Below are 57671 nucleotides of genomic sequence, written 5' to 3'. Positions count from 1 at the left end.
ATCCAGGCCAGCACATTGAAGAGACCGGCAGCGCCCATGCCGCGCGCCCCGAGCAGGGCCAGCGGATGCCGCGCGTGCGAATAACCGTCGGCGGCCAGTCCGAAGCCCACCGCGGCCAGCAGCAGCGACGCCGCCGCCAGGATCGGCGCCCAGGAAAGCCGGTGAACGAATCCTGTCTTCATCCGCACATGCTAGGGCCTGCGGCGTCCGTTGCGACAGCGGTGGGCAACCCGACCACCTTGCATCGCCGGTACCCGCCCCCATCTCGGCAGCAAATCCGCCTTCCGCGAGCCCATCGATGACCCCCGACACCGCCCCGCCCGCCCACGTGTTCGATGTCACCACCGACAGCTTCGAGACCGCGGTCCTGCAGCGCTCGATGCAGACGCCGGTGCTGGTGGACTTCTGGGCCGAATGGTGCGGCCCGTGCAAGAGCCTGGGGCCGATACTGGAAAAGCTGGCCCGCGACTACGGCGGCGCCTTCGAGCTGGCGAAGATCGATGTCGACAAGGAGCCGCAGCTGGCCGGGGCGTTCCAGGTCCGCTCGATCCCGACCCTGTTCCTGCTCAAGGGCGGCCAGGTCGTCGACGCGGTTCCCGGCGCGCTGACCGAGGGCCAGTTGCGCGAATTCTTCGCCCACCATGGCATCGAGCCCGCGGTCTCGATTGCCGGTGCCGATGAGGAAGCCGGCGCCGAGGATGCCGCGCCGGTGCCGGTCGATCCGCGAGCCGAGGCCGAGCGCCTGCGCGGCGAGATCGCCGCGGCGCCGGACCAGGACGAGCTCAAGCTCGACCTCGCCCTGGCCCTGCTCAAGACCGGCGAGACCGCCGAGGCGCAGACCCTGCTCGATGGCCTGCCCGCCAATCTGGCCACCGACGATCGCACCCTGAGCGCCCGCGCCCGCCTGGACTTTGCCGCCCTGCTCAAGGACGCGCCGGCACTTGAAGCGCTGCAGACGGCGATCGCCGGCGACCCGGGCGACCTGCGCGCCCGCCACCTGCTCGGCACCCGCCACCTGGTCGGCGGCGACGACGAGGCGGCGCTGGAGCAGTTCCTGGAGATGCTGCGCCGCGACCGCGATTTCGACGGCGGACTGCCGCGCAAGGCACTGATCGACGCGTTCCGGGTCATCGAGGACGCCGCCCTGGTCGGCAGCTACCGTCGCAAGATGTCGTCGGTGCTGTTCTGAAACCGGGACTCGGGACTCGGGACTCGGGACTCGGGACTCGCGGAGCGTAGCCCGGGCAAGCCCGAAGGACGCATCCGGGGCCGGTGCCGGTCTCGGGGACGAGACGGCGAAAGCCTCGTAGGAGCGGCGTAAGCCGCGATCCCCGGGCTGCGCCCGGGAATCCCCAAAGTTTGCTTCGCAAACCTTGGGCCCCGCCGTTGCGTCTCCACACCCCCATTCGCGCTACGCGCCACATGCTTTCTTCTGATTCGCACCTGAGGCGCGAATCGCCCCCTGACTCAGGGGGCTGGGCCATCCGGGCGGGCATCGACTTTGACAATACGCATGCGTATGGCAAGCTGGCGCCCCACTCCGCCGTCGGTTCCGCGCATGAAAGCCAGCACCCTGCGCCGGGTCCTCAACTTCTGGCCCCCGTTCCTGTTCAGTGGGGTCCACGTGATTTCGATCGCCGACGACTATCGCCATGCCGAAGTCGAGCTGCGGCTGCGTCCGTGGAACCGCAACTATGTCGGCACCCACTTCGGCGGCAGCCTGTTCGCGATGACCGACCCGTTCTGGATGCTGCTGGCGATGAACGCGCTGGGCCGCGACTACATCGTCTGGGACAAGGCCGGCTCGATCGAGTTCGTCAGGCCCGGCCGCAGCCACGTGCGGGCGCGCTTCGACCTGGACGATGCGGTGCTCGATGAACTGCGTGCGGCCACCGCCGACGGCGACAAGACCCTGCGCTGGTTCGACACCGAGGTGGTCGACGACGACGGCGAGGTTGTCGCGCGGGTCCGCAAGCAGTTGTACGTGCGACGCAAGCGCGACCGCTGAGCCGGGTCAGCGCATCCGCGGCAACGGCACCTGCCAATGGCTGCCGTCCTTCGCGTCGTACAGCTCGATCCGCAGGCTGCGCCCGTCCTCGCCAAGCTCGATCCGTCGCGCCGGGCTGCGCATCGTCACCGGCCGCGAGGCCAGCCGGGTCGCCACCGGACGCCGATCGTCGCGGTTCTCGCGCAGCCACACCAGCGCCGCCATCAGTTTCAGCCGCATGCCATGGTCCTGGGTGCGGCGCAGGTAGTCGGAATAGGCCGGCCCCGCGATCGAGGTCAGGGTGCAGCCGAAGAAGTTGGACAGGCACTCGAATTCCTGTGAGCGCTCCGGCACCGCCTCCCCGATCGGTTTGTCGGCGGCGATCAGCGACTGCCCGCGCGCGTCGCAGCCCAGGGAAAGATTCTCGGCGGCGCGCCCTTCGGTCGCGCTCCGGTCGTAGGCCAGCGCGTAGTACCACGGCATCGGCGTGCCGGCGGCGCTGGGATCGCGGATCAGCACCCGTTGCATCGCGAACTCGCCCTTGATCGCCTCGCAGACCCCGATCTCGCCTTCAACGGGCGGGGCGAACGCGGCCATGCATCCGGCCGGCAACGGCGTATCGGCCGGCAGCTCGGCCAGCATGTCGGCGAACAGATCCGAATAGCCGCGCACGGCATTGATCGCCAGCATGCTGATCACCAGCGAATCCGAGTTCGGCACCAACCGCCGCCAGCCCGCCGCGCTGTGGCACACGCCCGCCAGCGCGGCCGCGCTGTCTCCCTGCACGAAGTCAAGCGCATGCGAGGTCATCGGAATCCGCAGCAGGGCGTTGAGCCGGCCTGGAAACGGCGCATGCAGGTGCGCTGGAAACCCATTGGCGTAGTGGCCGTACCCGCCCAGCGCGTCGGCCTGGGCCAGCACCTGCTCCAACGGCCGCAAGCGCTGCGCGTAGCCATCGGCATCGTCGCCGACCCGCTGCAGGCAGCCAGGCTTCCGTGGCGAACACCATGCCGTATCGCTGCCGTCGACGGATGCCAGCAGGTCCTCGAAATCCGCCGCGATGCCGGAATCGAATCCCGTCGCTTCGAGATCCTCGCCGGCATCGAGCCGGCGCTGGAACCGCTCGACATCCGTCGCGGCGGCCGCTTGCACCCGGTCCTGCGGGACCCGGTAACCGAACGTCCACAGCGCCGGGAACGCATTGCTCCCGGACACCGGCTTCGGGGTCGCCAGACGCTCGACCAGGGCCATCCGTTCGGCATTGCGCCCCATCGCCCGCGAGACCAGGAACAGGCCCGCCCCCACTGCCACCACCGCCACTGCCACGACCGCCAGACACTTCAAAAGCCTACGCATGGAACTCCATTTCCCCGTGTTTCCCTGTGTTTCCCTGTCTTGCTTGGCACGGCTGCTTGGCGCCGCTTCCGCCGCCACGCGCAAGCATGACAACCATCCCATTTTAGCCGCCCGCCGGACGCTGGCCATACCCGGATCTGCCCGAAAGCCTTCCCCCGACATCCGATCTGGGTATGCTCTGGAGTCCGCAACAGGGGGCGGGCAATGGCTTCATACGCGTCCAGCAACGACATCGGTTCAGTGCCATTTCCGGAAATCGACGGATACCGGCTGGTGCGCGTGCTCAACCACGGTTCGGCATCGACCGTGTATCTGGGCGAACAGGTGTCCCTGTCGCGCCAGGTCGCGATCAAGGTGATGATGCCGCAGGCGCTGGGCGACGAAGTCAGCCGCCGCCGCTTCGAGAACGAGGTGCGCACGATCGCCCGGCTCGAGCATCCGCACGTGGTCGGCATCCACGAAGTCGGACGCACCCACAGCGGCCTGCCCTACTACGCGATGCCGTACATGCCGCGCGGCCATCTTGGCCAGCGCAGCTTCCGCAAGCAGGTCGCGGTCGGCGACGAGGCGCGGGTGATCTCGATCGTCCGCGCGCTGCTGTCGGCGCTGGAATACGCTCACGGCAACGGGGTCGTGCATCGCGACGTCAAGGCCGAGAACGTGTTGTTCGACGACGTCGACCGGCCGCTGCTGGCCGACTTCGGCATCGCCCTGCGCCGCGGTTACGGGCCGCGCGTGACCGCCACCGGGCTGGCGGTCGGCAGCACCGCCTACATGGCGCCCGAGCAGGCCCGTGGCGAAGAGGTCGACGGCCGCGCCGACCTCTACAGTCTCGCGGTGCTGATCTGGGAGATGCTCACCGGCGAACTGCCCTACCGCGCCTCCGACGCGCTGTCGATGGCGGTGATGCACGCCCAGGACCCGATTCCGAAGCTGCCGCTGGGGCTGCGTCACTGGCAGCGTTTCATGCAGCGGGCGCTGGCCAAGGCGCCGTCCGCCCGCTTCCAGGATGTCGCCCAGATGCGCGCGGCCATCGACCGGATCGAAACCCGGCGCACCTGGCCCGGACACGCCCTGCTGCGCCAGGCCACCGCGCCGCTGGCGCGCCACGCGCCCCTGATCCTCGGCGCGGCACTGGCGCTGCCGGCCCTCGGCCTGCTGGCCTGGTGGCTGGGCAACAGCGAGCACGAAGGATTCTTCACCGCCGAACCGGAGGCGGTCGCGCCGGTCGAGGTGGTCGACCCGACCGCGTCGATGCTGCGCCCGCTGCCGGAGGCGCCGCTGCAGGTCGCGCTGGAGAACGCGCGCCGGCAGCTGGACGAGCGCAACCTGACCGCGCCGGAGGGCGACAACGCCCTCGCCAGCGTGACCGAGGCCGCCCAGCTGGAGCCGGCCAACGAGAACGTCCACGCCCTTGCCGACGAGCTGGCGCGCGCGCTGACCGGAGAGCTGGTGTCCAACCTGCGCGGCGGACGTTTCGACCGTGCCCGCGACTACCAGCAACACATCGATGCCCTGACCGCCCAGGCCGGGCCTCTGGAACCGGCCCTGCTGAAGGAAAAACAAGGCCAAGTCGGCGCCGCGCTGACCGCCCGGATCGATGCCTCGATCGCCGGCAACGACCGCGCCTCCGCGACCCGGATCGCGGCGCTCGCCGCCGACTTCGGCGTGCCCTCGGCCGAATCGGCGCGATTGGCCGAGCACGCCAGGTCGGCACAGCCGGCGACGACCGCCGCGGCCGAGCCCGAACCCGGGGCGACCGCGTCGGGCGGTTCCGGACTGCAGCGCCGTCCGGTCACCGTGGCCGACTACAGCCGGTTCGCCGAGGCCACCGGCCGCAAGCCGAGCCTGTGCCGCGAACGCGGATCGCTGCTGCGGGTCCTCGCGCCCCGCGACTACCGTTCGCCCGGCTTCGACCAGAACGGCAACTCGCCGGTGGTCTGCGTCTCGATGGTCGATGCCGAGGCCTATGCGCTGTGGCTGAGCCAGCAGAGCGGACACAAGTACCGGATTCCGACCCAGGCCGAGTCGCGCGCGACCGCCGCGGTCGTCAGTGGCCGCGAGTTGTCGCTGTGGCAACGCGACTGCGGCCGCGACTGCAACAAGCGCCGGGTCGATGGCCGCTCCTGGCGCAGCAACGACGGCTCCCGCCTGCTGCAGTCCTCGCGCGGCTTCGACGACGTCGGCTTCCGCCTGATCCGCGAGAACTGATGCCGTTCCGGCGCGGCAACGCGCCGGTACACGGCCGCGCCCGTACAATCCGGACATGCGCATCCATACCCTGCAAAGGCTGTTCCTCACCGGTCTGCTGACCCTGCTGCCCCTGTGGCTGACCTGGGTCGTGATCAAGTTCGTGTTCGTCCTGCTGACCGACGTGAGCAAGCCCTTCGTGGCGCCATTGCTGGAGCAGGTCGCGGCCAGCGCGCCGCACACGCTGGGCTGGGTCGACGACCCCTGGCTGCAGACCGCGCTGGCCCTGCTGGCGACGCTGGGCGTGATCCTGCTGTCGGGGGTGATGGCGCGGCGGGTGTTCGGTCAGCGGATGCTGCGCTGGATGGAGTCGCTGATCGAGCGGATCCCGTTCGCCAGCACGATCTACGGCAGCGCGCGCAAGCTGCTGGACATCCTGCAGACCAAGCCCGACGGCACCCAGCGGGTCGTGCTGGTCGACTTTCCGCACACGGAAATGAAATCGATCGGCTTCGTCACCCGGGTGCTGAAGGAACACGGCAGCGGCCGCGAACTGGCCGCGGTCTACGTGCCGACCACGCCCAACCCGACCTCCGGTTACCTGGAGATCGTCCCGGTCGAGAAGATCACCCCGACCGACTGGAGCGTCGACCAGGCGATGGCCTTCATCATCTCCGGCGGCGCGGTATCGCCGGAAAGCATTCCGTTCAGCCCGCCCGCGACGGCGGCTCCGGAGGCGCCGACATCGCGCTGAGCAAGCCGGTGCTGGAGGACCGCACGACCCGACTGTTCATCGGCCTGGCGGCGTTCTTCTGCGTCAACGCCGCTCTGGCCGAGTTCATCGGGGTCAAGATCTTCGCCCTGGAGGACACGCTCGGCATCGCGCCGCTGCAATGGGACCTGTTCGGCCAGAGCGGTTCGCTGAGCTTCACCGCCGGCACCCTGCTGTGGCCGATCGTGTTCCTGATGACCGACGTCATCAACGAATTCTTCGGCCAGCGCGGCGTGCGCTTCATCTCCTGGCTGGCGGCCGGACTGATCTGCTACGGCTTCGTGTTCGCGTTCGCGGCGATCTCGCTGGCCCCGGCCGACTGGTGGGTCGGCGCCGCCGCCGATCGCGGCGTGCCCGACTACCAGGCCGCGTTCGCGGCGGTGTTCGGACAGGGGATGTGGACGATCGGCGGCTCGCTGGTCGCGTTCATGCTCGGTCAGCTGATCGACGTGGCGGTATTCCACCGCATCCGCCGCGCCACCGGCGAGCGCTGGGTATGGTTGCGCGCGACCGGATCGACCGCGGTGTCGCAGCTGGTCGACAGTTTCGTCGTTCTCTACATCGCCTTCGTGCTCGGCCCGCAGCAGTGGCCGACCTCGTTGTTCCTGGCGGTCAGCACGGTCAACTACGGCTACAAGATGCTGGCGGCGTTCGCGCTGATCCCGCTGATCTATCTGGTACGGGCCGGCATCACCCGTTATCTGGGACGAGAACGCGCCGCCGAACTGCGCGGGCAGGCCAGCGCCTGAGCGATGCCCCGCCGCCCGGTCGGCATGACCAAAGGCCCATGCCCGTCCCCGGCGCAATCCCGATGCTGGAGCATTGCGTGTCCCGTCCCGAGCCGTGTACCGGCCATGCGGGCGCCACCACCACTGCCCGGCCACCCGCCACAGGAGCCCCGAATGACCCCCGCCCGGACCCCATTGACCGTCGCCCTGGCCATTGCCGTCGCGATGGCCGGCCTCGCGCCCGCTTCCGCCAGCGCCGCCCAGACCGCGCTGGTGCCGGCAACCGCCGCCGCATCCGCCTCCGACAGCGCCAAGGCGGCCAGGCTCGATGCGCTGTACGAGCAGTACTGGGAGCAGATGCTGGAGTTGAACCCGCTGGCGGCGACCTTCCAGGGCGACCCGCGCTACAACGACCGCCTGCCCAACATCCTGTCCGAGGACTACCGCCGCCAGTCGCACGACTTCACCGCGCGCTGGCTGAAGACCGTCGAGGACGTCGGTCCGGAAGGATTGCAGGGCCAGGACCTGCTGAGTTACCAGATCTTCGTGCGCGACGCGAAGATGGAACTGGAAGGCGAGCGGTTCCCGGCCTGGCAACAGCCGATCAACCAGTTCTACAACCTCGCCTCGACCGTGGTGCAACTGGGATCGGGCACCGGCGCGCAACCGTTCAGGACGGTGCAGGACTACGACGACTGGAACAAGCGCGCCTCGCGGATACCGGCGATCTTCGACCAGGCCATCGCCAACATGAAGATCGGCGTGCGCAACGGCGTGGTGCAGCCGCGCGCGTTGATGGAAAAGGTGGTGCCGCAGCTTGACGCGCTGATCAAGGACGAGCCGGAGGACACCCTGTTCTGGGGGCCGATCAAGAATTTCCCCGAGGGCTTCTCCGAGGCCGACAAGCAGCGCCTGAGCGCGGAATACGCGGCGCTGATCGGCGAGCGGTTGATGCCGGCCTATCGCGAGCTGCGCGCCTACATCGTCGACGAGTACATGCCGCATACCCGCGCCAGCTCCGGCATGGACGCGCTGCCCGGCGGCGAGGCGTGGTACGCCTACCGCGCGCGCAACTCCACCACCACCGGGCTGAGCCCGGCGCGAATCCACCAGATCGGCCTGGACGAGGTCGCGCGCATCCACGGCGAGATCCGCAAGGTGATGGCCGAGGTCGGCTTCGAGGGCTCGCTGCAGGACTTCTTCAAGTTCATGCAGAGCGATCCGCGTTTCAGCTTCGACAGCGAGGAGGCCCTGCTGGCCTACTACCGCGGGCTGGAAGCGAAGATCGACCGCAAGGTTCCCGAGCTGTTCTCGCTGACTCCGAAGGCGCCGTTCGAGATCCGCCCGGTGGAGGCGTTCCGCGCCCAGTCCGCGGCCGGCGGCTCGTACATGCGGCCGAGCCAGGATGGCAGCCGTCCGGGCATCTTCTACGTCAACACCTACGACCTGCCGACACGCAAGACCTGGGACGCGGAGGATCTGTACCTGCACGAGGCGATTCCCGGCCACCACTTCCAGCTCGCCCTGCAGCAGGAGCTGACCGGACTGCCCAAGTTCCGCCGCTTTGGTGGCGAGACCGCATTCTCCGAGGGCTGGGGCCTGTACGCCGAGTCGCTGGGCAAGGACCTGGGCGTCTACACCGATCCCTACAACCACTTCGGCTACCTGCAGAACGAGCTGTGGCGCGCGATCCGCCTGGTCGTCGACACCGGTCTGCACAGCAAGGGCTGGACCCGCGAACAGGTGATCGCCTACATGCTCGAGAATTCGGCCGAGAGCGAGACCCAGGCCACCGCCGAGGCCGAGCGCTACATGGCGATCCCGGGCCAGGCGCTGGCCTACAAGATCGGCGAACTGAAGATCAAGGAGTTGCGCGCCCGTGCCGAGGAGGCGCTGGGCGAGGACTTCGACATCCGCGCGTTCCACGCCGAGGTACTGAAGGACGGCTCGGTGCCGCTGGATGTGCTGGAAGGCAAGATCGACCGCTGGATCGCCGCCCGGCGCGGCTGATGCGCCTGTAAGTTCCACCCGGACACGGCCGGCACCCGCCGGCCACCGGCTCCCACACCAAGGAGGTCCCCGTGACGCTTCGCCCCATCCTGCTCGCCGTCGCGGTCGCCGCGGCGCTCACCACCGTCGCCGGTTGCAGCAAGCCGGCCGGCAACGACACCACCGCGCCCGCGGCGACCGCCGAGGACGCGTCCGCCCGCGCCGAGCGTCTGAATCAGATCTACGCCGACTACTGGGAGGCGTTCCTGGAACTGAATCCGGTGATGGCGACCTTCCAGGGCGACCCGCGCTACAACGCCGAGCTGCCCGACTTCGGATCGCTCGAGTACCGCCAGCGCTCGGAGCAGTTCACCCGCGACTGGCTGGCCAAGGTCGAAGCGGTCGGCAGCGACGGCCTGCAGGGCCAGGACCTGCTGAACTACGAGATCTTCGTCGGCGACGCCCGCGAGACCCTCGACGGCCTCGAATACCCCGGCTGGATGATGCCGATCAACCAGATGGGCAGCCTGGCCACCTATGCGGCCCAGTTCGGCTCCGGCACCAGCCTGCAGCCGTTCAAGACGGTCAAGGACTACGAGGACTGGCTCAAGCGCGCCGACCGGTTCCCGGTGCTGTTCGACACCGACATCGCCAACATGCGCCAGGGCATCGAGACCGGCGTGGTGCAGCCGCGCGCACTGATGGTCAAGGTGATTCCGCAGCTGGACGCGCTGATCAAGGACAAGCCCGAGGACACCCTGTTCTGGGGCCCGGTCAAGAATTTCCCGGAGGACTTCTCCGACGCCGACAAGCAGCGTCTGACCGAGGCCTACCGCGCCCTGATCGCCGACCGGCTGATGCCGGCCTACGGCAAGCTGCGCGCCTTCATCAACGACGAGTACCTGCCCGCGACCCGCGACAGCGTCGGCCTGGACAAGCTGCCCGACGGCCAGAGCTGGTACGCGTTCAACGCGCGCCAGAGCACCAGCAGCGACCTGAGCCCGGCGCAGATCCACCAGATCGGCCTGGACGAGGTCGCGCGCATCCACGACGAGATCCGCAAGGTGATGGTCGAGGTCGGTTTCGAGGGCTCGCTGCAGGACTTCTTCAAGTTCATGCAGAACGATCCGCGCTTCAGCTTCGACAGCGAGGAGGCCCTGCTGGCCCACTACCGGGCGCTTGAAGAGAAGATCGACGCGAAGATTCCCGAGCAGTTCTCGCTGACCCCGAAGGCGCCGTTCGAGATCCGCCCGGTCGAGCCGTTCCGCGCCCAGTCCGCGGCCGGCGGCGAATACATGTCGCCAAGCGAGGACGGCAGCCGCCCGGGCATCTTCTACGTCAACACCTACGATCTGCCGACCCGCAAGACCTGGGACGCGGAGGACCTGTACCTGCACGAGGCGATCCCCGGCCACCACTTCCAGCTCGCCCTGCAGCAGGAGCTGGAGAACGTGCCGGCGTTCCGCCGTTTCGGGGGCGAGACCGCGTTCACCGAGGGCTGGGGCCTGTATGCCGAGTCGCTGGGCAAGGACCTGGGCGTCTACACCGACCCCTACAGCTATTTCGGCTATCTGCAGAACGAGCTGTGGCGCGCGATCCGCCTGGTCACCGACACCGGCCTGCACAGCAAGGGCTGGACCCGCGAACAGGTGATCGACTACATGCGCGAGAACTCGGCCGAGAGCCTGACCCAGTCCACCGCCGAGGCCGAGCGCTACATCGCCTGGCCGGGCCAGGCGCTGGCGTACAAGATCGGCGAGCTGAAGATCAAGGAGCTGCGCGCGCGCGCCGAGAAGGCCCTGGGCGACAACTTCGACGTCCGCGGCTTCCACGCCGAGGTGCTGAAGGACGGTGCGGTACCGCTGGACGTGCTGGAGGCCAAGGTCGACCGCTGGATCGCCTCTCAACAAAGCTGAACGACGCCCTGTTCAGAAACCGGCAAAGCCGGGTCCGACCCTCGGACCCGGCTTTTTCCTGGGGATAAGTCGGCAAAAACCCTGCATAATTGTGACAGGTATGGCAGAAATGCAGGGGCCAGCCAGCCATACGGGCATCGTCTGACAGGGAGTTCCAATGCGCTGTAGCACCACGACGGCATCGACCGGGAACCGGCGCCGACGTCTCTTGATCCAATCGACCTGTCTGTTCGCACCGCTGCTGATGTTGCTGCCGGTGCTCGCCGCCGCCGCGGACTGGAGTTACCGCGTGCGCCCCGGAGATACCCTGTGGGATCTGAGCGCGCGCTACCTGCGCACGGATGTCGGTTGGCAGCGTCTGCAGATGCACAACGCGATCGTCGACCCGTACCGTCTGCCGCCCGGTTCCAGGCTCGGCATCCCGGTCGAATGGCTGCGGGTCGGCCCGGTGCCGGCGCGGCTGGTCGCGCTGCGCGGAGAAGTGCGCGCCCGGCCCAATCCGAACGACCCGGCCGACAATGCCAGTGAAGGCATGGGCCTGACCATCGGCGGCTGGCTGGAGACCGGCGACAACGCCAGCGCGACCCTGGAATTCGCCGACGGCTCGCGACTGCTCGTGCAGGCCAACAGCCGGATCGAGTTCGACAAGCTCAGCGCCTACGGCGCCACCGGCATGGTCGACACCCGGCTGCGGCTGATCCGGGGCGGCACCTCCAACCACGTCAAGCCGGCCACCGGACCGGCATCGCACTACATCATCCAGACGCCGTCGGCGACCACCAGCGTCCGCGGCACCCGCTTCCGCGTGGGCGCCGGCAGCGATGGCCGGCCGGACCGGACCGAGGTGCTGGAAGGCACCGTCCATGTCGATCGCGACGAGGCCGGCGACGTGCTGCTGCGCCGCGGCCATGGCGCCCTGGCCGGCGGTGGCGCTCCCGGTGCCGTGCTCGAACTGGCGCCGGCGCCGGTCATCGACGAGGCCGGTTCCGCCCTGCAATCGCTGCCGATCAAGCTCGCCTGGGCGGCCGCCGTTGGCGCCGACGCCTATCAGGTCGAGGTCGTCAGCGAAGCCGAGCAGGAAGTGCAGCTGTTCGAGGCCATCACCGAAGCCACCTCGATCCGCATCGACGACCTGCCGGCGGGCGAGCACCGGCTGCTGTTGCGCGCGGTCGATGCCCACGGCCTGCAGGGTCACGACGCGATCCGGACCTTCACCCTCAATGCCGAGCCGGCGCCGCCGCTGACGATCAGTCCGCGCGCCGACCAGGTCGTCCATCACCCTCGCCCGCGCTTCGAATGGACCCGCCCCGAGCAGGCCAGCGAGGCCGTGCTCCAGATCGCCGACGCCCCCGCCTTCGACCGGCTCCTGAACGACAACGTGGTCCGCCAGACCCGGAAACGCGCCGACGACGACCTGGCGCCGGGCCGCTACTGGTGGCGGATCGCATCGCGCGACGCCGACGGGCGCCAGGGGCCGTTCGGCGACGTGCTGTCGTTCGAGGTCAGCGACCAGCCGGTCGACCCCGGACTGGAGACCCAGGCCGAACGCGGCCAGGTCACCCTGCAATGGCAGCAAGGCGCGCCCGGACAGCGGTACCGCGTGCAGATCGCGCGCAAGCCCGACTTCGCCGACCCGTTCGTCGATCGCGAGGTCGACACCCCGCAGTTGCAGCTCGACCGCCCGCACGGCGGTCGCTGGTACATCCGGGTGCAGTTGCTCGACGACGACGGCTATGCCCACCCGTTCGGTCCGGTGCAGGAGGCCAGGTTCCCCTGCCGCCTGTGCTACGGCGCCGGTGCCGGTGCGCTGCTGCTCCTGCTGGTGTTGTGAACGAAAACGGGCTGCCGTGGACGTGGCGGGCGACACTGGCCGCCATCGCCGCCACCGTCGCGGCTGCGCTCAGCCTCGGCGACGTCACCCATCGCGCCGACGACCTGTTCTACGACCTGCACGCGTCACACTGGGGATACCCGGTCGGCAACGACGTGGCGATGATCGCGGTCGACGACCGCAGCCTCGGCGTGATCGGCCAGTGGCCGTGGCCGCGCAATGTCCATGCGCAGTTGCTCGACCGCCTGCGCGACAGCGGCGTGCGCGGCATCGCGTTCGACCTGATCCTGTCCGAACCCGATCGCATCGATCCGGCCAACGATGTCCGCCTGGCGGAAGCGATCGAACGCAACGGCCGGGTGGTGCTGCCGGTCATCGCCACGATGCAGAACCAGAGCGGACCGCCAATCGAGGTGCTGCCGAACCCGGTGATCGCCTCCAGGGTGGCGGCGATCGGCCATACCGACGTGGAACTGGAGCCGACGGGCTCGGCGCGCGAGCTGTACCTGCACGCCGGTCTGGGCCAGTCGCGCTGGCCGGCGCTGGCGCTGGCGCTGCTGCAGCTCGACCCCACCGCGATCGGCGCCGATGTGCCCGGCGTGCGCCGCCCCACCGGGCTGGACGGTTCGCCGTACCAGTGGGTTCGCGATCACCGCGTGCGGATCCGCTACGCCGGTCCGCCCGGCAGCTTCCCCGAGCTGTCCTACATCGACGTGCTCGAGGGCCGCGTGCCCGACGACGCCCTGCGCGACCGCTGGGTGGTGGTCGGGGTCACCGCGACCGGCATCGCGCCCGGGTTCCGGACCCCGATGTCCGGCCTGCCCATGAACGGCGTCGAATACCACGCCAACATCGCAAGCATGCTGTTGCACCAGCGCGCGATCGTGCCGCTGGCGCCGCTGCCGCAGGCGGCCATCGTCGGCCTGCTGGTGTTCATGTGCACCCTGCTGTCGCTGTCCCCGGGCGTGATGCGACCGCTGTCGGCGGCAATCGCCGGTGTCGGCGTGATGCTCGCCATCAGCATCGCGATGATGCGGCTGGGCAACACCTGGTTCGCGCCGATGCCGGCGGCGATGGTGGTCGCCGCGACCCACCTGCTGTGGATGGGTCGCCACCTGCTGCACTGGCGGCGGCAGGCCAACTTCGACACCCTGACCCTGCTCGCCAACCGCCGTTACTTCGACGCCGTGCTGGAGCGCCGGATCGCCGCCGCCAGACGGGCGCAGTCACCGCTGTCGCTGCTGCTGATCGATGTCGACCACTTCAAGCGTTACAACGACAGCGAGGGCCACCTGGCCGGCGACCGCCTGTTGATGCTGGTCGCCCAGGCGATCGCGCGCCATGCCCGCCGCAGTGGCGACCTCGCCGCGCGCTTCGGCGGCGACGAGTTCGCCCTGGTCCTGCCGGATACCCCGGCCGCGGGCGCGGGCCGGATCGCCGAGGGCATCCTGGCCACCATACGCGAACAACCGGTGTCCACCGGCTTGAGCATCGGCATCTGCACCTGCATTCCCGATGCGGCGACCTCGCCGCGGACGATGCTGGAACAGGCCGACGCGGCGCTGTACCGGACCAAGCAGAACGGTCGCGACGGTTACATGCTGGCGTCGCCGGCATGACCGGCGACGCGCCTCCGCGGTCCCCGGTCCGGACTCAGGCGGAGCCCTGACCGCTGCGGCGGCGGTTGCGGCCGCTGCGTTCGCCACGCCCCGGCTTCGGTCCGGCATGGGCATGCCGCGACGCCGGCTTGGCATGGGGGCGATGGGCCGGCTTGCGCGCGCCACCACCGCCGCCGCGCTTGCTGCGCGGGTTCGGCAGCGGGACATCCAGCCGCAGCGGCTGGCTCGGCGCGTAACCGGGGAAGTCCGCCAGCTCGACGTCCTTCTTCAGCACCCGCTGGATCTGCCGCAGCAGTCCGCCCTCGTCGTGCGAAACCAGCGACAGCGCCTCGCCCTGCGCGCCGTTGCGGCCGGTACGGCCGATCCGGTGAACGTAGTCCTCGGCCACCATCGGCAGATCGAAATTGATCACCAGCGGCAGGTTCGGGATGTCCAGGCCGCGCGCGGCGACATCGGTGGCGACCAGCACCCGCGCCTTGGCCGCCTTGAACGCGTTGAGCGCCTTCTGCCGCTGCGCCTGGCTCTTGTTGCCGTGGATCGCGACCGCGCGGATGCCGGACTTCTCCAGCTGTTCCGCCAGCCGGTTGCAGCCGTGCTTGGTGCGGCCGAACACGATCACCTGGTCGGTGTGGCGCTCGGCCAGGATGTCGATCAGCAGGTCGCGCTTGCGCTCGGCGTCGACCGGGTGGGCCCGGTGGGCGATGGTCTCGGCGATGGTGTTGTTGGCCGCCACCTGCACCTGCTTGGGATCGCGCATGAACTCCAGCGCCAGCGCCTTCAGCTGGGTCTCGAAGGTGGCCGAGAACAGCAGGGTCTGACGCTCACGCGGCAACTTGCCGAGGATGCGCTTGATCGCCGGCAGGAAGCCCATGTCGAGCATGCGGTCGGCCTCGTCCATCACCAGCACCTCGATGCCGTCCAGACGCGCACTGCCGCGCTCCATGTGGTCGATCAGACGGCCGGGGGTGGCGATCAGCACGTCGACGCCGCGACGCAGCGCGTCGACCTGCGGGCCCATGCCGACGCCGCCGAAGATCGTGCAGCTCGCGACCTGCAGATGACGGCCATAGCCGCGCAGATTGTCGTGCACCTGCACGGCCAACTCGCGGGTCGGGACCAGTACCAGCACGCGCGGCTTGCGCGGGCCGCGCGCCGGGGTCTGCTTGGACAGGCGGTTCAGCAGCGGCAGGCTGAAAGCCGCGGTCTTGCCGGTGCCGGTCTGGGCGCCGCCGAGCAGGTCGTGGCCGTCCAGGATCAGCGGGATCGCTTCGGCCTGGATCGGCGTCGGCGAGGTATAGCCCTGTTCGGACAACGCGCGCAGCAACGCGGGCGCGAGCCCGAGGGATTCGAAAGACATGCAATGCTCCAAAAATGCGTGCCGCACACAGGTGCGGTGGTCATCCGGAGCCTTCCCTGAAGCCGCGCTGCGAATGATCGTGCATAGGTTGTTCGGTGACGGCATGGACGCTCCATGCCGTGTCAGCGCGACGAAGGACGTGCGGAGTGAGTGGCTGCGTCCACCCCCTACGCGTCCGCGTATCGGGAGGTGGACCGGTCTGGACCGGAAGGCGCAGCGGACTTGCCTGGGAAACGTGCCCTTGCGGGCGGTCACCGTACGCTGTACGCGGGGCACTCTACGCGAATGGCCCGCACCGCGCCAGCGCCGCATGCGCCGCCGGTCAGCTTGCGGAAGCCTTGCCGTCGATCCGAGCCATCGTCGTCTGCACCTCGTCCAGGACCGCAACCGCGTGGGCGAGCGCACGCCGCTCCGGGTCCGCCAGCCGCGGATGCCAGACGTCGAAGATCAGCACCGTGCGCTCGTGCCCGGAAAGATTGGCCGCGCTGTGCAGGAACGAGTCGTCGAAGGCCAGGAAACGGCCGTACTCCCAGCAGCGGGTCTCGCCGGCGACGGTGATGCTGCAGCCGGACGGCGGCAGGTCGACGGGCAGATGAACGGTGAGCTTGATATTGGACAGGCCATGGTGCGGCGGCAGCTCGACCCCGGGCCTGAGCCGCGAAACGAAGCATTCCGGCGCGTGCGGCGGACACTGCGCCAGCGGCGCCTCGGCCAGAAACGCATCGGTCAGCGGCAATCGGGCCATCAGCGCTCGGTTCCACTGCCCGCGCCGCAGCAGGTGCAGGGCCGACCAATCGGGCCGATCGGCCAGGGCGGCCCAGGTCGGGCTGCGCGAGGCCTCGGCGGAGACATAGGGCGAGAAGCCCCCCGCATCGGCCAGCACCGCGAGCAGCTCCTCGCGCAAGGCCGGAAGCCGGGCCTCCAGCGGGGCCAGTTCCGGCATGCTGCCGGCGTCGAACCAGGCCTGCGGCTCCAGTGCCGGGTAGTACAGATAGCTGGGCTGCTGCAGCGGCGACCGGAACGCGGCCGGACGGCGCCCGAAATAGACATCCAGCCAGAGCCGGAATCCCGGATGCTCGCAGACCCCGGCCAGGTGCCGGTGCAGCAGCTCCGGCAGCCGTGCCTGCAGGCGCTGACGGTCGAACGGCCCGGTCCCGCCGCGCGCCTCCAGCCAACGGCAGGCCGCGACCACCGCCGCAACGTCGCCGGCAGCTTCGATCTGCTGGATGAACCCGTCCTCGATGCCGCCCAACGCCGTCTCCGCCTCGTGTTCCGCAGGGCCACAGTCTGACATGCCGCAACGGCCGCCGGCCTGCTACTGTTCGGGAACGTCGACCATGCGGGCGATTGCGATGCGGGTACGTTTCCACGGAGCGGCCGGCGAAGTGACCGGTTCCATGCACGAACTGGAGGTGGCCGGGCACCGCCTGCTGCTGGACTGCGGCATGATCCAGGGCAGCCCCACGGCCGAGGCCCGCAATGCGGACGCCTTCGGGTTCGAGCCGGGCGCGATCGATGCGCTGATACTCAGCCATGCCCATATCGACCATGTCGGCCGGGTACCGTTGCTGGTCCGGCGCGGCTTCCGCGGCCCGATCCTGGCCCAGGCCGCGACCGCCGACCTGCTGCCGATCATGCTGCTGGACGCCGCCTCGATCGCCGAGGGCGAGGCCGAACGCTTCAATCGCAGGCGCCGGCGCGGCGAACCCGAGGCGGTACCGTTGTTTTCGCGCGCCGACGTGGAGGCCGCGCTGGAACGGCTGCGGCCGCTGGACTACGACAGCCCCGAGGAGATCCTGCCCGGCGTCGAGCTGACCCTGCGCGAGGCCGGGCACATCCTCGGTTCCAGCGTGCTGGAGCTGCGCGCGCAGGGCCGCACCCTGGTCTACTCCGGCGACCTGGGCCCCCGCGGCGCACCGATCCTGCGCGACCCGGCGGCGATCGCACAGGCCGACCTGGTGCTGATGGAGTCGACCTACGGCGACCGCGACCACCGCGATCGCCCGGCGACCGTCACCGAGATCGGCGAGATCCTGGACGCGGCCTGGCGCGACGGCGGCAACGTGATGATCCCCGCCTTCGCGGTCGGCCGCACCCAGGAGCTGCTGTACTGGTTCGCGCGCCACTGGGACCGTTGGAACATGGAGCGTTGGCGGATCTTCCTCGACAGCCCGATGGCGGCGCGGGTATCGGCGGTCTACCAGCGCCACCAGGAACTGTTCGACGCCCGCGCCCGCGAGACCTGGGCCGCGCCGATCGCGCCGTTGCGATTGCCCAACCTGCATTTCACCGCCAGCGCCGAGGAATCGATGGCGATCAACCGGATCCGCTCCGGCGCGATCATCGTCGCCGGCAGCGGCATGGCGACCGCCGGCCGGATCGTCCACCACCTCAAACACAACCTCGGACGCCGCGAGGCGCACGTGATGTTCGTCGGCTACCAGGCCGAGGGCACCCTCGGACGCCGCCTGGTCGACCGCGCCCGCTGGGTCCGCATCCACGGCCGCGACTACCGGGTCAATGCCCAGATCCACACCGTCGGCGGCCTGTCGGCGCACGCCGGCCAGCAGGCCCTGATCGACTGGTTCGCCCGGATCGGGCCGCCCCTCGGCCCCGCGGGCCCCCACCCGTCGCTGGCCCTGGTGCATGGCGAGGAGCGCGCGCGGGAGGCCCTCGCCGGCGAGCTGGGCCAACGCCTGGGCGTGTCCGCCCACCTGCCCCTGCCCGGCGACAGCCTGGCCCTGTGAGCCCCCGGCAGGGCCTTCGGCACCCGGCCCGATCGCCGCGCCCATGACCTTCGACACCTTCGGTCACCACCGGGGCGGGGCTATGGTGAAAGCGATGTGCCCCCGGCGCTTCCGGTCCGGCACCGCCATTTCCCGCATTCGCAAGGTCGGAGTACACCGTGACCCTCAACACACCCAAAGTCCTGCTGCTGTCCCTCGCCATCGCCACCGCCGTCTCGGCCTGCGGCAAGACCGAGGACCCGGCCGCCTCCGCCGACGCGGCCACGGATGCCAAGGGCATCACCCTCGACGAGAGCAAGCTGCCGCCGGTCAACAGCTTCACCGCCGGCGACCTCGACACCGGCAAGGACGCCTGCACCGATTTCGGCGGCTACGTGAACGGCAAGTGGCTGGCCGCCAACGACATCCCCGGCGACCGCACCTCCTGGGGCGCGTTCGAGATGCTCGCCGAGCGTTCGCTGGCGGTGCAGCGCCAGATCGCCGAGCAGGCCGCCGAGGACACCGGCGCCGACGGCGTGGAGAAGATCGTCGGCGACTTCTGGGCCACCGGCATGGACGCGGACAAGATCAACGCCCAGGGCATCGAGCCGATCAAGCCGACCCTGACCGAGATCGACGCGCTCGACAGCGGCGACAAGGTCGCCGACTTCCTGCGCGCCAGCGCCGCCAAGGGCCAGTTCTACGTGTTCGGCTTCGGCCCCGAGGCCGACTTCAAGAACTCGACGATGAACATCGCCTACGCCTTCCAGGGCGGCCTGGGCCTGCCCGACAAGACCTACTACGAGGACGCCGACAAGGCCGACAAGCTGCAGAAGTACCAGGAGCACGTGGCCAAGGTGCTGGAGCTGTCGGGCGTGTCCGCCGAGGACGCCGCCAAGCAGGCCGCCGACGTGGTCGCGTTCGAGAAGCGCCTGGCCTCGGTGTCGAAGTCGCAGGAGGAGATGTCGCGCGACGTTTCGATCTACTACAACCCGGTCTCGCCGGCCGACGCCGACAAGCTGGCGCCGAACTTCCCGTGGACCCGCTTCTTCGAGTCGCAGGGCCTGCAGGCCCCGGAAATGTTCTCGCTGGCGGTGCCGGCCTTCCACGAGGAAGTCAGCCGCATGCTGTCCGACGTGCCGGCCGAGCAGTGGCGCAGCTACCTGCGATTCCATGCCGTCGACGGCGCCTCGCCGTACCTGTCCGACGCCTTCGTCGAGGAGAACTTCAACTTCTACAACCGCACCCTGCGCGGCCAGAAGGAGCTGAAGGAGCGCGGCAAGCGCGTGCTCGGCAGCATCGAGAACGGCGCCGGCGAGGCGCTGGGCCAGCTGTATGTCGACGTCGCCTTCTCGCCCGACTCCAAGGCGCGCATGCAGGAGCTGGTCAAGAATCTCAGCGACGCACTCAAGGTCCGGATCGAGAACCTGGCCTGGATGAGCGACGAGACCAAGACCAAGGCGATGGAGAAGTGGGCCGCGTTCACCCCGAAGATCGGCTACCCCGACAAGTGGCGCGACTGGAGCGGCCTGCAGACCAGCCGCGACAGCTACATCGGCAACGTGCTGGCGGCGATGGAGTTCAACTACAAGTGGGAGCTGTCCAAGGTCGGCGAGCCTGTCGACAAGACCGAATGGGGCATGAGCCCGCAGACCGTCAACGCCTACTACAACCCGCTGCAGAACGAGATCGTGTTCCCGGCGGCGATCCTGCAGCCGCCGTTCTTCGACCCCGACGCCGACGAGCCGATCAACTACGGCGGCATCGGTGCGGTGATCGGCCATGAGATGACCCATGGCTACGACGATCAGGGCAGCCGCTTCGGACCCAGCGGCAACTTCGAGAACTGGTGGAGCGACGCCGACGCCAAGGGCTTCAGCGGCCTCACCGACAAGCTGGTCGCGCAGTTCGACGGCTACAAGGCCAACGACGACGAGCACGTCAACGGCAAGCTGACCCTGGGCGAGAACATCGCCGATCTGGGTGGCCTGGCGACCGCCTACGACGCGATGAAGGCGGCCACCGAGGGCAGCGACGATCCGATGATCGACGGCATGACCCGCGACCAGCGCTTCTTCGCCAACTGGGCGACCGTGTGGCGCCGCAACTTCACCCCCGAGGAGCTGAAGGTGCGCCTGGCCACCGACCCGCATGCGCCGGCGAACTTCCGCGCGATCGGCGCACCGTCGAACCTGCCGGCCTTCGCCGCCGCGTTCGAATGCAAGCCGGGCCAGCCGATGGTCCGCCAGGGCGACGACCAGGTCGTGATCTGGTAATCGGCACCGCCGAGCGGGCTTCCCGAAGAGCCCGCCTCCGCCCTGCCCCCGAGGCCCGGCTCACGCCGGGCCTTTTTTGTGCGCGCGCCCCGCTCCGAGCGGTGCTGCAACCGCCGTCACTGCGCCATTGTGGCCGCCGGCACGAAGTCGCCAGCGGCGCCCGGGCCGGTCCCGCGTCGACATGGGCGCTTGCTACACTCCGCCGATCCTCTGCATGGAATCCGCAATGACCCGTCAGCGTTTCCCTGGCCTCTCACTCCCGTTCCAGCTGCGCCCGCTCGCCTGCGCACTCTCGCTCGGCCTCACCGCCGCGATCGCCGCGCCCGCCGCGCTGGCCAGGCCCCCGGTCGCCTGCGCCGACTTCTACGGCAACACCAACGCCGACTGGCTGGAAGCCCACCCGCTGTCGAGCGGCGTCGGCGAGGTCTCGGCGATGAGCGAACTGGCCGGACGCGCGCGCCAGCAGCAACTCGACCTGCTGCAGGCGGCGATGCAGTCGCCGCAGGACGACGTGCAGAAGCTGCTCGGCGACTTCTGGGCCAGCGGCCTGGACGAGGCCGCGGTCGAGCGCGACGGCTCCAACCCGATCGCGCCGCTGCTGGACCGGATCAATTCGATCCGCCGCAGCAAGGACATCGCGCCGGCGATCGCCGCCCTGCACCAGGTCGGCATCCCGGTGGCGTTCAATTTCAGTCCCGACGCCGACCTGGCCGACCTCAACCGCCATATCGGTTACTTCAGCCAGGGCGGCACCGGTCTGCCCGATCCGGCCTACTACACCCGCAACGACGCCGATGCGCAGACCGTGCGGACCCAGTACGGCAAGTACATCGAACAGATCCTGGCGCTGACCGGCACGCCGGCCGACAAGCTGCAGGCCGAAGCCGCCCAGGTGCTGGCCCTGGAGACCCGGATCGCCGCCGCCTCGCGTCCGCTGATGGACCTGCGCGATCCGCGCAACAACTACCGTCCGGTCCCGCTCGAGGGGCTCGACAAGCAGTACCGCCACCTGCGCCTGGACGAGTTCCTGGAAGTGCAGGGGGTCGACGACGACACCGTCTCGATCGCCAATCCGGCCCTGTTCGCCGAGCTCGACACGCTGGTCGACGACCTCAAGCCGGCGCAGTGGAAGACCTACCTGCAGTGGCGGGTCGGCGATGCGATGGCGCCGTACCTGTCCAAGGCCTTCCGCGACGCCAGCTTCGACTTCCGCGGCCGCGTGCTCGAAGGCCGCAGCGCGCCGGCACCGCGCCAGCAGCAGGTGCTCGATGCGATCAACCTCGCCGCCGGACCGATGCTCGGCCGCCAGTACGCAAGCCGCTACCTGACCCCGGCCAACCAGGCCCGCGCCGAGCAGATCGTCGCCCAGGTCAAGGCCTCGCTGCGTGCGGCGATGGAACGCAACGCCCGCTTCAGCGCCGCGGCCAAGACGGTGGCGATGGCCAAGCTCGACAACCTCAAGGTCGAGGTCGGCGTGCCCAAGCGCGACCTCGACTACACCGTGCAGCCGATGGGCCGCGGCAGCTTCGGCGGCAACATGCTGATCGCCTCGACCTGGCGCCACGGATCGGAAATGGCCCGGATCGGCCGCGACACCGGCAGCCGCCGCTGGGACGTGATGCCGCAGACCCCGGCCCTGGCCTACGACATCGCCCAGAACCGCCTGATCATCACCGCCGCGATGTTGCAGCCGCCGGTGTTCGACCTCGGCAAGGACGCGGCCTGGCTGTACGGCTCGTTCGGCGCCCTGGTCGGACACGAGCTCAGCCATGCCTTCGACAACCGCGGCCGCCTGGTCGACGACAAGCTGGAAGTGCGCGACTGGTGGACCGCGACCGAGAACACCGGCTGGCAGACCCTGGCCAACCGCGTCGCCGCGCAGTACTCGGCCCTGCCCTATCCGGCCCTGCAGGGAGTGAAGGTCAACGGCCAGCAGACCGTCGACGAGAACATCGCCGACATCGCCGGCATGGAGCTGGCCTGGGCGACCTTCAACACCGCCGAGGCGAACCCGGGCAAGGAGGCCAAACAGTCCTTCTTCGGCGCCTGGGCCTCGCTGTGGCCGCAACAGCTCAGCGCCGAGGCGGCGACCCGGCGGGCGTCGACCAGCGTGCACGCGCCCGGCCAGTGGCGGACCAACGGCCCATTGTCGAACCTGGACGCATTCGGCGCGACCTACGGCTGCCGGGTCGGCGCGGTGATGCGCCACAAGCCCGACGATCGCATCACCATCCTGCCCTGAGCGGCACCGTCACCGACGGACATGGAAACGGCGCGGGAAACCGCGCCGTTTTCGTTTCAGCACCCGCCGCGAGGCACGGGACGCGCCAGCGGGATGCCCCGGTAAACCCGGCTCAGTGGATCCGGCGCGGTCCCGGCGGCTTGCGCCCGCCCCCGAACGGCGGCTGGCCGCGCCAGTAGCGGATCATCAGCCAACCGAACAGCATCCCGCCCAGGTGGGCGAAGTGGGCGACGCCGGGCTGCCGCCCGCTGACCCCGAGCAGCAGCTCGATCACGCCGTAGACGATCACCAGGGTCCGCGCCTTCATCGGAATCGGCGGGATCAGCAGCATCACCCGCTGGTTCGGGAACAGCATGCCGTAGGCCAGCAGCAGGCCGAACACGCCGCCGGACGCGCCCACCGTCGGATACGGCAAACCGCCCTGGGACATGGTCCAGATACCGACCAGCATCTGGCACAGCGCGGCGCCGACGATGCAGACCAGGTAGTAGTTCAGGAAGCGCTTGTTGCCCCAGACATGCTCCAGCGGCGCACCGAACATCAGCAACGCCAGCATGTTGAAGAACAGGTGCGCCCAGCTGCCGTGCATGAAGCCGTAGGTCAGCACCTGCCAGGGCAGAAACCCGCTCGCGTCGCCATAGATGCCGTCGCTGCCGGGCGGCCACAGCGCGAACGGGTAGAACGTGGCCTCGCCCAGCAACTGCTGCAGCACAAACACCAGGCCGTTGGCGATCAGCAGCGCCTTGGTGATCGGGGGAAGGTTGGAGAACATCGCGGCTCCCGGATACGAACGCACATGGTAACGGCAACGCCGCGCTCCCGCCGCCCGTGCCGGGGTCAGTCCGCGGGTCCCCAGACCTGTTCGTCGACCGTCGCCCGCGTCCTGGCGCCGAGCACCCGGCCGTTGACCACCCGCAGGCCCTCGGCGCGCAGCCGCTGGCACTGCTCCAGATAGCCGGCGGAACCTTCCGGCAGCGCGATCCGGCCGTCGGAGCGCAACACCCGATGCCAGGGCAGGTCGGGGTCGTCGTTGTGGCTGAGCAGACGGGCGACCAGGCGCGCCCGCCCGGGCAGGCCGGCGCGACGCGCGACCTCGCCGTAGCCGGCGACCTCGCCGCGCGGTATCGCCCGGATCGCCGCATGTATGTACCGGGCCGCCTCTTCGCTGTCCATCCTTCCACTCCTGCAGCGCGGTCGCGTCTGCGGTTGCCCGACGGCGATTCCGCGGGGCGCGGACGCGATCACGAAAACCGATGCGGGGCCTACCCGCGGCCTTCACCCGCCGCTGGCGGGGGCGACCGCATCATGAACGAAGCGGTAGCATACGACCCTGACTGCAAAGGAAGCTGCTCCGTGCGCAATTTCGAATCCATCAACCGTCACCTCAAGGCCGCCGGCTATCGCCTGACCGAGCACGACGTCGATGTCGTCTGCATCGAACTGTCGCTGGAACAGGGCCGACGTCATCAGGCGATCTTCCTGTCCGAGCTGGACGACGACGACGGCCGCCCCTACCTGAGGGTCAGCACCGCGGTGGCGCCGATTACCGGGCTCGACATGCGTCGGGCGCTGGTCTTCAACTGGCAGAGCCGGGTCGGCTACCTGGCGATCGGCGACCTCGACGGCGTACCGCACCTGCAACTGTGCGAGAACCGGCCCTACGAGGGCCTGGACGCGGCCGAGATCGATCGCCTGATCCTGGAGATCGGCGGCGTCGGCGACCGCATGGAGCGGACCCTGTCCGCCGGCGGCGATCTTTACTGAGAAAGCAGGAGTCAGGAACGAGGAGTGAGAAGTGAGAGAAAAGCACTCTCCTCTCACTGCTCACTTCTGCTCACTCACTTCTCGCCCCAAGGGCAAGGAGTCAGGAACGAGGAGCGAGAAGCGGGAGAAAAGCGAAAGCGCTCTTCCTCTCACTCCTCACTCCTCTCCACTCACTTATCGCCTCAAGCCCAGCCCATCGCCCGCATCAGGCTGAAGAACAGATAGGCGATGCCGCCGGCGGCGGGAATCGTCAGGATCCACGCCCAGATCATCTTTTCGACCACGGTCCACTTGATCGCGTTGAAGCGCTTGGCGGTGCCCACGCCCATGATCGCGGACGAGATGTTGTGGGTGGTCGAGACCGGAATGCCCAGCGAGGACGCGGCGAAGATCACCGCCGATGCGCTGGTCTCGGCGGCGAAGCCGTGGATCGGATGCAGCTTGACCAGCTTGTGGCCCAGGGTCTTGATGATCCGCCAGCCGCCGGCCGCGGTGCCGGCCGCCATCACCAGCGCGCAGGTGATCTTGATCCACAGATCGATGCCCTGGGTGGCCATCGCCTCGTCCGACGGATGCAGGAAGGCCAGCCAGCCCGGCAGGTCGTCGAGGGTACCCACCGACTGCGCACTGAACAGGGTCAGGGCGATGATGCCCATGGTCTTCTGCGCGTCGTTCATGCCGTGCGCCAGGCCCATGCCGGCGGCGCTGACCAGCTGCGCCTTGCCGAACAGGCTGTTGACCCAGCGCGGCCGCGCCAACCGCGCCAGCAGGCCGCCGCTGCGCGCCATCATCGAGATCACGAAGAACAGCAGCCCCATCACCAGGAAACCGGCGACGAAGCCCAGCACCGGCGATGTCACCATCGGCACGATCACCTTCCACAGCACGCCGGCGCTCTTGTACAGCGGCTCCTTGGGCTGCGACCAGATGATCGCGTGGAAGTTGTTCGAGGCCGCCGCCAGCGCGGCGCCGCAGAGACCGCCGATCAGCGCGTGCGAGGACGAGGACGGGAGGCCCAGCCACCAGGTGATCAGGTTCCAGACGATGCCGCCCATCAGCGCGCACAGGATCATCTGCGAACCGACCTCGACCACGCCGACGTCGATCAGGCCGGAGGCGATGGTCTTGGCCACCGCGGTGCCCAGCAGGGCGCCGATCAGGTTCATGCTCGCGGCCAGTCCCACCGCCTGCATCGGCGACAGCACCTTGGTCGCGACCACGGTGGCGATCGAGTTGGCGGTGTCGTGGAAGCCGTTGATGTACTCGAAGATGAGCGCGGCGAGGATGACGATCAGTACCAGTGTCAGCATCACGCCCCCTCAGCCCGGACCGGCGGTTGCGACATCGGATGGGCGCGGAACACGGAAGCGGCGACGATGCGGACCGGCGTCGCCGGTACCCGCGCCGGCCGGGCCGGGATGATCGAAGACATCGTGCGCTCCCCTCAGGAGTTCTTGAGGACGATCTGGTAGGCGACGACGCCGGCCTCGCGGCAGCGGTCGATGGCCTTCTCCAGGATCTCGAAGAACTCCTTGAGCAGGAACATCTGCAGGTGATCGAGCTTGCCCGAGTAGATGTCGCGGTACAGCTCCAGCATCAGCCGGTCGGCGTCGTTCTCCAGCGCGCGCAGCTCATCGCTGAGCGCCTTCATCGGCTCCAGCTTCAGGTGCCGCAGCTGGTGGACCATCTTCACCACCACCGAGGCCGCCTGCTCGAGCATCGCCGCGCGCGGCGCGAAGTCGATGTGCTCCAGGTGCTGGGTCGCCAGCGCGTAGCGGTCGGCGAACTTCTCGACCTGCTTGGGGATCTTGTGCAGGGCCGACGCCAGCGACTCGATGTCCTCGCGCTCGATCGGGGTGATGAAGCTGTCGACCAGTTCCTGGCTGAGCTGGATGGACACCTCGCGCTCGCGCTGGCGGGCCAGCTTGAACGCGTCCAACGCCGGCTGACGATCGGCTTCCTTGAGCATCGCGTGCAGGGCCTTGGCGCTGTCGTGGGCGGCGACCGCCGCTTCCTCCAGCAGGGAATAGAACTGGTTGCCTTGGCCGAAGATGGTTTGCAGGGAAAACATGCGTCAGGAGCCTCGTGGTCGCGACCCTGGCGGGCCAGGGCGAGGGTTCGAAAAAGGGGGCACAGCAGGGGCCGCGACGGACCGCGCCGCGTTGGCAGGCGGAATTATGACCGTTTTGTGACCTTCCCGCAGTCCTGGAGTCCCCGCCGCGACCCGAATCGGCCCGCCCTGCGCACCAAGGGGCGGGCCTGCCGGCCCCGGCCCGTTAAGGCGAGCCTGCTAATATCGGCGGCGACACTTCGACCCCAGACGCTTATCTGAAATGGACGACGACCCGGAACCTTCCAGTAGCAGCATGCCCCTCCCCCCGCGGCCCCTGGCCGCCGCCTCCCTGCCAGACCGGAGGGCGCCGACATGCTGGAACTGACGATCGTCCTGATCCTGATCGCGCTGAACGGCTTCTTCGCGATGTCGGAGATGGCTCTGGTCACCTCGCGCAAGCCCCGTCTGAAGCAGATGGCGCAGGACAGCGGGCGGGCGCAGCGGGCGCTGGAACTGTCGGAGCACCCCGAGCGCTTCCTGTCCACGGTCCAGGTCGGCATCACCCTGATCGGCATCCTGACCGGCACCTTCGGCGGCGCCGCGATCGGCGCCTCGATCGGCCAGTGGCTCGGGGAACAGGTGCCGGCGCTGGCGGTGTCCGGTCCGTTGTCGTTCGACCGCCTGTATTCCGACGCGATCGGCCTGACCCTCTCGGTCGGCCTGATCACCTACATGACCATCGTCCTCGGCGAGCTGCTGCCCAAGCGACTGGCCCAGCTGGCACCGGAGCGCCTGGCGAGCTTCGTCGCGGTGCCCATGCACGTACTGTCGAAGATCGCGATCCCGGCCGTGTGGCTGCTCAGCATCAGCGTTCGCGCCCTGCTGCGGCTGTTGCGCGCGGAGCAATCCAGCGAATCGAAAGTCACTGAAGAGGAAATCCGCCTGCTGGTCAGCGAGAGCCACGAGCAGGGCGTGATCGACGCCGACGAGCGCAAGATGGTCTACCGCGTGCTCAGCCTCGGCGATCGCACCGCCGAGAGCCTGATGACCCCGCGCACCCGGATCGTCTGGCTGGACGCGGAGGCCGCGGTCGCCGAGAACCTGGAACAGATGCGCGAGACGCCGTTCTCGCGCTATCCGGTGTACAGGGGCGACGACCGCGAGGTGCTCGGCATCCTGGAGACCAAGTCGCTGTTCGAGTCGCTGCAGCAGCCCGGTCCACCGCGGCTGTTCGAGCGCCTGCGCGAGGCGTTGTTCGTGTCCGAGTCGACCCACGCGTTCAAACTGCTGGAGATCTTCCGCGAGGAACAGCAGTCGATCGCGCTGGTGGTCGACGAGTACGGCGACGTCACCGGCCTGGTCACCGTCAACGACCTGCTCGGCGCGGTGATCGGCCGCATCCAGGCCAGCGAGTCCGAGGACAGCGAGGCGCCGGTGGTGCAGCGCGCCGACGGCACCTGGCTGCTGGACGGCAGCCTGCCGCTGGACGATCTGCGCGAGCTGATCGACGGCGCCCGCCTGCCGGTCGAAGAGGAACCGGACTTCCACACTGCGGCGGGCATGGTCATCAACCACTTCGGGCGCATCCCCCACGTCGGCGAGTACCTCGACTGGGACGGCTGGCGCATCGAGGTCGTCGACCTGGACGGCCCGCGCATCGACAAGCTGCTGCTGCAGGCGCTGCCGGACCTGGATGCGGACAGCGATGAAACCCTCGGCTGAGCCGTCGCGGCCGCGCTCGGAAGCCGGTACCCGCGCCCTGCTGGATGCGTTCGCGGTCGGCGACCCGGACACCCATCTGCGCCTGGGCGACGTGTTCGCCGGCCTGGGCAAGCGCTCGTTCGGCATGCTGCTGTTCGTCGCCACCCTGCCCGCCTTCATCCCGATCCCGGGGGTGGGCGGCGCGGTCAGCGGGCCGCTCACCATCCTGATCGGCGCGCAGTTGCTGATCGGTCTGCGCAAACCCTGGCTGCCGGGCTTCATCGCCCGCCGCGGCCCGACCCGGCATTCGATGGTGCGCTTCCGCAACCTGCTCTCGCCGTGGCTGTCGCGGCTGGAGCGGGTGGTGCGCCCGCGCGCCTCGTTCCTGCTCGACCGGCGCCTCGCCAGCGCGGTCAGCGGCCTGCTGGTGATGCTGCTGGGTCTGCTGCTGTCGCTGCCGATCCCGTTCACCAACTACCTGTTCGGCGTGCTGCTGCTGATGTTTGCGCTGGCGCTGCTGGAGCGCGACGGCCGCCTGATGGGCGTGGCCTGGCTGGCCGGCACCGTGGCGATCGCGGTGTTCGGCGTGCTGTCGGGCAGCCTGGCGGCGATGGCCGCCGACGGTCTGCGCGCGATCGGCATGACCGCCTGACCGCTGCGCGCGGACGGCCGTACAGCGGCCCCGCCAGGACTCAGCCCAGCAGGGCCAGGAATTCGTTCGCCGGCACCGGCTGCCCCAGCCAGTAGCCCTGGGCCTGGTCGCAGCCGCGCTCGCGCAGCAGCGCGTACTGGCCGGCTTTCTCGACGCCCTCGGCGATCACCGTGATCCCCAGCGAGTGCGCCATCGCGATGATCGCGCTGGTCAGGGCCAGGTCGTCCGGGTCGCGCAGGATGTCGGCGATGAAGCTGCGGTCGATCTTGACCCCGTCGACCGGGACCCGGCGCAGATGGCTCAGGCCCGAGAAACCGGTGCCGAAGTCGTCCAGCAACACCTTGATGCCGGTCTCGCGCAGCTGCGCGAGCATCTCGCTGGCGTGGACCTCGTCGCCGATCACCGCGGTCTCGGTCAGCTCCAGGTGCAGCCGCTCCGGCTCCAACCCGGTGTCGCGCAGGCAGTCGGCGACCACCTGCACCAGTTCGCCGCCGCTGCGCAGCTGCCGCGAGGACACGTTGACCGCGACCGACAGCGGCTCCGCCGACGGCCGCAACTGCTGCCAGCGCACCGCCTCGCTGCAGGCCGCGCGCAGCACCTGCGGGCCCAGGGTCTCGATCAGCCCGCTCTGCTCGGCCACGTCGATGAAGACCGACGGCGCCACCTGGCCGTGCCGCGGGTGGTTCCAGCGCAGCAGCGCCTCGGCGCCGACCATGGTGCGATCGGCCAGCCGGTAGACCGGCTGGTAGACCAGGCTCAGCTCGCCACGGTCCCAGGCCCCGCGCAGCTCGTGCTCCAGGTTGACCCTGCGCTCCACCGCCAGGTCCATCGCCCGGCTGTAGAAGCGGTAGCAGTTCTTGCCGGCGACCTTCGCCTGGTACATCGCGATGTCGCCGTTCTTCATCAACGCGGTCGCGGTCGAGGCGTCGTCCGGGAACAGGGTGATGCCGATCGAAGTGCCGAGGAACACCTGGCGCTCCTGGGTCATGATCGGCTGTCCCAGCTCCGCGACCAGGGCGTCGGCCAGCGCCATCGCCACCGCGCGCACGTCCTGTCCCTCCTTCGGCGAGGCGTGGACCAGGATCACGAACTCGTCGCCGCCGAAGCGCGCCAGCAGGGCGTTGTCGCCGGCATGACGCAGGATGGTGTCGCGGATGCGCGCCGAGCACTGCACCAGCACCTCGTCGCCGGCATCGTGGCCGAGGGTGTCGTTGACCCGCTTGAAGTCGTCGATGTCGGCGAACAGCAGCGCCAGTTGCTGCCCCGCCCCGCGGATCCTCAGCAGCTGCTCGTCCAGCGCCTCGCGGAACGCCAGCCGGTTCGACAGCCCGGTCAGCGAATCGGTATAGGCCATCCGCCGGATATCGCGGTCGTGCCGCGCCAGGCTCGCGCTCATCCGGCTGAACGCGCGCATCAGCTCGCCGACCTCGTCGCGGCGGCGGCTGGTCGGCAGATCGACCTCGAACCGCCCCGCCTCGATCTGGCGTGCGGAATCGGCCAGCAGCCGGATCGGACTCACCAGCCAGCGCTGGATCAACCACAGGATCACCGCTCCCAGCAGGACGATGCCGCCGGCCATCGCCGCCGCCCACAGCAACTGGCGGCTGCCCAGACCGTCGAGCTGGCTGCGCATCTCGGCGACCGCACGATCCTGGAAGCCGCGCGCGACCTCCAGATCGAAGCCGACCCTCACCCCGCCCAGGCGGCGGTCGCCGATCAGGATCGGCGCGGACACGTCCATCAGCTCCTCGCTGAACTGGGTCAGCAGCGAGCCCGACGCGATCACCTCGTCGGCGAACACGTCGTCCATGCGCTTGCCGTAGCTGGGAATGGTCTCGCTGCCGTCGTGGATGATGTTGCCCTCGGCGTCGTAGACCAGGACGTAGCGCGCATCGGCCTGGTTCAGCGCGGACGCGGTCAGGCTGCCGATCGCATCGAGGTCGAAGTAGTACAGCGGATTGGTCAGCGCCTCGCCGAGCTGGAGCACCATGCCCTCGCCGCGCCGGCGCAGGCTGTCGCTGGAGACGCCGGCCATCGCGTCGCGGGTGACCGTGATCACCTCTTCCTGGGCCCGCTCCTGGCGTTGCAGCAGCACCGCCAGGAGCAGCAGCTGGACCACCAGGGCCAGCGCCATGATCAGCAGGAACTTCGCCTGCAGGCCGTTGCGGAGCTTCATTCGACGTCCGCCCGCACCCGCCTGACCCCCGCGGCGACATGGTCCAGCGCGCGGGTCGAGGCCGGGTCCACCGGCAGGAACCGGGTGGTCCTGAAGAAGCGCTTCAGGGCATCGCCGGCCTCGGGGTCCGCGGCCGCCTCGATCAGCACCTGGCGCAGGCGTTCGCGCACCCGCGAGTCGAGATTGCCGCGCACCAGTTCGACCGCGCGCGGGAACTCGGGGGTCTCGCCGATGACGACGAAGTCATCCTTGAACCCAGGCGGCATCCGCCGCGGGTTCTCCCAGTCCAGATTGCTCATCACCCCGACATCGACCAGGCGCTTGTGGACCCAGGTGGAGATATTGAGCTCGGAACGGGCGAACAGATAGCCCACGGTGTCGGCGCCGGCGTGATCCATCGGCGACAGCAGCATTTCCAGGACCAGGCCGCGGTCGAGCATCGCCGCCGCCGGCACGAAATAGGCGCTGGTCGAGGATGGGCGCTGGAACGCCACCGAATGCCCGCGCAACTCGTCCAGCGAGCCCAGTCCGCTGTCGCGGCGAGCGAAGAAGATGCTGTGGTAGTGGCTGGTGCCGTCGCGTTCGGTCAGCACCAGCGGCGCCGCGCCGGCCCGCTCGCGCATCACCATCGCGGTACCGCTGGTCTCGGTGATCCAGTCGACCCGGCCGCGGCGCAGATAGCTGGCCATCTGCTGCGGATCCTTGGCCATCAGGATCCGGCCTTCGCGGATGCCGACGTCGGCCATTCTCGGCACCACGTAGTCCAGCAGCGGCTTGAGCTGCTCGAAATGCGCCTTGGGGTCGTCGCTGATGCGGCCCAACACCAGGATATGGGCGTCGTCGGCCGAGCCGGCGACCTGCCCGTCCTCGGCCCGTCCCGCCGGCGGCAGAGTCAGGCCGATCAACAGCACCAGGAGGCACGACAGGCGTACGATCAAGGACGAATGGCCACAAACGGGAAACCTGGCGGCCAGACTAATCGAAAACCGGCATCGGCCGCTATCGCCGGCACCGCGCCCGCGGCCGGGGCCGCCTCATCCCTGGCCGGCGCCATCGGCCCCAGCCAGCCGCACGCTGCGCTCGACATCGGCCAGCACCCCGCGCAGCAGCCGCACCTCGCGGGCGTCGAGGTCGGCGCGCAGGAACAGCCGGCGGAACTTGCGCAACGCCGACTCCGGACTGCGCCCCTTGTGGAAGTCGATCTGCTCCAGGACCTCGCCCAGCTGGCCGAAGAAGCCTTCCAGCTCGGCGTGCGAGGCCGGCGGGTCGACGCGGGCCGGCTCCGCGCCGGCGCCGGCGTCGAGCAGGGCCAGGCGCAGCTCGTAGGACAGCACCTGCACCGCGGCGGCGAGGTTCAGCGAGCTGTAGTCGGGGTTGGCCGGGATATGCACGGCGGCATGGCACAGCTGCAGCTCTTCGTTGTCCAGGCCGGTACGCTCGCGCCCGAACAGCAGCGCGACCTCGCCGCCGCTGCCCGCCCGAGCCACCAGCCGCGAAGCGGCCTCGCGCGGCGCCAACTGGTCCAGGGCGATCCGGCGGCTGCGCGCGGTGCAGCCCAGCACCAGGGTGCAATCGGACACCGCCTCGGCCACGGTCGCGCAGGTGCGGGCCGCGGCCAGCACGTCGTCGGCACCGGCCGCCAGCGCCTCGGATTCGCGATTGGGGGCGACCTCGGGCGCGACCAGCACCAGCCGGTCCAGGCCCATGGTCTTCATCGCCCGGGCCGCCGAGCCGATGTTACCGGGATGCTGGGTGCCGACCAGCACGATGCGGATGCGCGCGGCCGTGGCCGCGGCGGCCGACGACCCGGAGGCCGTCGGTTCAGGGTTGGAATGGGTAGTCATCGCCGCCAATGGTAAACTCCGCGCCCCGGCCATGCCTCGGCATGCCACTGCCGGGCCGCTCTTTCACTCCTCTCCAGTCCGCTCGCGGCCGCAGGGCCCGGGCCACCTCATCCGTCGAGGCCGTACCGCCATGCAGAAACCCGCCGTCACCCTCATGGTCAAGGCCGCCCGCGCAGCCGGCAACGTGCTGCTGCGGCACATGCACCGCCTGGACGCGCTGAACGTGGTCGAGAAGGACCGCCAGGACTATGCCAGCGAAGTCGACGAGGAGGCCGAGAAGGTCGTCATCCGCGAGCTCAAGCGCGCCCATCCGGACTACGGCTTCCTCGGCGAGGAAAGCGGCAGCAGCGCCGGCAGCGGCTACAACCAGCGCTTCACCTGGGTCATCGATCCGCTCGACGGCACCAGCAACTACCTGCGCGGCTTCCCCCACTTCTGCGTCTCGATCGCCCTGGTCGAGAACGGCGAACCGGTCCACGGGGTGATCTTCGACCCGATCCGCAACGACCTGTTCACCGCCAGCAAGGGCAGCGGCACCCAGCTCAACGGCAAGCGCGTGCGCGTGGCCGAGCGCAAGGACATCGGCGGCGCGGTGATCGTCACCGGCTTCCCGCCGCGCGAGCGCAGCCGCGCCAGCGCCCAGCTCAAGACCGTCGACAACCTGCTGCTGGAAGCCGAGGACATCCGCCGCACCGGTTCCGCCGCGCTGGACCTGGCCTACGTCGCCTGCGGCCGCGCCGACGCCTACTTCGAAGCCGGGGTGAAGCCCTGGGACATCGCCGCCGGTGCGCTGATGGTGCGCGAGGCCGGCGGCAAGGTCTGCGATTTCCGCGGTCGCAGCAGCGGGCCGATGGATGCCCGCGGCACCGCGCCGCGCACCCTGGTCGCCGGCAACCTCAAGGTCTGCGAACAGCTGCAGAAGAAGATCGTCGACACCGGCTACGCCGCGGCGTTCAGCTGAGTACCGCGGGCTTGCTCCTACGGGAGCGGCACAAGCCGCGATGAAGCCTTCCCATGAAAGCCCAATCGCGGCTTGCGCCGCTGCTACGAAGAGCTTTCGCCCGCCCCTGACCCGAGCCCGATTCGCGCGTCGCGCGAATGGGGTCTGGCCGCGCAACGGCGGGGCGCATGGTTTGCGCAGCAGACTTTGGGATATATCCGGGCGCAGCCCGGGGGTCGCGGCTCACGCCGTTCCTACGTGAGAAGGCCATCGCTTCTGTAGGAGCTGCGTAAGCTGCGACCGGGTTTTCCGCGAAAGCCCATCGCGGCTCACGCCGCCCCTACGAAGAGCTTCGTCCGCCTCCCCCCGAGTCAGGGGGCGATTCGCGCGTAGTGACAACGCGACCTGCGCGCGGCACGGCCCCCTCCGACCGATCGGCAACAAAAAAGGCCGCGCGATGCGCGGCCTTTTCGTGTTCCGGCACCGACGCTTACGGCCTGCGGGCCAGCGCCTCTTCGTCGCGTGCCTTCGGCATCAGGTCCTGCTTGGTCACCTTCAGTGGGCCGAAGCTCAGCAGGGTACTGGCGACGAAGATCGACGACAGGGTGCCGATCACCGCGCCGATCAGCATCGACTCGGCCAGGCCGCGCAACGAACCGCCGCCGTAGACGTACAGGGCGAGCATGGTCAGGATCGCCACGAACGAGGTGATCACGGTACGCGACAGGGTCTGGTTGATCGCCGCGTTGATCACCGTCCGCGAGTCGGCGCGCATCGAACGGAAGTTCTCGCGGATGCGGTCGAACACCACGATGGTGTCGTTGATCGAGAAGCCCATCACCGACAGGATGCCGGCCAGCACGGTCAGATCGAACTCGTGCCCGCTGAGCGCGAACCAGCCGGTGACCACGACCACGTCGTGCAGAGTGGTCAGGGTCGCGGCGACGGCGAACTTCTTCTCGAACCGGAACGAGATGTAGATCATGAAGCCGACGACCACGAAGATCAGCGCCCAGATGCCGTTGATGGCGATCTCCTTGCCGACCTGCGGACCGACGAAGTCGCTCTTCAGCACGGTGCCCGCATTGCCCGGGATCGCCAGCGCCTGCTGGATCTCGCGGGCGGTGTCCTGGTCGGCGCCGCCCTCCTCGTCCTCGCCCTTGGGCTGCACCCGGATCAGCAGGTCGTTGCCGGAGCCGAAGGTCTGCACCTGGGCATTGCCGTAGCCGGCCTCGCCCAGCCGCGCGCGCACGTCGTCGACGTCGACCGGCTGCTCGAAGCGCATCTCGGTCACGGTGCCGCCGGTGAAGTCGAGGGCGAAGTTGAAGCCCTTGAACGTCATCGCCGCGATCGACCCCAGCACCAGCAAGGCCGCGATCGTCAGCGACACGCGCCCCAGGCGCATGAAGTCGATCTTGCTGTCGTAGGGAAACAGGTTGAAAGGTTTCATTCTCGATTCCTGGTTATCCGCGGGCCGGACAAGCGCCGGACCCGCGACTGCGCGGCGGCCCATCGCCGGGCCGGCCGCGGATGCGGCTGGCTAGATGGCGAGGGACTTGAGCTTGCGGCGACCGCCGTAGATCAGGGTGGCGATGGCGCGCGAGGCCGAGACCGCGGTGTACATCGAGGTGCCGATGCCGACGATCAGGGCGACCGCGAAGCCCTTGACCGGACCGGTGCCGAACGCGAACAGCGCGATGCCGGCCAGCACGGCGGTGATGTTGGCGTCGGCGATCGTGCCGACCGCGCGATCGTAGCCGGCGGCGATCGCGGCCTTGGCCGGCAGTCCGGCCCGCAATTCCTCGCGTATTCGCTCGTTGATCAGCACGTTGGCGTCGACCGAGAAGCCGACCGTCAGCGCGATGCCGGCCATGCCCGGCAGGGTCATGGTGGCCCCGAACAGCGACATCACCGCGACCACCATCAGCAGGTTCAGCAGCAGCGCGATCGTGGTGATCACGCCGAACATGCGGTAGTAGACCAGGAAGAAGCCGAGGATGAAGAAGAAGGAGTACTTGATCGCGGTCATGCCGCGCTCGACGTTCTCGCGGCCCAGGCTCGGACCGACGATGCGCTCCTCGATGAAGTCCATCGGCGCCGCCAGCGAGCCCGAGCGCAGCAGCAGGGCCAGGTTGGCCGCTTCCTTGGTGCTGTCCAGGCCGGTGGTCTGGAACTCCTTGCCGAACACGCCCTGGATGGTCGCGATCGAGATCACCTCCTCGTCGACGCGGGTGCTGCGCACCTCCTCGCCGTCGACGACCCGGACCTCGGGCACTCGTTCGATGTAGACCACCGCCATCGGCTTGCCGACGTTCTCGCTGGTGAACTCGAACATGCGCTGGCCGCCGGCGCCGTTCAGGCGCACGCTGACCGAGGGAGTGCCCGACTGCGGGTCCATGCCCGAGGAGGCGCTGACCATCTGGTCGCCGGACGCGATCACCCGCTTGCTGAGCAGGACCGGCACCGGCTCGCCGTCGGGGCCGAGTTCCTTGCGCTGGTACAGCCGCGCCTCGGGCGGCACGATGCCGGTGTCGCGGGCGTCGTAGGCGTTGCCCTCGACCACCGCGCGCCACTCCAGGGTCGCGGTCGCGCCCAGCACGCGCTTGGCCTGGGCGGTGTCCTGCACACCGGGCAGCTGGACCACGATGCGGTCCTCGCCCTGGCGCTGGATGATCGGCTCGGCGACGCCCAGCGCGTTGACGCGGTTGCGCAGGGTGCCGACGTTCTGTTCGATCGCGTCGATCGCCAGCTGGCGCAGCTCGTTGTCGCTCATCTCCACGCTGACCGAGTTGCCGGTGGTGGACGCCAGCAGGGTCGGCTGGCTGAGCACGATCGCCTCGCGCGCCTTCTCGGCTTCCGCGGCATCGCTGAGGGTGGCGACGATGGTCCGGCCGCCAGCGCGGCGCTCGACCGAGGTGTAACGGATGCGCTTCTCGCGCAGCAGCACGCGCACGTCCTCGGCGGTCGCCTCCAGGCGCTTGTCGAGAGCGGCCTTCTGGTCGACCTGCATGGTGAAGTGGACGCCGCCCTGCAGATCCAGGCCCAGCAGCATCGGCTTGCCGCCGAGCTTCTCCAGCCAGTCGGGCACGGTCGAGGCCAGGTTCAGCGCGACCACGAAGTCGTTGCCCAGGTCCGGGCGCAGCGCATCGGCCGCCTTGACCTGGGCATCGGGGTCGGCCAGGCGCACCAGCAGGTTGTCGCCGTCGATATCGACCGCCTTCGCGGCCACACCGGCCTTCTCCAGGTTGGCCTCGACACGGGTCTTCAGGGCCTCGTCCACCACCGCGCCGCGATTGGCGCTGATCTGCACCGACGGGTCCTGCGGGAACACGTTGGGCAGCGCATACAGGCTGCTGAGGATCAGGATGACCAGGAGGAGGGCGTACTTCCAGCGCGCGTAAGTCAGCATCTAACGGATCCTGCGGCGGCCACCGGGCCACCAGAAATATTGGGGCAATCAGCGAAACGACCGTCCCGGCCGCTCCCCGAGTCGGCCGATCCGGAACCGTCCGGACCGGCCTGGCCGCGGCGGACGCTCACGCGCGCCGCGGGTCGAACCTTCCACTGCCTGCCAGAAACCCCGAACTCCCCCGGGGCCTCCTCAGCGGTGGTGGCGATTCAGGCCGACTTCAAGGTGCCCTTGGGCAGCACGTTGGAGATCGCGCCCTTCTGCACGCGAACCTGGACGTTGTCGGCGATCTGGACCGTGACGAAGCTCTCGCCGATATCGCTGACGGTACCGGCGATGCCGCCGTTGGTGATGACCTCGTCGCCCTTGGCCAGCTTCTCCAGCATGGCCCGGTGCTCCTTCTGCCGCTTCATCTGCGGGCGGATCATCAGGAAGTACATGATCGCGATCAGCGCGATCGGGAACAGCAGCTGCATGCCCATGCCGGGCGCGGCCGGAGCGGCGGCGATCAGGGCATGGGCCGGGGTGATCAGCAGGTCGGGCAGGTTCATCAGGGACGTCCTGGAGCGAAATAACGGGGGATTATGCCACGAGGCGGCCCGGGCCCACCGGCGTCCCGCTCCGGCCGGCTGCGCCCCGGAGGACGGCAGCCGCGACCGGAGCCGGTTCAGGCCGGGGGCGCGGCCCCGCGTGCGACGTAGAAGGACTCGCGGAAGGCGGCAAAGGTTCCCTGCCCGATCGCATCGCGCATCTGCGCCATCAGCCGCTGGTAGTAGCGCAGGTTGTGCAGGGTCCCGAGCATCGGCCCGAGCATCTCGTTGCAGCGGTCCAGGTGGCGCAGGTAGGCACGGCTGAAACCGTTTGCACAGGCATGGCAGTCGCAGCCCTCCTCGATCGGGCGCAGGTCGTGCTCGTACTTCGCGTTGCGTACCCGGATCGTGCCGCCGGCGGTGAAGAAGTGGCCGTTGCGGGCGTTGCGGGTCGGCATCACGCAGTCGAACATGTCGACCCCGCGCGCCACCGCCTCGACCAGGTCCTCCGGACGCCCCACCCCCATCAGGTAGCGCGGCCGCTCCTGCGGCAACTGCGGGCAGGTGTGGTCGAGCATGGCGTTGCGCTCGGCCTCGGTCTCGCCGACCGCCAGCCCGCCGATCGCGTAGCCGTCGAAGCCGATCGCCTTCAGGCCGTCCGCCGAGCGGCTCCGCAGTTCGTGGTGGACGCCGCCCTGGACGATGCCGAACAGGGCCGCGTCGTTGCCCTCGTGGGCCTTCTTCGAACGCTCGGCCCAGCGCAGCGAAAGCTCCATCGAGCGCTTCACCACCTCGACCGCGACCGGTTTGCCGCCCACCTGCACCGGCGGACACTCGTCGAAGATCATCACGATGTCCGAGCCCAGCACCTTCTGGATGTGCATGCTCTCCTCCGGCCCCAGGAACACCTTGCGGCCGTCGGTCGGGGCGGCGAAGTGCACGCCGGCCTCGGTGATCTTGCGTTTGTGCGCCAGCGAGAACACCTGGAAGCCGCCGGAGTCGGTCAGGATCGGACCGTCCCAGCGCGCGAAGCCGTGCAGGCCGCCGTGCTCGCCGATCACCTCCAGGCCCGGACGCAGGAACAGGTGGAAGGTGTTGCCGAGGATGATCTGCGCGCCCAGCTCGCGGATCTGGTGCGGCAGCACGCCCTTGACCGTGCCGTAGGTGCCGACCGGCATGAACGCCGGGGTCTCGATGGTGCCGCGCGGGAAGCTGATGCGGCCACGGCGGGCCGCGCCGTCGCGGCCCAGCAACTGGAAGGACATGCGACTCATGCGGGGAAACCGGAGTCGTGGCGCGGCCACAGCAGCATCGCGTCGCCATAGCTGAAGAAACGGTAACGCTCGCGGATCGCGTGGGCATAGGCCTCGAACACGCGCTCCTTGCCGGCAAAGGCGGAGATCATCATCAACAGGGTGCTTTCGGGCAGGTGGAAATTGGTGACCATCGCGTCGACCGAGCGGATCCGGTAGCCGGGCAGGATGAACAGCCGGGTCTCGCCGGCGAACGGACGCAGCTCGCGACCGCCCTCGCCGTCGTCGCGCATCGCCGACTCCAGCGCGCGCACGACCGTGGTACCCACCGCGATCACCCGGCCGCCGGCCGCGCGGGTGCGGCGGACCTGTTCGACCAGCTCGGCACCGACGTTCAGCCACTCGCTGTGCATCAGGTGCTGGTCCAGGTGTTCGACCCGGACCGGCTGGAAGGTGCCGGCGCCCACATGCAGGGTGACGTGGCCGGTATGCACGCCGCGCGCCTTCAACGCATCCAGCAGGGCGTCGTCGAAGTGCAGACCGGCGGTCGGTGCGGCGACCGCGCCGGTCTCACGGGCGAACACGGTCTGGTAGCGCTCGGCGTCCTCGGCGCCCGGCCGGCGCTCGATGTAGGGCGGCAGCGGCAGCTGCCCGGCCCGGCTCAGCCAACTTTCCAGCGGCGTGTCGACATGGAAGCGCAGATGGTAGAACTCGCCGTCGCGGCCGAGCACCTCGGCCTCGCCGCCGGCGTCCAGGGCGATCCTCGCACCCGGCCTGGGCGATTTGCTGACCCCCAACTGGGCACGCGCCTCGGCGCTGCCGAGCAGGCGTTCGATCAGGATCTCGACCCGGCCGCCGGTGCTTTTCTGGCCGAACAGGCGTGCCGGGATCACCCGGGTGTCGTTGAATACCAGCAGGTCGCCGGGCTGCAACAACCCGGGCAGGTCGCGGAACACGCGGTCGGCGAACGGTTGCGGCGCCGGCGGCACCAGCAACAGCCGGCTGGCCGAACGCTCGGCCAGCGGCGCCTGCGCGATCAGCTCCGGCGGGAGCTCGTAGTGGAAGTCGGATTTCTTCAAGCGGTGGCTCTTCTCAAACGATGGCGCTTCGTGTGCCGTCTGACCACGGCTGACCGGCCATTGTACGGGGCCGAGGGCCGCGGGTTTTTCGCCAGCGCGGCACAAGCCGCGATGGGCCTTGCCGCAAAAAGCCCCTCGCGGCTCACGCCGCTCCTACGGCATGGTCGACGGCCCCAGCCCCCTAAGTTAGGGGGCGATTCGCGCGCAGCGCGAATGGGGGTGTGGCAGCGCAACGGCGGGGCCCAGGGTTTGCGAAGCAAATTTTGGGAGATATCCGGGCGTAGCCGGATATCGTTCCCCCCTAAGTTAGGGGGCGATTCGCGCGCAGCGCGAATGGGGGTGTGGGAGCGCAACGGCGGGGCCCAGGGTTTGCGGAAGCAAACTTTGGGGATTCCCGGGCGCGCAGCCCGGGGATCGCGCCTCACGCCGCGCCTACGACATGGTCGACGGCCCTTGAGTCAAAGGCAGGAGCGACCTTCCAGCGGAAAGCGCCCCTGCTCTGCCATCGCTCAGTCGGCCGCGACCCGTACCACCAGCTTGCCGTGGTTGCGCCCCTGCAGCAGGCCAATGAAGGCCTCCGGCGCCGCTTCCAGCCCCTCGACCACGTCCTCGCGCAACTTGATCCGGCCTTCGGCGACCCACTGCCCCATCTCGCGGCGGAAGGCATCGTAGCGGTCGGCATAGTGGTCGAGGATCACGAAACCCTGCACCCGGATGCGCTTTTGCAGGATCGCCGCCATCGCGCCCGGGAGCCGGTCGGGGCCGGCCGGCGGCGCTTCGTCGTTGTAGTGCGCGATCACGCCGCACACCGGCATCCGCGCGCCGATGTTCAACAGCGGCAGCACCGCGTCGAACACTTCGCCGCCGACATTCTCGAAGTACACGTCGATGCCGTCCGGACAGACCGCCGCCAGGCGCGCGGCCAGATCGGGTTCGCGACGGTCCAGGCAGGCATCGAAACCCAACTCCTCGACCACCTGGCGGCACTTGTCCACCCCACTCGCAATGCCGATCGCCCGAGCCCCCTTGAGCTTGGCCAATTGCCCGACCACCGAGCCGACCGCGCCGCTGGCCGCCGCCACGACCACGGTATCGCCCGGCCGTGGCCGACCGATGTCGAGCAGGCCGACATAGGCGGTGAAACCGGGCATGCCGAGCCCGCCCAGGGCCAGCGACGGCTGTTCGACATCGCCCAGCCGGACCAGGTCGGAACCGTCGGACAGCGCATGGCTCTGCCAACCCGCATTGCCGAGCACGAGTTCACCGGCCTGGAACCCCGGGTGGCGCGAGGCCACGACACGGCCGACCGTGCCGCCGACCATCGGCGCACCGAGCCTGACCGCCTCGGCGTAGACCGGCCCGACCTTGTCCATCAGGTTGCGCATGTAGGGATCCAGCGACAGGTACAGCGTGCTCAGCAGCACCTGGCCCTCGTCCGGCGCCGGCATCGGCACCTCCTCCAGGCGGAAGTCCTGTGCGGTCGGCAGACCGCGCGGATGGGCGGCGAGCACGATGCGGCGGGCGGTGTCTTGGGACATGGGGAAACTCCTTTGTCTGCAGCGAGAGCGGTTCTGTCGGAAGTGGGGACGCCACCCGGGACGGGGGGGGGCATCGAGCGGAACAAGGAATAGACCGGTCGTCTATAAAGGAGGCGCGAAAACGGGGCGGGAGCAGACGTGCATGGCGACCCGTCAAGCCTCCGTGGCCAGGCCCAGCATCTGCCGGGTGCCGGCCATGGCCGCGTCCAGGGAAGCGCGGTCGCGCCCGATCTTGGCCAGCAGACTGGCGCCGAACCAGCTCTGGTACAGGGTATTCGCGGCGGCCGCCGGATCGGCCAGCGACGGCAGCGACGGCAGCGAACCGTCGTCGATGCCGGCCTGGATGCAGCGGGTCAGCCGCTCGACGATCGCGCCGATGCCCCGATCCAGGGCGATGCGCATCGGTTCGGACAGGTCGCAGACCTCGGCGCCGAGCTTCACCGCCAGGCAGCGACTCTGCATATGGTCGCCGACCTGGGTGTCCAGGCAGTGGCCGAAATAGCGCAGCAGCCGCTCGGCGCCCGTACCCGGCCCGGCGAGCAGCGCATCGATCTCGCCCAGGTAGTCGCTGAAATAGGCCTCCAGCACCGCCTCGCCAAACGCCTCCTTGGACCCGAAGTAGTGATAGAACGAGCCCTTCGGCACCCCCGCCTCCGCCAGCAACTCGCTCAGGCCGACCGCGGTGAAGCCCTTGCGCAGCAGCAGCGGCCGGGCGACGTCGAGGATGTGTTGCCTGACATCGGGCTGTCTGACATCGGGTTGTCTGACGTCGGGTTGCCTGACACCGGGCTGCGCGGGACGGGACAGGGAGGCAGTGGCGGCGGACCGGTTCATGCGGCGCAGCCTAGCAACGATTAGACCGGTCGTCTAGCGATCGAACTTGGCCGACAGGATGATCGACGAGGTGGTCCGCTCGACCCCGTCGATCGCACCGATCCGGTCGGTCAACTCATCCATTTCGCCGACGCTGGGCGCCACCCCCAGCGCGACCAGATCGAACGGCCCGCTGACCGAATGCAGGCTGCGCAGCTCCGGCATCGCCCGCAGCGTCTCGACCACCGCCGGCATCTGCTTGGGCAGCACGGTGATCATGATGTGGGCGCGGATGTGCCCGATCTCGGCCTGGTCGTGGACGCGCACGGTATAGCCGGCGATCACCCCGCTGCGCTGCAGCCGCTCGATCCGGCTCTGCACCGTGGTCCGCGACAGCTTCAGCCGGCGGGCGATCTCGGCGGTCGAGGCGCGGGCGTTCTCGCGCAGGACCGACAACAACTGCTGGTCGGCGGCGGTGATCTTCATGGTGAACAACCCTTTTTCGTCGAATCGACGAAATTGTAAGAAATTTCGTCCAAATTCCTACTGTCGATCGACGATTTAATCCAGATAATGGATGGATTGGCGTACCCACAAGGAGCACACATGGCCATCATCGACACCCTCGCCCCGCTGCGCGCCCATGCCGGCAAGCGCCGCACCACCGGTCTGGACGACGCGACCATCGAGCGCTTCGCCGCCGGCCACCCGTCGCTGGTGGAGGCGATCGAGGCCGCCGCCGCCGAGTACGCGCGGCTGAAGGACGAGTTCGACGACCTGCTCGACCAGGACGAGGACGCGCAGATCCATGCCGTCCAGGCCGGCTACGTCAACTTCTACGCCGACGACGCGGTCAATCCCTACGTCGCCCTGGCCGCGCGCGGCCCGTGGATCGTGACCCTGAAGGGCGCGGTCCTGCACGACTCCGGCGGCTACGGCATGCTCGGCTTCGGCCACGCGCCCAAGGCGGTGATCGAGGCGATGGCGCGCCCGCAGGCGATGGCCAACGTGATGACTCCGAGCCTGTCGCAGCTGCGCTTCGAGCGCCTGATCCGCGACGCGATCGGCCTGGGCCGCGACTGCCCGTACGCCAAGTTCCTGTGCCTGAATTCCGGCTCGGAGTCGGTCACCCTCGCCGCCCGCATCGCCGACGCCAATGCCAAGGCGATGACCGACGAGGGCGGGCGCCACGCCGGCCGCGCGATCAAGCGCATCGTGGTCAAGGGCAGCTTCCACGGCCGCACCGACCGCCCGGCGTTGTACTCGGATTCGACCCGCAAGACCTACCTGCAGCATCTGGCCAGCTACCGCGGCGAGTCCTCGGTGATCGCGATCGAGCCCTACGACACCGCCGCGCTGAAGCAGGCCTTCGCCGACGCCGACAGCAACGGCTGGTTCATCGAGGCGATGTTCCTGGAGCCGGTGATGGGCGAAGGCGATCCCGGCCGCAGCGTGCCGGTGGAGTTCTACACCGCCGCCCGCGAACTGACCCGCGCGCACGGCTCGCTGCTGCTGGTCGACTCGATCCAGGCCGGCCTGCGCGCCAACGGCGTGCTGTCGATCGTCGACTACCCGGGCTTCGAGAAGGTCGAGGCGCCGGACATGGAGACCTACTCCAAGGCGCTCAACGCCGGTCAGTACCCGCTGTCGGTCCTGGCGGTCAACGAACGCGCCGCCGGCATCTACCGCAAGGGCCTGTACGGCAACACCATGACCACCAACCCGCGCGCGCTGGACGTCGCCAGCACGGTCCTGTCGCTGGTCACCCCCGAACTGCGCGAGAACATCCGCGCGCGTGGCGTCGAGGCGGTCGAGAAGCTGGAGAAGCTGAAAGCCGAGCTCGGCGGCGCGATCACCAAGGTCCAGGGCACCGGCCTGCTGTTCTCCTGCGAGCTGTCGCCGGAGTACAAGTGCTACGGCGCCGGGTCGACCGAGGAGTGGATGCGCGAACACGGCATCGGCGTGATCCACGGCGGCGCCAACTCGCTGCGCTTCACCCCGACCTTCGCGATCACCAGCGAAGAGGTCGACCTGCTGGTCGCGATGATCGCCCGCGCGCTGCGCGAGGGCCCGCGCGCGAGCCAGGCCGCGGCGGCCTGAGGCAGGCCGTAAACCGGGGTCTAAACCGGGGTCAGAGTCGACTTTCCTTCGGGAAAGTCGACTCTGACCCCTGCTCGCCCGCTCACCGGCTCAGGCCTCCGGCGCCGGCTTCTTCGGCAGCGCATCGCCGACCTCGAACCAGTCGACGTGGGTGTCGTAGTAGGCATGCGCCTGCGGCAGCTGTTCCAGCGCATCGGTGAACAGCGCGCGGGCGATGTGCAGCTCGCCCGGCCAGCGCTCGCCCTTGAACAGCATCGGGCTGCCGCAGTGCGAGCAGAAACCGCGCTGGCCGCCGCCCTCGGCGACATGCCAGCGCAATGCGCCCTCGGGGTCCTCGATCCCGACCCGCGCCTCCTCCATGCCGACCCAGGTCACGAAGGCGGCGCCATGGGCCCGGCGGCAGCGCGTGCAATGACAGTGCGCGACCCACTTGGGCGGCATCCGGGCGAGGAAGCGGACGCGGCCGCACAGGCAGCTTCCGGCGGCTGTGGTCTGGCTCATCGGCACTCCTGCATCGTTGCGGACGGCCCCAGCATACGCCGGCCGCTCCGCATCGATCGCCCTACTCCCAGCAGCGGTCGCGACGCCCCTTGAGGGTCTGCTCACGGCCGCAGTCGCGCGGCTCGATGCGGCCCTCGCGCAACTCGACCAGGCGCTTCCCCTCGCCCTCGTCGACCAGTTCGAAGGCGTCGTACAGGCGCCCGGTCGCGGTGCGCGCCTCGTAGCGCAGACGGCCATCGGCGATCCGGATCCGCTGCAACAGCTGGGTATCCTCGCCGACCGGGTCCATCGTCGCGCGGGCCTGCTCCGACAACCGATATTGCTTGGCGCCGGCCACCGAGACCACGTAGACCGGCGTCGCCGCGGCGGAGCGTGCGGGACCGCGTCGACCGTAGGTGTGGTCGTGCCCCTGCAACACCAGGTCGACCCGATGGCGCTCGATCACCGGTTGCAGGTGGCGCTTCAACTCGACGTTGTCGCGGTCCGCGCGCGGCGAATGGAACGGCTGGTGGATCAGCACGATGCTCCAGCGCAGCGGGTTGTCCGAGAGTACGCCGTCGAGCCAGCGCGCCTGCGCGGCGGCGCTGCCCAGGTCCAGCGCCGAGGTACCGTCGACCACCGCGACCCGCACGCCCTGGTAATCGAACCAGTAGGTCGTCGCCGGCTCGCCATCGGCGGCGATGCCGTTGCCGGGCAGCGCGAACTGCAAGGGCCAGTGCGCACCGAGCACGCGACGCTCGCGCGGAGTGTCCTCGAACTCCTCGAAATACTCGTGGTTGCCCGGTGCCGGCGCGGTCATCGACGAAGTCGACAGCACTCCGGCGGCGTCGAACCACTCGCCCCACTCGTTGTCGTCCTCGCCGTCGCCGCCGCTGACCAGGTCGCCGGCGTACAGGACCAGGCGCACGTCCGGCGCCTGCCGCAGCGCCTCGCGCACGACCCGGCTGGTCAGGCTGGCGTTCTTGTTCTGGGTGTCGCCCAGGTACAGCAGTTCCAGCGGTTCGGAGGCATCGCCGGCGGTGCGTAGCTGCATCCATGGGCTCCAGGTGCGGTCGCCCTGGACCCGGTACGCGTACAGCACTCCCGGCTCCAGGCCGTCGACATCGGCACGGTGATGATGGGCCAGACCGTTCTCGCTGCGCAGCGCCCGGGTCGAGGCGACGATGCGGCGCGGCTCGCCCAGGTCGGGCGAGTCGCCGGCGATTGCGATCTCCAGCACCGGCGCATCGACCGCAGCATCGGTACGCCATGCCACCGCGAAACCGCGCGAAGCGTCCTGCGCGGGGCTGGCGACGATGCGGTCGGGAAAGCCGCTGGGGGCGTAACGCATCACCCCAGGCGGCACCAGGGTGTTGGGTTCCGGCGCGCGTGCGGACGCCTGCTCGGCCTCGACCGGCAGCGCCAGCGACAGCCACAGGCCCGCCGCCAGCGCGACCGCGCGCCGCGCTTCGAATGCAGCGACGCCCATGTTCAACCCTCGCCGCAGGTCTTCAGCGACAGCGCGGCGGCGACGTCGCGCCAGTCGAACGCGGAAACGCCCTGATCGTCGTCGACCGCGTAGAACACGCCCTGCGGAAAACGCGCGCTGGCGCTGCGGTCGAGCCAGACGCCGTCGGTATTGGCGGTACGCGCACCGGCGAACGCGCCGACATGGCTCAGGCTGACCCGGTCGAACACATGGAACAGGCTGCGGTCCTTGAACTGGTCGGTCGCCAGCCAGTAGCCGCTACCGTCGTCGCAGGCATACAGCGCCAGTCCCTCGGCCTGGGCCTTGAACAGCTCCGCGCCGATGTCGCGGCCGCGGTAGCGGCCATCGAGACCGTACTCGCGAAGACGGGTGCCGCTGCCCGGATCCTCCTCGGCCAGCAGCAGGCGGTCGTGCGCCGGGTCGCCGAACACCGATTCGGCGATGCGGATCGCACCGGCGGCATCGGTCGCGCCGAAGCTGCCGAGCAGGCGCGCATGCCAGCCCTCCGCCTGGCGGTCGAGCGCGTAGCGCTTGAAACGCCGCCCCAGCTCGGCCAGCGGCGGCGGCCGGTCCTCGTCGTCCGGCGACATGTAGTTGTCGCTGACGATCACCTCGTAGCCGCTGCCGTCGCGATGCACCCACAGGCCGTAGGGCTGCTCCAGGTCGTCGGCGCCGAAGCTCAGCAGCGGCTCGAACCCGGGCAGCGCGAACGCCTGAACCCGCCGGTTGTCGCGTTCGACCACCAGCAGCAGGTCGTCGATCACGGCGACGCCATTCGGGCGCCGCAACTGGCCGGGGGCGCTGCCGGGACCGGCCACCTCGCGCAGGCGTCGGCCGCTGTCGCCGTCGTAGACCACCAGGCGGTCGCTGCTCTTGGCGCTGGCGATCAGCCAGCGCTGCCCGTCCGCGCTCGTCCATGCGGTCGGCGAATCGATGTTGTCGTCCGGCGTCGCCGGGGTGGTGAAGGCCTCGGCCACGCGCCGGTGCGCGATCGCGTGATCGGCCAACAGCGGATCGACCTCGGCCTGCTCATCGGGCTCGCGGTCGACGACGGGAGCGACGGCGCAACCGGCAAGGCATATCGCGATGGCGAGCGGGAGGAAGCGGCTTGGATTCACGGAGAGGCCCTCGGAAATACGGTGGGGGCAGCGGCGCGGATGCGGCGACTGTCAACAAACCGACATGTTCTACGTGGCCCAGGTGACGCTTTCGTGTCGCTCGCGCGCGCATCGCGCCATGACGGTGCGCCCTCCATGCCGGTCGCATGACATTCGCGGTTCACGGCGATGACCGCGCACGGCCGCCGTGTCACTACACGGAAATCTTAACGAACTACAAATTCCGGTTTGACCAGACCCGGACCCACCCCGATGAAGCAGACCCTCCTGGCCACCAGCCTCTCGCGAGCGCTGCTGTGCGCCGTCATGCTGCCGGCCAGCTACCAGGCCGCCGCCCAGTCCGTCGAAACGCCGGATGCGGGCAACAGCGCAGAGGGCATGGATGCCAGGCAAGATGCCAAGCAACTCGACACGGTCGTCGTCCAGGGCGAGATCGCCTACCGCAACCGCACGCTCGACATCGAGCCGGTGCTGTCCTACGACCTCGAATACTTCCAGCGCTTCGAGCCGAACACCGTCGGCGACATGGTCAAGCGCGTGCCCGGCGTCGGCTTCGTCGGTTCCGACGTCATGGAGTTCGACGGCGCCCAGCTGCGCGGCCTCGCCGGCGGTTACACCCAGGTCCTGATCAACGGCAAGAAGGTGCCCGGCGCCGGCGACGACCGCTCGTTCTGGGTCGATCGCATCCCCGCCGAAATGGTCGACCGCATCGAGATCCTGCGCAGCAACAGCGCCAACCGCAGCGGCGATGCCGTCGCCGGCGCGATCAACATCATCCTGCGCGACGCCTACGCGTTCGACGGCCACTACATCCGCGTCGGCGTGAACCGCTGGTTCGACGGCGAGGTGAACCCGACCTTCGGCGCGGTGACCAGCGGCGAAGCCCTCGGCGGCCGGGTGCTGGCCGGCGTCAACGTGCAGGACCGCTACCGCCGCAAGGACAAGCGTTCGGACCGTTTCACCGACCCGTCGAAGGAAGAACTGGCGAGCTGGGAAGACCAGGTCGAGGTCAAGGATGGCCGCGACTACTCGGCCAACTTCAGCTACACCGTCGACGTCGGCGAAACCGGCCGCCTCGGCATCGACGCCTTCTACGTCAAGACCGACCGCGACGTGACCGAGGTGTCGTACGAGGAGGAGTACGACGATGGCGACGTGATCACCGCCGACGTGCCGGGCCTGGCCATCGTCGACCAGAAGAACTGGGGCGCCGGCCTGGAGTACAGGTTCGGGATGGCCGGCGGCATCACCGAGCTAGACCTCGACCACGCCCGCTTCGCCGACAACAGCTTCGAGCGCGAGGAAGAGCACGTCTACGAGAACGGCGACTGGGACGAATCCGAGGGCGAAGCCGAGTACATCGACGCCAAGGACGCCGAGACCAGCTTCAAGATCGCGCACATGCGCTCGCTGGGCGCGGCCGGGATGGAATTCGGCGTGGACTACCGCGACAAGGAGCGCGACGTCACCTACGCCTTCTTCGAGTGGGAGGCGGAGAACGAAGGCGACCCGGTGGTCTACCAGCCGGACAGCATCATCGGGTCGGTCATCGAGGAAAGGCGCGTCGATCCGTACATCCAGTTCAACGGCCAGGCCGGCATCCTGGCCTGGGAAGCGGGCCTGCGCTACGAGACCACGCGCTCCAGGATCCGCTACAGCGAGGACGGCGACGTCGAGGGTTCGGCCCGCAAGGACTACAACGAGCTGCTGCCGTCCATGCACCTGCGCTGGGACGTGACCGATGCCGATCGCATCAACCTGTCGCTGGCCAGGAGCATCAAGCGCCCGAACTTCAACGAGATGATCCCGGCCCTGCTGGACGGCGAGTTCGGCGACAACGACTACATCGGCAACCCGCAGCTGGACCCGGAAACCGCCAACGGCATCGACCTGGGCTGGGAGCACCGCCTCGGCCGCAAGGGCGTGATCGGCATCAACTTCTTCTACCGCGACGTCAAGGACCTGATCGAGGTCGTCAATACCGGCGCGCCGAGCGAGGAAATGCTCGACACCTGGGAAGAGATGGTGGAGGACGGCGAAGCCGCCAGCATCGAGGAGGCCATGACCGCCGAACCGGCCGACAGCTGGGTGTTCACCTCGGCCAACATCGGCGACGGCAAGGTATGGGGCGCCGAATTCGACCTGTCCACGCCGTTGAGCGCCTTCGGCCTGGACAACACCGGCGTGTTCCTGAACTACTCGTGGGTGGATTCGAAGATCGACGACTTCCTGGGCGAGCGCCGCTTCAACAACCAGGCCAAGTCCGTGTTCAACATCGGCTTCATCCAGGACCTGCCGGCGCTGGCGGCCAGCTTTGGCGTGACCTACCGCAAGCAGGGCGACGCCTACGAGCGCATCCTCGGCGAGGAGGTCACCGTCAGGTACGGCGACGACCTGGAAGCCTTCGTCGAGAAGCGCTTCGGCAACCGCATCTCGGTGCGCCTGTCCGCGGCCAACCTGCTGGACGCCTCGAAGGACGAGTTCTTCCACAAGTTCGACACCCTGGGCGACCAGACCGACCGCGACTACGACGAGTACGAGCTGGAAACCGAGGAGGCCGGCCCGAGCTACCAGATGGTCATGCGCTGGTCGTTCTGACCGCCGCACCACCGCGTCACGAAGAAGCCGGCCCCGCGCCGGCTTTTTTCTTTCTGCGCGTCGTGCGCGTCGCCGCGGCGCCCGCGCCGGTGTTCCCGGCTTCGACGGCGCAGGCTTCGACAGCACAGCGCCCTTGATGCAGACTTGCGCGATCGCACAGGAATGCCCGCCATGAAGATCGTCGAAGTCCGCCATCCCCTGGTACAGCACAAGCTCGGCCTGATGCGCCGTGTCGACAACAGCACCAAGACCTTCCGCGAACTCGCCTCCGAGGTCGCCACCCTGCTCACCTACGAAGCCACCTCCGACCTGGAAACCGAGGCCACCACGGTTGAGGGCTGGGCCGGGCCGGTCTCCACCCGCCAGATCAAGGGCGCCAAGATCACCCTGGTGCCGATCCTGCGCGCCGGCCTGGGCATGCTGCCGGGGGTGCTGGAGCTGATCCCGGCGGCCAAGGTCGGCGTGGTCGGCCTGCAGCGCGACGAGCAGACCCTGCAGCCGGTCGGCTACTACGAGAAGCTGACCGGACGCATGGACGAGCGCACCGCGCTGATCCTGGACCCGATGCTTGCCACCGGCGGCACCCTGATCGCCACCGTCGACATGCTCAAGGCGGCCGGATGCCGGCGCATCAAGGGGTTGTTCCTGGTCGCGGCGCCAGAGGGACTGAAGGCGCTGGAGGCGCACCACCCCGACGTCGAGGTCTATACCGCCTCGGTCGACGAGCGCCTCAACGAGGTCGGCTACATCCTGCCCGGGCTGGGCGACGCCGGCGACAAGATCTTCGGCACCCGCGGCTGAGTGGTGCCTGGCGGCCCGCCACCGCGGCGGGCCTGGCCGCCTACCAGCCGCCCAGGTGACGCGCGGCCAGCACCAGTCCGGCCACCGCCGCGGCCAGCATCATCCCCCAGCTCAGGGCGGTGCCGGTGAAGCGGCCGAACGAATAGCCGGCGCTGCCGGACAGGCCGATCGCGTGCAGCACGCGTCCCAGCAACAACGCGACGCCGAAGCCCCAAAGCCAGGCCGGGGCCAGTCCCGCCATCTCGACCAGGGCCATCAACAACAGCGCCATCGGCACCTGCTCGATGAAGTTGGCGTGCACCCGCACCCGGCGCTGCAGCGAGGGATCGCCGCCGCTGCCGATACCGATGTTGCTGCTGCGGCGGGCCATGCTCACCCGGGTCAGCAGCACGAGCTTGAGCAGCACCAGGATCGATGCGAACAGCAGGGTGATCGCGGGCATCGTCACGTTCATCAGGGGGTCTCCTTCCTTGGTCGGCGCCGCAACGCCAGAATCAGAATCAATACCAGTGGCAACGCCAGCCACCACCACGACAGATCGTCGGCCTCGGTCGTACCGGAGGCCGCCACCGCATCGCCGCGATGCGGACCGCCGTCGCCGGCATCGCGCCCGCTGCCGGGGGCGGCGGACGGCCGCAGTCGCCAGGCGCCATCGCGGAACAGCACCCGTTCCTGCAGCGGCGGCAGCACCAGTTCGCGCCAGCGGATGCGCAGATCGCCGATCTGCGGCTGCAGGGGATTTTCGGCACTGCCCAGGCCATCGCCCTCCGGCTGGAAGGTCGCCGCCATGTTCAACGGCAGGCGCGAGAAGCCCGGACGGAACACCCGCCACTCGCCCAGCGCCTGCAGCACCTCGGGGTCGACCGGCCTGCCGTCGAGCCGGGCGTCCTCGGACCACCAGCGGCGGTTGTCGAGCAGGAACGGCGGATTGCGGTGAGCGTCGTCGAAATCCGACGAATCGATCCGCGCCGCGTTCCACACCCGCTGATACTCGTCGCCCTGGCGGCGCCACTGGTACATCTCGACCAGGCGGTCGAGACCGGCCGATTTCGTCGACACTCCGAAGTCGCGATCGACGATCGCCGAAGCGGTCTGGATGCCACCGACCGGTTCACCGACCGGCTCGACATCGACCTGCGCCGCGGGCGGCGGCTGCCAGGCGAATGCGGGCGCGACGTTGCCGGCCAGCGCCAGCACCAACAGCAAGCACGCGCAGGCCCTGCGCGGACGCGACCGCCACCCGCCGGCCGCGGTGCGCGGCGGTCGACTCATGCCGCCAATGCCCGTGCCTGCAGTTCTCCGACCTCGTGCGCGGTGCCATAGCGGCCCTTCTCGTCGCGCACCACCTGGGCCAGCGCGCAGCCGGGATCGTGGGTGAAGAACAGATGCACGTTGCGCTCGAGCTTGTCGGCGAGGAAGGCCTTCTTCTCGTCGATCAGCAGCTCGGCGTTGCGGTCGTAGCCCATCGTGATCGGCACGTGCACCCACGGCCGCCCCGGGATCAGGTCGGCGCAGAACACCACCCCGCCATGGGGCTGGCCGTCGACGCTTTCCGGACCGACGATCTCGGCCAGCATCAGGCCCGGCGTATGTCCGTCGCTGTAATGGAAACGGACACTGTCGCCGAGCGTGCGGCTGTACGCGCCATCGACCAGCTCCAGCCGGCCGGTCTTCTCCAGCAGCTCGGGCAGCTCGGGGATGAAGCTGGCGCGGTCGCGCGGGTGCGGCTGGCGCGCGCGCTCGAAGTGGTCGCGGCCGACCACGTAGGTCGCATTCGGAAACACCAGTCGCGGCGGCTCGCCGTCGTGCCAGGCGCGCAACACTCCACCGGCGTGATCGAAATGCAGGTGCGAGAGCACGACCACGTCGATGTCGTCCGGACCGAAGCCGGCGGCGGCCAGCGAATCCAGCAACACGTGCTGCGACTCGACCACGCCGTAGCGCTCGCGCATCTTCGGCTCGAAGAACGCGCCGATGCCCGCCTCGAACAGCACGGTCTTGCCGGCCAGCGGCGTCGCCAGCAGCGCGCGGCAGGCCAGGTCGATGCGGTTGTGCTCGTCGGGCGTCGCCCAGCGCTGCCACAGCGCGCGCGGCGCGTTGCCGAACATCGCGCCACCGTCGAGCTTCTGACTGTTTCCCAGGAGTGACCAGAGCTTCATGCGGGTAATGCCTGTGCGGATGACTCAGGGGGTGATCCAAGGGTAGCGCCGGCGCCGTGCATCGGGGACGTGACCGCCAGCATGCGCATGCCGGCGTTCATGTCGCCGCGACGAACGGCACGGTGGCGATCAAGGGGTCGGTCTGATTCCGACCTTGCCCACCGGGTTGCGCGGATCGGTGCCGCCTTCCAGGGTATCGCTGCGCCGATCCCACGACACCGTCTGCAGGTTGCCCCAGCTGTCGCTGGAGCGGCGCCCGCCGGCGACCTCTTCGCCGGGCACGTTGACGGTATGCCCCATCGCGCGCAGTTCGGCGACGACTTCCGGAGTCATCGCGTCCTTTTCGATCGAGATCGCATCCGGCATCCACTGGTGATGGAAGCGCGGCAGCGCCGCGACCTGCGGCGCGGACAGGCCGTCGGCGTAACCGAGGATGCCGAGCAGGACCATGGTGATGATGCGGCTGCCGCCCGGAGTACCGAGCACGGCGACCCGGTCCGGCGAGCTCATGAAGGTCGGCGTCATCGAGCTGAGCATGCGTTTGCCCGGCTCCGGTGCGTTGGCGTCGAAGCCCATCACCCCGAACGCATTCGGGGTACCGGCCTTCAACGCGAAGTCGTCCATCTCGTTGTTGAGCAGGAACCCGGTACCGGGCGCGACCAGACCGGAGCCGAACAACAGGTTCACCGTCTGGGTCGCGCCGACGCGGTTGCCTTCAGCGTCGATGATCGAGAAGTGGGTGGTCTCCTCGTCCTCCAGCGGCGTCGGCCGTCCGGAGAACGTGTCGCTGGGGGTCGCCCGGTCGGGATTGATCGAGGCGCGCAGACCGGCGGCATAGGCCGGGTCGGTCAGCAGGCCGACCGGCACCTCGACGAAGTCCGGATCGCCCAGATAGAAGGTGCGGTCGCGATAGGCGCGGCGCATCGCCTCGACGGTGAGGTGCACGCGCTCGCCCTGCGGCAGCGCGGCCAGGTCCCACGGCGCCAGCACCTGCAGCATCTGCGCCAGGGCGACGCCGCCGGAGGACGGCGGCGGCGCGGTGACGATCTGCCAGCCGTCGTAGTCGAAGCGCAGCGGTTCGCGCTCGCGCACCCGGTAGCCGGCCAGTTCCTCGGCGGTCCATTGGCCGCCTTCGGCGCGCACGCCGTCGAGCAGCAGGCGCGCGGTCTCGCCGCGATAGAACCCGTCGAAGCCGCCGTCGGCGAGGCGCTCCAGGGTCCGCGCCAGATCGGGCTGGCGGAACAGCTCGCCCTCCTCGACGGTGTCGCCGTCGGCGAGGAACACCGCGCGGGTACCGGGGTAGCGCTCCATCACCTCGCGGCGCGCGGCGTAACCGCGTGCCATCCGCTCGTACACCGGAAAGCCCTCGCGGGCGATCCGGATCGCCGGCGCCAGCGACTGTTTCAGCGGCAGCCGTCCGTACGTCTGCGCCACGTGCACCAGTGCCGCCGGCAGACCAGGAATGCCGGCCGACCACGGACCGTTGACCGAGCGGTCGCGGTCGAGGTTGCCGTCGGCATCGAGGAAGGCTTCCGGAGTAGCCGCGGCCGGCGCGGTCTCGCGCGCGTCGACGAACACGTCCTTGCCGCTGCGCGCGTCGTGCAACAGGAAAAAACCGCCGCCGCCCAGACCCGAGCTGATCGGCTCGACCACCGACAGCGTCGCCGAGACCGCGACCGCGGCGTCGAAGGCGTTGCCGCCGGCGGCGATGATCTCAAGGCCGGCATCGGTGGCCAGCGAATGCGCGCTGGCGATCGCCGTGCCCGGCGGGTGGGTCGCCGCGACCGCGGCCTCGCGCGGGTTCGAGGCCTGCGGTTGCTCGGCGCAGGCCTGCAACGGCAGCAGTGCCGGCACCAGCAGGGCGATCAGGATCAAGGTTCGCGGCATCAAGCGCATCTATTCACTCCTGTGGAACACGAGCCGCCATCAGCGGCTCAGGACGCCTGCAGGCGCGCCAGCTTGGCCAACAGCTGGTCCTGCGTTTCTGGAAGATCGGGGTCGGGATCGATGCACTCGACCGGACAGACCACGACGCACTGGGGTTCGTCGAAATGCCCCACGCACTCGGTGCAGCGGGCCGGATCGATCACGTAGATGGTTTCGCCCTGCGAGATCGCCTGGTTCGGGCAGGCCGGCTCGCACACATCGCAATTGACGCAGAGCTCGTTGATCTTCAGGGACATGGGGGCACGCGGTCGTGCGACTCACGCTCGTTGGCTGCGGTACGGTTCGCGATTCCGGCGGGGCGACTCCGGCGAGTCGCTCAACCGATGCGGACACCGCTCCGACTTTGCGGGGGATGGCGGCGGCATGCAAGGGCCGGCACGGGCAATTCGCGGGACGCTGTGTATCGCCTGCGGGATGCGGGCGGCGCGTCGGGAGAAGCGCCCCGGCCGGCGGCATGCGCGGCCGGAACGATGCGGACGTGGCCGCCGACGCGGCCACGCCCTCCACGGCTTACTTGGCTTCGACGAACTGGAACGCGGCTTCCGACGGCTCGACCGCGGCCTTGACGCGGTCGCTGTCGGCCGGATTGCCGATGAACAGCACGCGCACGCCCTTCATCGAGCCCGGCTGGGCCTGCTCGAACGAGGCCACCGCCAGGTCGGCGCTCTTGGCCGAGTCCGGCGAACCGTAGGCCAGCAGGGTGCCTTCCACGCCACCGCGCATCACGTCGGTCTGGGCCTTTTCCAGCTGACGGGCGTACTCGCCCTCGTAGTCGGCCGAATCCGAGGCCGGCAGGGTGTACAGATACACGCTGGTGGCGTCGCCGACGTTGCGCTTGACCACGTCGGTCAGGTACTCGGCCCAGGCGTTGTCGTCGTTGGTGGTCGGCTTGGCGACCGGAGCGGCCTCGACCACTTCCGTCGCTTCTTCCTTCTGGCACGCGGCAAGGACCGGCAGGGTGAGACAGGCGGCGAGGATCAGGCGGGTGGACATCTTCATGGGTTTCCCCTCGGGTTGGATCGTACGGGTTGGAATTCTTGGACCGGGATCGCGTGGATCGCGATCGTGCGGGTCATGGAAACGGTGGATTATGACGCCGGACGCTCGCGCCGCCACTCCGCCTGCAGGGCCTCGGCCACGGCCGCGGGCACGAACCCCGACACGTCGCCGCCCAGGCGGGCGACCTCGCGCACCAGCGAGGAGGAAATGAATCCGTACTGCTCCGCCGGCGTCAGGAACAAGGTCTCCACCTCGGGAATCAGGTGGCGGTTCATGCTGGCGAGCTGGAATTCGTACTCGAAGTCGGACACCGCGCGCAGCCCGCGCAGCAGCACCCCGCCACCGACCTCGGCGACGAAATGCGCGAGCAGACAGTCGAAGCCGCGGACCTCGACGTTGGCATGCTGGGCGACCGCCTTGCGCGCCAGCTCGACCCGCTGCGCCAGCGGCAGCGCCGGTCCCTTGCCGGGACTCTCGGCGACCCCGATCACCATCCGCTCGAACAGCGGTGCGGCGCGGTTGACCAGGTCGACGTGCCCGTTGGTGATCGGGTCGAAGGTGCCGGGATAAACGGCGATGCGTTGGCGGGCCGCGGTCATACGTCAGTGCATTCCCAGTGAGGGGCCCGGCCGGGATACCGGCGATGGCCCGGATTCGCTGCCCAGTCTATCAGTCCGCCGATTCATTGGCCGGCGAAGAAACCGCGCCGCCGCCGCGCCGATACAGGGCGTAACGGACCTCGCGGGTACGCCCCTCGCGGTGCAGGGTCCAGCCAGGCGGTGGCGCCGGCGCCGCGGTCGCCGGCGCCTCGACGTACAACCAGCCATCGGGGACCAGTGCGGCGGACAGCCTCGGCAACACCGCCTCCCACAATCCGTCGGCGAATGGCGGGTCGACGAAGGCGATGTCGAAGGCCGCCTGCGGCGCCGCATCCAGCCAGTGGCGGGCATCGGCCTGGACCACCTCGACCGCGTCGCCGCCGGGCAGTCGCGCCGCCAACGCACGCAGGGCCTGCGCCAGTTCGCGATCGCGCTCGACCAGGACCGCGCCGGCGGCGCCGCGCGATACCGCCTCCAGCCCCAGCGCGCCGCTGCCGGCGAACAGGTCGAGTACGCGCGCGCCCGGCAGTGTCGGCATCAGCCAGTTGAACAGGGTCTCGCGGACCCGGTCCGAGGTCGGCCGCAGCCCGGCGACCGCGGGGACTTCCAGGCGGGTGCCGCGCCAGCGTCCGCCAATCAG

Annotated in this window: 48 protein-coding genes and 2 pseudogenes (1 of these 50 running past the window's edge); 19 read left to right on the top strand and 31 right to left on the bottom strand. The window is 69.3% G+C overall.

Annotated features, from left to right (window positions below):
• Window positions 1–182: the beginning of a DUF998 domain-containing protein gene (locus FKV24_RS17140; RefSeq protein ID WP_141483238.1), read on the bottom strand. Its footprint begins 427 nt before the window's first position; the window shows 182 of its 609 coding nt (coding positions 1–182); it begins with the start codon at window positions 180–182; its stop codon lies beyond the left edge, outside the window.
• Window positions 183–298: 116 nt separating this feature from the next.
• Here FKV24_RS17140 and trxA point away from each other — a divergent pair, with 116 nt between their 5' ends.
• Window positions 299–1189 carry a thioredoxin gene (gene trxA, locus FKV24_RS17135; RefSeq protein WP_111265936.1) on the top strand — a complete coding sequence of 297 codons (891 nt, stop codon included), beginning with the start codon at window positions 299–301 and terminating at the stop codon, window positions 1187–1189.
• A gap of 369 nt (window positions 1190–1558) precedes the next feature.
• Window positions 1559–2008 carry a DUF4442 domain-containing protein gene (locus FKV24_RS17130; RefSeq protein ID WP_111265935.1) on the top strand — a complete coding sequence of 150 codons (450 nt, stop codon included), beginning with the start codon at window positions 1559–1561 and terminating at the stop codon, window positions 2006–2008.
• Window positions 2009–2014: 6 nt separating this feature from the next.
• Here the strand turns inward: FKV24_RS17130 and FKV24_RS17125 are convergent, their stop codons facing one another.
• The gene (locus tag FKV24_RS17125; RefSeq protein WP_141483237.1) at window positions 2015–3343 is read right to left on the bottom strand and encodes a hypothetical protein; all 1329 of its coding nucleotides are present in this window, start codon (window positions 3341–3343) and stop codon (window positions 2015–2017) included.
• Between the two features lie 240 nt (window positions 3344–3583).
• Here FKV24_RS17125 and FKV24_RS17120 point away from each other — a divergent pair, with 240 nt between their 5' ends.
• From FKV24_RS17120 to FKV24_RS17090, 7 genes are all read left to right on the top strand, one after another.
• Window positions 3584–5554 (top strand): protein kinase domain-containing protein, encoded by a 1971-nt coding sequence (locus FKV24_RS17120; RefSeq protein WP_170288352.1) that lies wholly within the window; start codon window positions 3584–3586, stop codon window positions 5552–5554.
• 55 nt (window positions 5555–5609) lie between these two features.
• Entirely contained in the window at window positions 5610–6287 is a 678-nt protein-coding gene (locus FKV24_RS17115; RefSeq protein ID WP_141483235.1) for a DUF502 domain-containing protein, read from the top strand.
• Window positions 6288–6295: 8 nt separating this feature from the next.
• Complete coding sequence (locus FKV24_RS17110; protein WP_425481668.1) at window positions 6296–7054, top strand: queuosine precursor transporter; 759 nt, start codon at window positions 6296–6298, stop codon at window positions 7052–7054.
• Window positions 7055–7258: 204 nt separating this feature from the next.
• Window positions 7259–9043 carry a DUF885 domain-containing protein gene (locus FKV24_RS17105; RefSeq protein WP_407067514.1) on the top strand — a complete coding sequence of 595 codons (1785 nt, stop codon included), beginning with the start codon at window positions 7259–7261 and terminating at the stop codon, window positions 9041–9043.
• 71 nt (window positions 9044–9114) lie between these two features.
• Window positions 9115–10938, top strand: a complete 1824-nt coding sequence (locus FKV24_RS17100) for a DUF885 domain-containing protein (RefSeq protein ID WP_249041076.1) — start codon at window positions 9115–9117, stop codon at window positions 10936–10938.
• Window positions 10939–11146: 208 nt separating this feature from the next.
• Entirely contained in the window at window positions 11147–12769 is a 1623-nt protein-coding gene (locus FKV24_RS17095; RefSeq protein WP_249041075.1) for a FecR family protein, read from the top strand.
• Window positions 12766–14388: a CHASE2 domain-containing protein gene (locus FKV24_RS17090; protein ID WP_170288351.1), complete on the top strand. Its 1623-nt coding sequence runs from the start codon at window positions 12766–12768 to the stop codon at window positions 14386–14388. The genes FKV24_RS17095 and FKV24_RS17090 overlap by 4 nt, the downstream gene beginning before the upstream one ends.
• A gap of 34 nt (window positions 14389–14422) precedes the next feature.
• Here the strand turns inward: FKV24_RS17090 and FKV24_RS17085 are convergent, their stop codons facing one another.
• Together FKV24_RS17085 and FKV24_RS17080 are read right to left on the bottom strand one after the other, a co-directional pair.
• Window positions 14423–15745: a DEAD/DEAH box helicase gene (locus FKV24_RS17085; RefSeq protein ID WP_141483232.1), complete on the bottom strand. Its 1323-nt coding sequence runs from the start codon at window positions 15743–15745 to the stop codon at window positions 14423–14425.
• Between the two features lie 322 nt (window positions 15746–16067).
• Window positions 16068–16997, bottom strand: a complete 930-nt coding sequence (locus tag FKV24_RS17080) for an aspartyl/asparaginyl beta-hydroxylase domain-containing protein (RefSeq protein WP_170288350.1) — start codon at window positions 16995–16997, stop codon at window positions 16068–16070.
• An 85-nt stretch (window positions 16998–17082) separates the two neighbouring features.
• Between FKV24_RS17080 and FKV24_RS17075 the strand changes: the two genes are divergently transcribed.
• From FKV24_RS17075 to FKV24_RS17065, 3 genes are all read left to right on the top strand, one after another.
• The gene (locus FKV24_RS17075; RefSeq protein WP_249041074.1) at window positions 17083–18492 is read left to right on the top strand and encodes an MBL fold metallo-hydrolase; all 1410 of its coding nucleotides are present in this window, start codon (window positions 17083–17085) and stop codon (window positions 18490–18492) included.
• A 158-nt stretch (window positions 18493–18650) separates the two neighbouring features.
• A complete protein-coding gene (locus FKV24_RS17070) occupies window positions 18651–20747 on the top strand; it encodes a M13 family metallopeptidase (protein ID WP_141483230.1) in 2097 nt (698 codons plus the stop codon).
• 226 nt (window positions 20748–20973) lie between these two features.
• Window positions 20974–22989 (top strand): M13 family metallopeptidase, encoded by a 2016-nt coding sequence (locus FKV24_RS17065; RefSeq protein ID WP_141483229.1) that lies wholly within the window; start codon window positions 20974–20976, stop codon window positions 22987–22989.
• Between the two features lie 112 nt (window positions 22990–23101).
• On the opposite strand, the gene FKV24_RS17060 is transcribed toward FKV24_RS17065, so the two are convergent.
• Both FKV24_RS17060 and FKV24_RS17055 read right to left on the bottom strand, forming a co-directional pair.
• The gene (locus FKV24_RS17060) at window positions 23102–23761 is read right to left on the bottom strand and encodes a rhomboid family intramembrane serine protease (protein WP_111265924.1); all 660 of its coding nucleotides are present in this window, start codon (window positions 23759–23761) and stop codon (window positions 23102–23104) included.
• A gap of 65 nt (window positions 23762–23826) precedes the next feature.
• Window positions 23827–24162, bottom strand: coding sequence for an MGMT family protein (locus FKV24_RS17055; RefSeq protein WP_111265923.1), 336 nt, complete (start codon window positions 24160–24162; stop codon window positions 23827–23829).
• A 180-nt stretch (window positions 24163–24342) separates the two neighbouring features.
• Here FKV24_RS17055 and FKV24_RS17050 point away from each other — a divergent pair, with 180 nt between their 5' ends.
• Entirely contained in the window at window positions 24343–24753 is a 411-nt protein-coding gene (locus tag FKV24_RS17050; RefSeq protein ID WP_111265922.1) for a hypothetical protein, read from the top strand.
• Window positions 24754–24935: 182 nt separating this feature from the next.
• On the opposite strand, the gene FKV24_RS17045 is transcribed toward FKV24_RS17050, so the two are convergent.
• A complete protein-coding gene (locus FKV24_RS17045) occupies window positions 24936–26063 on the bottom strand; it encodes an inorganic phosphate transporter (RefSeq protein ID WP_111267988.1) in 1128 nt (375 codons plus the stop codon).
• Between the two features lie 134 nt (window positions 26064–26197).
• Window positions 26198–26824 (bottom strand): DUF47 domain-containing protein, encoded by a 627-nt coding sequence (locus tag FKV24_RS17040; protein ID WP_111265921.1) that lies wholly within the window; start codon window positions 26822–26824, stop codon window positions 26198–26200.
• Window positions 26825–27178: 354 nt separating this feature from the next.
• On the opposite strand from FKV24_RS17040, the gene FKV24_RS17035 reads away from it, so the two are divergent.
• Window positions 27179–28528 carry a hemolysin family protein gene (locus FKV24_RS17035; protein WP_141483228.1) on the top strand — a complete coding sequence of 450 codons (1350 nt, stop codon included), beginning with the start codon at window positions 27179–27181 and terminating at the stop codon, window positions 28526–28528.
• Window positions 28512–29159, top strand: a complete 648-nt coding sequence (locus FKV24_RS17030; RefSeq protein WP_111265919.1) for an exopolysaccharide biosynthesis protein — start codon at window positions 28512–28514, stop codon at window positions 29157–29159. The genes FKV24_RS17035 and FKV24_RS17030 overlap by 17 nt, the downstream gene beginning before the upstream one ends.
• 40 nt (window positions 29160–29199) lie before the next feature.
• On the opposite strand, the pseudogene FKV24_RS20290 reads toward FKV24_RS17030, so the two are convergent.
• The 4 genes and pseudogenes from FKV24_RS20290 to FKV24_RS17015 form a co-directional block, all read right to left on the bottom strand.
• Window positions 29200–29946, bottom strand: a pseudogene (locus FKV24_RS20290) (putative bifunctional diguanylate cyclase/phosphodiesterase); the annotation flags it as partial.
• 69 nt (window positions 29947–30015) lie between these two features.
• Window positions 30016–30738: pseudogene (locus FKV24_RS20285) on the bottom strand (diguanylate cyclase domain-containing protein); the annotation flags it as partial.
• A gap of 593 nt (window positions 30739–31331) precedes the next feature.
• A complete protein-coding gene (locus FKV24_RS17020) occupies window positions 31332–32273 on the bottom strand; it encodes a phosphate/phosphite/phosphonate ABC transporter substrate-binding protein (RefSeq protein WP_249041073.1) in 942 nt (313 codons plus the stop codon).
• 96 nt (window positions 32274–32369) lie between these two features.
• On the bottom strand, window positions 32370–33179 hold the full coding sequence (locus FKV24_RS17015) for an RNA methyltransferase (RefSeq protein ID WP_141483227.1): 810 nt from the start codon (window positions 33177–33179) through the stop codon (window positions 32370–32372).
• A 130-nt stretch (window positions 33180–33309) separates the two neighbouring features.
• On the opposite strand from FKV24_RS17015, the gene FKV24_RS17010 reads away from it, so the two are divergent.
• Window positions 33310–34140 (top strand): inositol monophosphatase family protein, encoded by an 831-nt coding sequence (locus tag FKV24_RS17010; protein ID WP_141483226.1) that lies wholly within the window; start codon window positions 33310–33312, stop codon window positions 34138–34140.
• A 469-nt stretch (window positions 34141–34609) separates the two neighbouring features.
• On the opposite strand, the gene secF is transcribed toward FKV24_RS17010, so the two are convergent.
• From secF to FKV24_RS16970, 8 genes are all read right to left on the bottom strand, one after another.
• Window positions 34610–35569, bottom strand: coding sequence for a protein translocase subunit SecF (gene secF, locus FKV24_RS17005; RefSeq protein WP_249041072.1), 960 nt, complete (start codon window positions 35567–35569; stop codon window positions 34610–34612).
• Window positions 35570–35659: 90 nt separating this feature from the next.
• Window positions 35660–37528: a protein translocase subunit SecD gene (secD, locus tag FKV24_RS17000; RefSeq protein ID WP_141483224.1), complete on the bottom strand. Its 1869-nt coding sequence runs from the start codon at window positions 37526–37528 to the stop codon at window positions 35660–35662.
• Window positions 37529–37737: 209 nt separating this feature from the next.
• Complete coding sequence (yajC, locus tag FKV24_RS16995) at window positions 37738–38079, bottom strand: preprotein translocase subunit YajC (protein ID WP_111265913.1); 342 nt, start codon at window positions 38077–38079, stop codon at window positions 37738–37740.
• Window positions 38080–38195: 116 nt separating this feature from the next.
• A complete protein-coding gene (gene tgt, locus FKV24_RS16990) occupies window positions 38196–39332 on the bottom strand; it encodes a tRNA guanosine(34) transglycosylase Tgt (protein WP_141483223.1) in 1137 nt (378 codons plus the stop codon).
• Window positions 39329–40390, bottom strand: a complete 1062-nt coding sequence (gene queA, locus FKV24_RS16985) for a tRNA preQ1(34) S-adenosylmethionine ribosyltransferase-isomerase QueA (protein ID WP_111265911.1) — start codon at window positions 40388–40390, stop codon at window positions 39329–39331. Before queA ends, tgt begins: the two co-directional genes overlap by 4 nt.
• A gap of 509 nt (window positions 40391–40899) precedes the next feature.
• Window positions 40900–41928 (bottom strand): NADP-dependent oxidoreductase, encoded by a 1029-nt coding sequence (locus FKV24_RS16980; protein ID WP_141483222.1) that lies wholly within the window; start codon window positions 41926–41928, stop codon window positions 40900–40902.
• 153 nt (window positions 41929–42081) lie between these two features.
• Complete coding sequence (locus FKV24_RS16975) at window positions 42082–42762, bottom strand: TetR/AcrR family transcriptional regulator (RefSeq protein ID WP_141483221.1); 681 nt, start codon at window positions 42760–42762, stop codon at window positions 42082–42084.
• Window positions 42763–42795: 33 nt separating this feature from the next.
• On the bottom strand, window positions 42796–43227 hold the full coding sequence (locus tag FKV24_RS16970) for an Lrp/AsnC family transcriptional regulator (protein ID WP_111265908.1): 432 nt from the start codon (window positions 43225–43227) through the stop codon (window positions 42796–42798).
• Window positions 43228–43347: 120 nt separating this feature from the next.
• On the opposite strand from FKV24_RS16970, the gene FKV24_RS16965 reads away from it, so the two are divergent.
• The gene (locus FKV24_RS16965) at window positions 43348–44841 is read left to right on the top strand and encodes an aminotransferase class III-fold pyridoxal phosphate-dependent enzyme (RefSeq protein WP_141483220.1); all 1494 of its coding nucleotides are present in this window, start codon (window positions 43348–43350) and stop codon (window positions 44839–44841) included.
• Between the two features lie 90 nt (window positions 44842–44931).
• Here the strand turns inward: FKV24_RS16965 and FKV24_RS16960 are convergent, their stop codons facing one another.
• The 3 genes from FKV24_RS16960 to FKV24_RS16950 all read right to left on the bottom strand — a co-directional run bounded on the left by FKV24_RS16960 (window position 44932) and on the right by FKV24_RS16950 (window position 47928).
• The gene (locus FKV24_RS16960) at window positions 44932–45342 is read right to left on the bottom strand and encodes a GFA family protein (RefSeq protein ID WP_141483219.1); all 411 of its coding nucleotides are present in this window, start codon (window positions 45340–45342) and stop codon (window positions 44932–44934) included.
• A gap of 61 nt (window positions 45343–45403) precedes the next feature.
• The gene (locus tag FKV24_RS16955) at window positions 45404–46810 is read right to left on the bottom strand and encodes a purple acid phosphatase family protein (protein ID WP_141483218.1); all 1407 of its coding nucleotides are present in this window, start codon (window positions 46808–46810) and stop codon (window positions 45404–45406) included.
• A 2-nt stretch (window positions 46811–46812) separates the two neighbouring features.
• Window positions 46813–47928, bottom strand: coding sequence for a phytase (locus tag FKV24_RS16950; protein ID WP_141483217.1), 1116 nt, complete (start codon window positions 47926–47928; stop codon window positions 46813–46815).
• A gap of 252 nt (window positions 47929–48180) precedes the next feature.
• On the opposite strand from FKV24_RS16950, the gene FKV24_RS16945 reads away from it, so the two are divergent.
• Both FKV24_RS16945 and upp read left to right on the top strand, forming a co-directional pair.
• Window positions 48181–50526 carry a TonB-dependent receptor plug domain-containing protein gene (locus tag FKV24_RS16945; protein ID WP_141483216.1) on the top strand — a complete coding sequence of 782 codons (2346 nt, stop codon included), beginning with the start codon at window positions 48181–48183 and terminating at the stop codon, window positions 50524–50526.
• A gap of 171 nt (window positions 50527–50697) precedes the next feature.
• The gene (gene upp, locus FKV24_RS16940; protein ID WP_141483215.1) at window positions 50698–51327 is read left to right on the top strand and encodes a uracil phosphoribosyltransferase; all 630 of its coding nucleotides are present in this window, start codon (window positions 50698–50700) and stop codon (window positions 51325–51327) included.
• Window positions 51328–51367: 40 nt separating this feature from the next.
• Here the strand turns inward: upp and FKV24_RS16935 are convergent, their stop codons facing one another.
• From FKV24_RS16935 to rsmD, 8 genes are all read right to left on the bottom strand, one after another.
• Window positions 51368–51781: an MAPEG family protein gene (locus FKV24_RS16935; protein WP_111265901.1), complete on the bottom strand. Its 414-nt coding sequence runs from the start codon at window positions 51779–51781 to the stop codon at window positions 51368–51370.
• On the bottom strand, window positions 51781–52533 hold the full coding sequence (locus FKV24_RS16930) for a TMEM43 family protein (protein WP_170288349.1): 753 nt from the start codon (window positions 52531–52533) through the stop codon (window positions 51781–51783). Before FKV24_RS16930 ends, FKV24_RS16935 begins: the two co-directional genes overlap by 1 nt.
• A 62-nt stretch (window positions 52534–52595) precedes the next feature.
• On the bottom strand, window positions 52596–53486 hold the full coding sequence (locus FKV24_RS16925; protein WP_111265899.1) for an MBL fold metallo-hydrolase: 891 nt from the start codon (window positions 53484–53486) through the stop codon (window positions 52596–52598).
• Window positions 53487–53615: 129 nt separating this feature from the next.
• Window positions 53616–55382: a gamma-glutamyltransferase gene (gene ggt / locus FKV24_RS16920; protein WP_141483214.1), complete on the bottom strand. Its 1767-nt coding sequence runs from the start codon at window positions 55380–55382 to the stop codon at window positions 53616–53618.
• A 38-nt stretch (window positions 55383–55420) separates the two neighbouring features.
• Window positions 55421–55669 carry a YfhL family 4Fe-4S dicluster ferredoxin gene (locus FKV24_RS16915; protein ID WP_111265897.1) on the bottom strand — a complete coding sequence of 83 codons (249 nt, stop codon included), beginning with the start codon at window positions 55667–55669 and terminating at the stop codon, window positions 55421–55423.
• Window positions 55670–55943: 274 nt separating this feature from the next.
• Window positions 55944–56432 (bottom strand): hypothetical protein, encoded by a 489-nt coding sequence (locus tag FKV24_RS16910; protein WP_111265896.1) that lies wholly within the window; start codon window positions 56430–56432, stop codon window positions 55944–55946.
• Window positions 56433–56521: 89 nt separating this feature from the next.
• Window positions 56522–57031 (bottom strand): pantetheine-phosphate adenylyltransferase, encoded by a 510-nt coding sequence (coaD, locus tag FKV24_RS16905; RefSeq protein WP_111265895.1) that lies wholly within the window; start codon window positions 57029–57031, stop codon window positions 56522–56524.
• 70 nt (window positions 57032–57101) lie between these two features.
• Window positions 57102–57671: 16S rRNA (guanine(966)-N(2))-methyltransferase RsmD (gene rsmD, locus FKV24_RS16900; protein ID WP_141483213.1), on the bottom strand; the 570-nt coding region annotated here is incomplete at its 5' end.

This window comes from Marilutibacter maris, assembly GCF_006546735.2.
Classification (GTDB): Bacteria; Pseudomonadota; Gammaproteobacteria; order Xanthomonadales; family Xanthomonadaceae; genus Marilutibacter; species Marilutibacter maris.
Note: the sequence above shows the minus strand (reverse complement) of the source record. Positions and strands in the feature narration are given on the sequence as shown.

Coding starts and splice junctions, on each gene's coding strand:
- FKV24_RS17075 (WP_249041074.1), top strand. CDS start 17,083: ATGCGGGCGATTGCGATGCGGGTACGTTTCCACGGAGCGGCCGGCGAA.
- FKV24_RS16925 (WP_111265899.1), bottom strand. CDS start 53,486: ATGAAGCTCTGGTCACTCCTGGGAAACAGTCAGAAGCTCGACGGTGGC.
- yajC (WP_111265913.1), bottom strand. CDS start 38,079: ATGAACCTGCCCGACCTGCTGATCACCCCGGCCCATGCCCTGATCGCC.
- FKV24_RS17055 (WP_111265923.1), bottom strand. CDS start 24,162: ATGGACAGCGAAGAGGCGGCCCGGTACATACATGCGGCGATCCGGGCG.
- tgt (WP_141483223.1), bottom strand. CDS start 39,332: ATGAGTCGCATGTCCTTCCAGTTGCTGGGCCGCGACGGCGCGGCCCGC.
- FKV24_RS17065 (WP_141483229.1), top strand. CDS start 20,974: ATGACCCGTCAGCGTTTCCCTGGCCTCTCACTCCCGTTCCAGCTGCGC.
- secF (WP_249041072.1), bottom strand. CDS start 35,569: ATGAAACCTTTCAACCTGTTTCCCTACGACAGCAAGATCGACTTCATG.
- secD (WP_141483224.1), bottom strand. CDS start 37,528: ATGCTGACTTACGCGCGCTGGAAGTACGCCCTCCTCCTGGTCATCCTG.
- FKV24_RS16935 (WP_111265901.1), bottom strand. CDS start 51,781: ATGAACGTGACGATGCCCGCGATCACCCTGCTGTTCGCATCGATCCTG.
- FKV24_RS16965 (WP_141483220.1), top strand. CDS start 43,348: ATGGCCATCATCGACACCCTCGCCCCGCTGCGCGCCCATGCCGGCAAG.
- FKV24_RS17125 (WP_141483237.1), bottom strand. CDS start 3,343: ATGCGTAGGCTTTTGAAGTGTCTGGCGGTCGTGGCAGTGGCGGTGGTG.
- FKV24_RS16980 (WP_141483222.1), bottom strand. CDS start 41,928: ATGTCCCAAGACACCGCCCGCCGCATCGTGCTCGCCGCCCATCCGCGC.
- FKV24_RS17060 (WP_111265924.1), bottom strand. CDS start 23,761: ATGTTCTCCAACCTTCCCCCGATCACCAAGGCGCTGCTGATCGCCAAC.
- FKV24_RS17035 (WP_141483228.1), top strand. CDS start 27,179: ATGCTGGAACTGACGATCGTCCTGATCCTGATCGCGCTGAACGGCTTC.
- FKV24_RS17010 (WP_141483226.1), top strand. CDS start 33,310: ATGCAGAAACCCGCCGTCACCCTCATGGTCAAGGCCGCCCGCGCAGCC.
- FKV24_RS17045 (WP_111267988.1), bottom strand. CDS start 26,063: ATGCTGACACTGGTACTGATCGTCATCCTCGCCGCGCTCATCTTCGAG.
- FKV24_RS17115 (WP_141483235.1), top strand. CDS start 5,610: ATGCGCATCCATACCCTGCAAAGGCTGTTCCTCACCGGTCTGCTGACC.
- coaD (WP_111265895.1), bottom strand. CDS start 57,031: ATGACCGCGGCCCGCCAACGCATCGCCGTTTATCCCGGCACCTTCGAC.
- FKV24_RS17105 (WP_407067514.1), top strand. CDS start 7,259: ATGGCCGGCCTCGCGCCCGCTTCCGCCAGCGCCGCCCAGACCGCGCTG.
- ggt (WP_141483214.1), bottom strand. CDS start 55,382: ATGCGCTTGATGCCGCGAACCTTGATCCTGATCGCCCTGCTGGTGCCG.
- FKV24_RS16975 (WP_141483221.1), bottom strand. CDS start 42,762: ATGAACCGGTCCGCCGCCACTGCCTCCCTGTCCCGTCCCGCGCAGCCC.
- FKV24_RS17015 (WP_141483227.1), bottom strand. CDS start 33,179: ATGACTACCCATTCCAACCCTGAACCGACGGCCTCCGGGTCGTCGGCC.
- FKV24_RS16955 (WP_141483218.1), bottom strand. CDS start 46,810: ATGGGCGTCGCTGCATTCGAAGCGCGGCGCGCGGTCGCGCTGGCGGCG.
- FKV24_RS16915 (WP_111265897.1), bottom strand. CDS start 55,669: ATGTCCCTGAAGATCAACGAGCTCTGCGTCAATTGCGATGTGTGCGAG.
- FKV24_RS17030 (WP_111265919.1), top strand. CDS start 28,512: ATGAAACCCTCGGCTGAGCCGTCGCGGCCGCGCTCGGAAGCCGGTACC.
- FKV24_RS16945 (WP_141483216.1), top strand. CDS start 48,181: ATGAAGCAGACCCTCCTGGCCACCAGCCTCTCGCGAGCGCTGCTGTGC.
- FKV24_RS16970 (WP_111265908.1), bottom strand. CDS start 43,227: ATGAAGATCACCGCCGCCGACCAGCAGTTGTTGTCGGTCCTGCGCGAG.
- FKV24_RS17085 (WP_141483232.1), bottom strand. CDS start 15,745: ATGTCTTTCGAATCCCTCGGGCTCGCGCCCGCGTTGCTGCGCGCGTTG.
- FKV24_RS16960 (WP_141483219.1), bottom strand. CDS start 45,342: ATGAGCCAGACCACAGCCGCCGGAAGCTGCCTGTGCGGCCGCGTCCGC.
- trxA (WP_111265936.1), top strand. CDS start 299: ATGACCCCCGACACCGCCCCGCCCGCCCACGTGTTCGATGTCACCACC.
- FKV24_RS17040 (WP_111265921.1), bottom strand. CDS start 26,824: ATGTTTTCCCTGCAAACCATCTTCGGCCAAGGCAACCAGTTCTATTCC.
- FKV24_RS17130 (WP_111265935.1), top strand. CDS start 1,559: ATGAAAGCCAGCACCCTGCGCCGGGTCCTCAACTTCTGGCCCCCGTTC.
- FKV24_RS16910 (WP_111265896.1), bottom strand. CDS start 56,432: ATGAAGATGTCCACCCGCCTGATCCTCGCCGCCTGTCTCACCCTGCCG.
- upp (WP_141483215.1), top strand. CDS start 50,698: ATGAAGATCGTCGAAGTCCGCCATCCCCTGGTACAGCACAAGCTCGGC.